Source organism: Planomicrobium stackebrandtii (genome assembly GCF_030814955.1).
Classification (GTDB): domain Bacteria; phylum Bacillota; class Bacilli; order Bacillales_A; family Planococcaceae; genus Planococcus; species Planococcus stackebrandtii.
In genome coordinates this window covers 1-41096 of the sequence record NZ_JAUSWB010000014.1, presented here as the reverse complement: position 1 = coordinate 41096, position 41096 = coordinate 1, and the positions used below count along the sequence as shown (strand labels likewise).

Here is a 41096-nt window from a genome sequence, read left to right as displayed (position 1 = left end):
AGTTGCGCGGGCCGTTTTGCGCGGCCGTTGCGTGTTTGTTGACGTTTTGCTGTTCAGTTTTCAAGGTTCAAGTTGTTCGCCGCGCTCATTGGCGACTTTTCAATATTACCAGCTTCTTTTTAAGAAGTCAATAATTATTTCACTTTATCATGCTTCGCATCTTTTATTATGAAAAACGCGACAAGAAATAGTATATCACCTTGTTCAAATAGATACAAGCTCTTTTTATAAAAAAACTAGTTTAAAGGATAACGTCCTTTAAACTAGTTTTTAAAGTAGTAGTTTTATTCTTTTGGACGCATTTGCGGAAACAACAGTACATCTCTAATAGAAGAGGAATTCGTTAACAGCATGATTAAGCGGTCAATACCGATCCCCAATCCACCTGTTGGCGGCAGTCCATATTCCAATGCTTCAATAAAGTCTTCATCCATTTCATGGGCCTCGTCATTTCCCTCGTCCTTCTCAACCAGCTGTGCCTCAAAACGCTCACGCTGATCAATGGGGTCATTTAACTCTGTAAATGCATTGGCATGCTCACGGCGGACGATAAACAGTTCAAAACGATCAGTAAACCGCTCATCTTCCGGATTTTTCTTTGCTAAAGGTGAAATTTCAACTGGATGTCCAAAAATGAATGTCGGTTGTACTAATTGCTCTTCTACTATTTGTTCGAAGAATTCATTTAAAATATGTCCCGCTTCCATAGTAGGTTTCACATCAATATTGTGTTCTTTCGCTAGAGCCTGCGCTTCTTCCTTTGTCATCTGTTTCCAGAAATCAACACCTGTGTACTCTTTTACAGCGTCGGCCATATGTAGTCGTTTCCAGCCTACAGCTAAATCGATTTCATCTTCTCCGTATTGTACAGTGGTCGTGCCAAGAACTTCTTGCGCTACATGTGCCACTAAGTTTTCAGTAAGCGCCATGATGTCGTTGTAATCTGCGTAAGCTTCATACAGTTCCAACATGGTGAATTCAGGATTATGGCGTGTCGAGATTCCTTCGTTTCGGAAAACACGGCCGATTTCATAAACCTTTTCCAAACCGCCAACAATCAAGCGTTTCAAATGAAGTTCAATGGCAATCCGAATATACAATTCCATGTCTAATGCGTTGTGATGTGTGATAAACGGTTTTGCAGCTGCTCCCCCTGCAATTGAATGGAGCATTGGCGTTTCGACTTCTAAAAATCCAGCGTTATCCAAATATCGGCGCATCGATTGAATGATGCGGCTGCGCAGAATAAACGTCTCTTTGCTGGTGTCGCTTGTCAACAAATCTAAATATCGTTGGCGATAGCGCTGTTCTACGTCTTTTAAACCATGGAACTTTTCAGGCAGTGGGCGCAAGGCCTTTGTCAGAAACTCCACTTCTTTTGCTTTAACCGAAAGTTCCCCTACATTCGTTTTAAAGACAGTCCCTTTAATGCCGAGAATATCTCCTAAATCGACTGTATTATAAAATTCATAAGCTTCTTCGCCAATCGCATCTTTACGGACATAGATTTGAATCTGTCCTTTAAGATCCTGGATATGCGCAAAACCTGCTTTCCCCTTGCCGCGTTTTGTCATAACCCGCCCCGCAATAACAACTTCATGCGGAGTTTCTTCAAGTTCTTCTTTGGAAAGCTCTGCGTATTGCTCGATAATTTCCTGTGAAAGATGAGTTCGCTCAAAGCGGCCGCCGAACGGATCCATTCCGTTGTCACGGAACGCCTGCATTTTTTCGCGCCTCACCAATAATTGGTCGTTCAATTCTTCTGACATTCCCTACACTCCTTTATCTATAAAAAGCCAATCTCATTCACGTATTTCTCTATTGTACACAATTTCCTACCATACTACATAAAAAAGCAGCCACAAATTTGTGACAGCTTTAGGTTTATAGCCATTAGTTTGTGTCTTGAAGAAATTCTTTCATACTGCCATATGATTTCCACAAGCGAACGCCACTCGTTTCCAAAACATCCGGGACTTCGAGATTCGGATTTACTTCCAGCAACGGAATCACAACAAAAGCCCGTTCGTACATCCGAGGATGCGGAACGATGAGTCTCTCAGTTTTCAATATTTCTTGATTGTATAACAAAATATCAAGATCAATTGTCCGCGGTCCCCACCTGATTAGGCGCTTGCGGTTTAAATTTTGTTCAACTTCCTGGCAAACGTCCAGCAGCCCGAACGCATCCAGCTCCGTTTCAAGCTGAACGACCATATTGAGAAAAGGCTCCTGATCTGTAAATCCTACAGGATCTGTTTCGTAGAGGGAAGAAATGCGGGTGACCGTAATGGCGGGATGGTCCGCCAGCTGCGATACGGCCTGCCGCAACATTTCGAAGCGGTCCCCCATATTGGAGCCAAGCGATAAATAACTTTGGTTCATGCGAATTTACCTCGTGTGAGTTCAATGGCTACTGATTTGTAATGCCCGGGAATCGGAGGATCGGGTTTGATCAACTGCACACGGATGCCTTGCACCAACGGAAAATCGGCAAGAATTTTTTCAGCCACACTTTCCGCTACAGCTTCCACTAATTTTTTCGGTTTTCCTTCGACGATGGAACGGCAGGCTTCGTAGACTTCACCGTAATGCACCGTGTGCTCCAAGGCATCCGTTTCTCCCGCTTGCTGCAGATCCACTGCCAATGAAACCGTCAGCCGAAATCGCTGGCCTAACTTTGTTTCTTCAGGAAATACACCGTGGTAACCATAAAACTCCATATCGTTCACGTGAATAAAATCCATTACTTTTCCTCCTTGTATGGGCGTTTGCCTGTCAGTGCATCTATCATCCGGACAGCACGCACTGTTTCTTTTACATCATGGACCCGCACAATGTGACAGCCTTGGTTGACGCCATAGCAAACCGTTGCGAGCGAGCCTTCCAGGCGCTCCTCTACAGTGGCACCCAAAATTTTTCCGATAAATGATTTTCTGGAAGTACCCAGAAGAACTGGATAGCCCAATTCCGCCATCTGTCCGATCAATTGCATCGCTTCGAGATTTTGTACCACGGATTTTGCAAATCCAACACCCGGATCAAGCCAGATATTTCCTTTGGGTACACCGGCATCTAAAGAAATCTGGATGCTTTCAGCCAAATCCCGCATGATGTCTTCCTTAAAATCGGAATATGACGCTTCGTTGCGGTTGTGCATCAGGATGATGGGCACATCCCATTTGGCTGCCACGCCCGCAATGGCCGGGTCGTATTTAGCACCCCAAATGTCATTGATAATATGGGCCCCTGCAGCAATCGCTGCATCGGCTACTCGTGATTTGTATGTATCCACGGAGATCAGCACGTCGAACTGCTGCCGCAAAGCTTTGATAACAGGAACGATTCGTCCGATTTCTTCATCATCTGAAATCTGGACATAGCCGGGACGTGTCGACTCGCCTCCTACATCGATGATATCCACACCATCTGCCATCATTTGCCGAGCACGAGTCAATGCCTGCTCTAAACCGTTGTACTTGCCTCCATCAGAAAAAGAATCCGGCGTGACATTCAATATGCCCATAACGAGGGTTTTATTTTCAAAACTGATTTTCATAAGGCTACACCGTCCACATCTATATAAGTATCTATTTCCTAGGAAATAAAAGGTGCCTTCATCTTACCGCAATTGACCGGTTCTATTCCACAAAAAAAGAGCAGCCACGAGGCCTGCTCTTTTAATCTTTTAGTTGGATTCTTCGAATTGGTAAAGCGGTGTGCTCAAGTAACGTTCTCCGTTGGACGGAATAATCGCCAATACTTTTTTGCCTTTGCCCAAGCGCTTAGCAACTTGAAGAGCGGCATAAATCGCAGCCCCTGAAGATACGCCTCCAAGAATTCCTTCTTCACGCGCAGCTTGGCGTGCAGTTGCATAGGATTGATCGTTGGTAACTTGGATAATCTCGTTGTAGATCTCTGTGTTCAACACAGCAGGAACAAATCCTGCTCCAATTCCTTGGATTTTATGCGGACCTGGCTTGCCTCCAGATAGGACAGGCGAGTCAGTAGGCTCCACTGCTACAATATGAATGTCAGGATACTTTTCTTTCAGTACTTGGCCCGCACCTGTAATCGTTCCGCCTGTACCGATTCCTGAAATAAACGCGTCCAATTGGTCGCCCATCGTTTCCACAATTTCCGGACCAGTCGTCAAACGGTGCACTTCCGGGTTCGCTTCATTGTTGAATTGCTGAGGCATGAACCAGCCATTTTCAGCTGCTTCTTTCTCAGCAGTCTTGATAGCGCCATTCGGCCCGTTCATTCCGTCTGCACCTGGTGTCAAAATCAATTCCGCTCCATATGCACGCAATAGGTTGCGGCGCTCCATGCTCATCGTTTCAGGCATAACCAATACAGATTTATAGCCTTTGGCTGCAGCGATCATCGCCAAGCCGATTCCCGTGTTGCCGCTTGTCGGCTCGATGATGGTGTCGCCTTCTTTTAGGTCTCCGGACTTTTCAGCCGCTTCGATCATCGCAAGCGCAATACGGTCTTTCACGCTGCTGCCTGGGTTAAAGTATTCTAATTTCAAATAAACTTCTGCATCTTCAGGACCTGTCAACCGATTTAATTTCACAATTGGGGTTTGCCCAATCAATTCAGTAATTGAATTTCCTACACGCGCCATTATTCAACACTCCTAATCCCTAGTGATTTTGTCGACTTTAATAAAGCTAATGGTATCAATAACATGGATTGTTTGTCAAATAGTATGAATTTATAAAAAATAGACGTTTCGCTGACGAAACGTCTGGTAAAACTTATTCTCCGTAAAACCATTCGGCATCGAATTCCTGCCAAAACGCTTCCGGAGTAACCGATTGCGGCAATTGTTCCAGCGCCAATTCACGGTTAATATGGTCTGCTACGTCATCAAATGAGAATGTTTGGCCATCCACTTTTTCCGTAACAGAGATAATGGCGGTTCTTCCATCTTCAAGCGCCAGCGGAGTTGACCAGCCGCCAACTTCAACTTCTGCCACTGCTGTGGAGATATTGTCATCTACACCGGGATCGCCGCTGGAAATATAGCCAATGTCTCCCCCAAGATTGCCTGTCGCACTGTCGATTGAACGTTCACGGGCAGTCGCCTCGAATGAAGAGCCTTTTTCAAGTTCAGCAATGGTTTCTTCAGCTTCTGCTGCTGAGTTCAATACGATCATGCGGGTCCGATAAGAGTCTTTCACATCATAAAGCGACTGGTTATCATCATAAAATGCCTGGATTTCGCTGTCTTCAATGACGATATCCTTGGTCAGCACTTTTTCAAGAATTAATTGGGCTTCTACTTTTTCACGCTGGCGTGTTTCATCTGCTGCGTACAAAGCCGTTTCTGTACTGTCCTGCGAAGAGCGCAGCAGCGCTAATTCCAAATCGATTTCTTTGTCACTCACTTCAATTCCATAATCCTGTGCAGCTGTTGCCATCACTTTTTCATTAACCAGCTCAAGCAGTGCTTCGCGGCCATGCTGTTCTTCCATTGAAGCCAGCCATTCTTCACGCGTGATATCTTCTCCGCTGACAGAGGCAACTGTTTCTGCATTTCCTGCATCATTCGGAATCAGCCACGCAATAAACCACAACAAGTTAGCTAATAGCAAAATCCCGATGACCACTAGTACCGGTTTGGTTTTTAAATGTCTTTTCGGCTTGCCCGTCCCTGCCGGTGGCACAGGTCGCCGATTATTATGATTGGAGCTCATTGATAAACGACTCAAGCTCCTCTTTGGAATACTGATACGCTTCCAGGCAGAAATGGCATTGGGCTTCTGCCATGCCATCTTCGTCGATCATGTCTTGTATCTCTTTTTTCCCAAGCCCCAGAATTGCTGTAGCAAAACGGTCTTTGGAACAATTGCATTCAAAATTTACCGGCATTTTATCAAGAATCTGGACATTTCCTTCTCCAAGTACTGCTTCAAGAATTTCTTCAGGCGACAGTCCGCGCTGAATCATTTTGGAAACAGGTTCGATATTGGACAAACGCTCTTCGATTTTCGTAATGGTTTCGTCATCTGTATTTGGCATTAACTGAACAATAAAACCGCCAGCTGCCAGCACTGAATTATCCGTATCGACCAGGACACCCAATCCGACAGAAGAAGGCACCTGTTCAGACACCGCGAAATAATAAGTAAAGTCTTCAGCGATTTCTCCTGAGACGATCGGCGTCTGGCCGGTGAAGTTGTCGCGCATGCCTAAGTCTTTAACGACCGACATCATGCCATCAGTGCCCACTGCACGGCTGACATCCAATTTTCCTTGTTTGTTCAAATCAAAATGGGTTTGGGGGTTCGAGGCATATCCGCGGACGCCGCCTTTTCCATTGCTGTCCACCAGCAATGCGCCGATCGGTCCGCCGCCTTCGAATTTAATCGTCACTTTATCGTCGCCTTTTAGCATGGCGCCAAGCATGACGCCGCCTGTCATGGCGCGCCCTAAAGCTGCTGTTGCTGTTGGCCACATCATATGGCGGCGCTGCGCTTCTCCCACTGTTTTCGTGCTGTCTACTGCAAATGCACGGACACTCCCGTTAAATCCGAGGCCGCGAACTAAATAATCTGACACGTGTATCGTTCCTTTCTTTACGCTTGATTGCGTTTGTAAATTAAATACAGCCCTTTTAAAGTAAGGAAGGGATCGACGTAATCAATCACTGTCGATTCGCCAGCAATTATAGAAGCCATGCCGCCAGTCGCAATGACCGTTGGCGTTTCCCTGCTCTGCTTTTTCATTCGCGCTACAATTCCTTCAGCCTGGCCTACATAGCCGTAGACAATGCCGGCCTGCATGGCGGAAATGGTGTTTTTGCCAACCACCTGATCGGGTGTGGCGATTTCAATCCTCGGTAATTTCGAGGCCCGGGCATATAGCGCTTCAGTCGAAATATGGATGCCGGGAGCAATGGCTCCACCCATATATTGCTGCTTTTCATCAATATAACAAAAAGTATTGGCCGTGCCAAAGTCCACAATAATCAACGGGCTGCCGTATTCATGAATAGCCGCCACCGCGTTGACGATCCGGTCGGCGCCAACTTCCCTGGGATTATCATACTTGATATTCAGCCCTGTTTTAACGCCAGGTCCGACAATCATCGGTTTTACCTGAAAATATTTTTGGCACATCCGCTCCAGGGCAGACATGATCGGGGGCACAACAGAGGACATAATAACGCCGTTTATAGATGAAAAGCTTAAATTGGCATCGTTTAAAAACGCTTTAATTTGCATGCCGTATTCATCTTCTGTTTTATAACGGAGAGTTTCCATACGCCAATGGTGCAGTAATTGATCCTGGCCGTAGACACCCAGGACGATATTTGTGTTTCCAGCATCCAATACTAAAATCATGTTTTGCCCTCACTTATTGACGAATTTCCAACACATCATACCATAATTTTACGAAAGCAAAAAGCTGGTTGCCTCTTCCCTTCAAAGGGAACGGGCAACCAGCTCATCATATTGCTTATTTGCGTCTTTCTTGAATCGGATCACGTACCGGAGCCGCTTCGCCGTCTTCTGCCGGCAGGTCTCCTGCTGAAGGATCAGCTGGTGCACCTATGGCATCCGGAGCGTCACCATCTTTTTTCAAGTCAGGTGTATCGTCGTCTCCAAAGTCACCGTTCAATGTTTCGTATGAACGTTCAGGAAGCGTTCCATGATCTTTCAAGTGAAGGATCTGGGCAGCATCCAATGTTTCAACTTCAAGCAATGTATTCGCAATTAATTTCAGAAGGTCCTGGTTTTCAGTCAGAATCTCTTTCGTGCGGATATACTGCTCTTTGATGATGCGTTGGACTTCCTGATCGATTTCGAAGGCAATTGCATCAGAATAGTTTTGTTCTGAGTTAAAGTCACGGCCTAGGAAAACATTCCCGCCTTGTGCCGTACCGAATTGAACCGGACCAATCTTATCACTCATGCCGTATTCCGTTACCATGCTGCGGGCAATTGCCGTCGCACGTTGGAAATCGTTATGGGCGCCGGTCGATACTTCGCCGAATGAAAGGTCTTCAGCCACTCGGCCTCCGAGTAATCCCGCAATTTTATCAAGCAATTCCGGTTTCGTCATAAAGTAGCGATCTTCTCTCGGCAGCATGACAGCATAGCCGCCAGCTTGGCCGCGAGGAACAATGGTTACTTTGTGGACGATATCTGCGTCATCCAATATTAAACCGATAACGGTATGTCCGGATTCGTGGAATGCCACGATATTGCGTTCTTTTTTCGAAATGACACGATTTTTCTTAGCAGGACCTGCAATAACGCGGTCAGATGCTTCATCCAGATCGGACATGTCGATTTTGAGCTTACTGCGGCGAGCTGCAACAAGTGCCGCTTCGTTCAATAAGTTCTCTAAATCGGCACCTGAGAATCCAGGTGTCCGCTGAGCGATCGCTTTTAAATCGACGTTTTCGTCAAGCGGTTTGTTGCGCGCATGTACTTTAAGCACTTCTTCACGGCCTTTAACGTCCGGACGACCTACAGTAATCTGACGGTCAAAACGTCCTGGACGAAGCAAAGCCGGATCCAGAATATCCGGACGGTTAGTTGCTGCAATGATAATAACGCCTTCGTTTGCACCAAAGCCATCCATCTCAACCAATAGTTGGTTCAATGTCTGCTCACGCTCATCGTGCCCACCGCCGAGACCGGCGCCACGCTGGCGTCCGACTGCGTCAATTTCATCAATGAAAATGATACAAGGTGCATTTTTCTTAGCGTTTTCAAACAAATCACGAACTCGCGATGCCCCGACGCCGACGAACATTTCAACAAAATCAGAACCACTGATCGAGAAGAAAGGAACGCCTGCTTCTCCGGCAACGGCACGTGCCAATAGGGTTTTACCGGTACCCGGAGGTCCGACAAGCAAAATCCCTTTTGGAATGCGCGCGCCAATGTCAGCAAATCTGCGCGGATCTTTAAGGAAATCAACAACTTCTACAAGTTCCTGTTTCTCTTCATCTGCTCCAGCTACATCGTTAAAGCGAACTTTTTGTTTCTGGTCATCGTACAGCTTCGCTTTACTTTTACCGAAGTTCATCACACGACCGCCTCCGCCGCCTTGCGACTGATTAAGTAAGAAGAAGAAAAGGATGAAGATGATGATGAACGGAATGATGCCTGTGAAAAATGAAACCCAACCACTTGTTTGTGGGGCTTTCAAGAATTCGACCTGCACATCCTGCGAGCTGGCGACTTCATCGATCTGAGTCGTCAATGCTTCGTTTTCAAGCGGAATGTTCGTTACAAAAGACTGGCCTTCTTCATAGCCTTCCATTACTCCTGTAACTTCATAAACCATTGCTTCTGGCTGGATGGTTACTTCCGTAATTTCCCCATTTTCCAGTGATTCCAAAAATTCGTTATATCCTATATTTTCAGTCGGCTGGTTACTATTGTTAAAGGTACCCAGAATCCCGATAATAACTAGGAAAATCAGTAAATAAAATATGGTGTATCGAAATATCCGATTCATCCCGCGCCTCCTCATAAAGTTTCCCTAAAACTATACTAAATACTACCATAGGAACATTTAAGCATACAACGAAAAGGCCTTATTCCCGCTGATAAATCGATAGACTGTGAACGATCGTTGTCTATTCCTCTTCTCCGCTGTAAACCGAAGGCTTTAGAATCCCAATGTACGGCAAATTCCGGTATCTTTCTGCATAATCCAATCCGTACCCTACAACAAATGCATCCGGTACGATAAAACCGACATAGTCAGCTTTCAGATCCACTTTGCGTCCTGTTGGCTTGTCCAGCAATGTTACGATTTTGATCGATTTGGCTTTGCGGTACTTGAACAGATCCACCAAATAGCTAAGCGTCAATCCACTGTCGATAATGTCTTCGATAATCAGAAGGTCGCGCCCTTCGACACTGGCGTTTAAATCTTTGATGATCTTAACTTCCCCTGAAGAAACGGTGGCGTTGCCGTAGCTTGAAACATCCATGAAATCCATTTCGACAAAGCCGTCAATGCGTTTCATCAAATCTCCCATAAATGGCATTGCGCCTTTTAGTACACCGATAGCCAGTGGATACTTGTCTTTGTAATCCTCTGTCAACGTCGCTCCCAATTCACGTGCTTTTTCCTGGAGCCGTTCTTCACTGATCAATACTTCTTTAATGTCGTTCTGTAACATGGTGGACCTCCTAATAATCCTTGTTTTACAATCTATAAAAATTGTTCAATTAGTACCCAATTGTCTCCGTCGCGTTTGTGTCGACTGACCATAGCAGATGGACGCAAACCTGGCACCAATAAAAGTTCGTTTTTGTCAGTTGTGATGACAGGCCAACTTTCTCTCATAGGCACAGGAATTTTTTCATCAATCATCAAACGCGCCAATTTCTTCGGCTGTTCCATTCCAGCAAGCTGAATCCGGTCACCTGGTTTTCTGCTTCTTAAAAAGAACTGTGAATCCTCCGGAGCGTGAAAATGCCAAGCTACTGCCTCCTCGGGTTTTTCCAATCCTTCAAAAGGCATTACTCTGTAGCGGCGGCCGCGATAGTACGGCGACCATTCAGCAGCAATTGCGACAGGCGCTGTTGCCCCCAGCTGTTCCAAAGATTGGTGATTAAGAAAAACCGTGTCGTATTGGCGGGTCGCTACATAATTTTTCGGCAAATGTAAAAAAACGGTGCCCGAGGAACTTTGCATCATTTCCTGCAATTGCTCGACCAGCTGTCTCGTTACGGGAATTTGCTTCGGATTATATAGATAGTTTAATAGTAGTAGAACCATTCTTTTTTGTAAAGCGCGCGCTTCCAGTCTGAAACTTTTGGCAGAGAAAATGATTTGGCCTTCTGACGATAGGATTATCCGCTGCAATTTCTCTCCAGCCAGATCCTCCAGAAATTGCTGATCCTGCTGCATATCTTCAGCCAGTTCCACAAAATTTTGGGAAACCTGCCTATTCTCATCTTTCAGCAGCGGCAAAACTCGCTGGCGCAGCCGATTTCGTGCATACGCAGATTCTGCGTTGCTCGAATCTTCCCGGTACAAAACACCATGCGCTTCTGCATATGCGACAATCTGTTCTTTATCGACCGCCAACTGAGGACGAATCAATGAACCGGTGCCAAACGGACGACTGGCTCGCATGCCAAAGTCGCCATCCTGCAGGCTGCCTCTCAACCCTGACATAAGGACAGTCTCGAGCTGGTCGTCTGCATGATGGGCAGTGGCCAGTTTGGATGCGCCGGTCTTTTTCATTATTTCCTGAAAATAGGCATAGCGTTCGGAACGGCACAGCTGCTGCTTATTGCCGCCTCTTTCTTTCAAAATATCAGGAATTGGTATAGCCCGGCTAAAGCAATCGATTCCCCACTGTTTAGTGACAGCTTCCGTAAACAAACGGTCCTGCCGAGATTCTTCCCCTCTCAGCATATGGTCGATGTGGACTGCCGCAACCGATATGCCAAACTCCCCTTTGTTGGCATTTAAAAAATGAAGCAAGACCATCGAGTCGATTCCTCCCGAACAGCCGACCAGCACAAGATCCCCAGAATCGAGCAATTGGCGCTTGCGAATATGCTTTATCATCAGTTCTTGAAAGCTCTTCATTCCTTTCACCTCGCTTGCCTATATCTTCTTTTCAGTTTTATCCGGAAAATAGCATACAAATTATTTTCAAATGGCAATTGACAGGTCCACCTTTCAATAGTATGCTATTAAATGTTCGTTTAAACAAGGCGGCGTAGCTCAGCTGGCTAGAGCGTACGGTTCATACCCGTGAGGTCGGGGGTTCGATCCCCTCTGCCGCCATTATCCTCAAAGTGAATACTTTAACATCAAGCAGCGCCCTATTCGGGGCGTTGCTTTTTTTTTGCATAAAATACCCGATCTGAAGTGGCAAAATGCAAAAAAAAAACGCTTCCCATGTGAGAAGCGTTTCAATCTAGATTATCAGCTGTGTTGAAGCATTTCCCTATACTATTAAAACAGCTAGCAAGTTAGCCTCTTTTTGCTCCTCGGCCGCCGCGTTTCGATTCCGTAGCGCGTTTCAAGGTCGTCATGTTTTCTTCGCTGTCTTTAAGAAACTTCGCCATTTTCGTTTCGAAGTTTTCTTTAGGAGCGCGTTCAAATGAACGACTGCTTGGGCGTGGGCGTTGTGGTCGTTCTGTGCCGCCGGGTGGTTGTGGCTTCGCTTTACGAATGGACAGACCGATTTTGCCGTCTGCTTCTACATTCATGACTTTAACTTCTACCATTTCGCCAACTTTTAGATGATCGTTAATATCTTTTACATAGTTGTCGGCGACTTCACTTATATGCACGAGGCCTGTTGCACCAGTTGGAAGCTGTACAAATGCTCCAAAGTTTGTAATACCTGTGACTTTACCTTCTAACTTGCTGCCTACTTCAATCGACATAAAAAAAATGCTCCTCCTTAAAAATTAAGATGACTCCAAAATACTGGGTCACACTGTCATTTTGCGGGACTTATCCCACTTTTTATTATAACCATCAAAAAAAGAGTGTCAACTGACTACTCTTCTTCTGCAGGTTTTTCTTCATCTTTTTCTTCATCGGTTGGTGTGGTGAAAATAATCTCTCCTTCATCTGAAAGAAAGTAATCTTTGCGCGCTAATTTTGCCAAGTATTCTTCATCATTCAATAACAGGATCTGTTCTTCCAGCTGGCTTTGCTCTTTTTCGACTGCTTCAAGTTCCTGCAGCGTTTCTTCGCGAAGCAATTCTTTTTCGGAAATTGTCTGCGACTGGGCATAAATGGTCGAACCTACCCAAATCGTTGCCATCAGCACCAGTACTCCAAACACACTCAGCCTTCTGAACAGGCGCACTCTGTGAGCTTTTTTGCGCTGCCCTTCCATTTCAACCGAACGGACATAGTCATTGCGAATTGAGGTGACTTCGCGCTTTTCCGCCTGGTTGTCTCTCTTCAAACTCATGACCCGCTCCCCTTCCATACTAACTTTGTCATTATTATACATGAAAACCCTTGATAGTATAAGCTTTTTGAATAATTTCCGCTATTTTCACTCTATTTCTTGAAACACCCAGCCAAAATATTTACTTTTAGTTAATAAAAATACTGTTGACTTAATTTTTATACAGTCTTATAATACTAATCATTATCTTTTAATGAACGTTTGCAAGGTTTTTGCGAATTTAAATTCTTCATGGACTTATAAATATACAAAATCATTGAATAAAAATTGGAGTGAAGCAAATGACAGGTTTATTGGCGTTATCGAACGGAAAATCATTCAAAGGGCAATGGCATGGGGAAGTTTCCGCTATTCAAGGGGAAGTCGTTTTCTTTACAGGCATGACCGGCTATGAAGAAGTCCTGACCGACCCTTCCTACAAAGGCCAGATCATCGTGTTTTCTTATCCGCTTATCGGACAATATGGAATCCAGTCTCTTTACGCACAGTCTGACCAGATCCAGACTGCAGGCATTATTGTTGCCGGCTTGTACGATGGCCCTCTCAGCAAGGATGCCATTTCACTCGCTGAATTTGCGGCCAACCACAAGATTCCCATTTTAAGTGGAGTGGATACGCGATCTGTTATCCAAAATGTCCGCGAATCAGGGACGATGCAATCTCAGCTGATCCATGCGTCTCTTCCAGAGTTGGCATGGGAACCGGTGCAAACTTACTTTTTCCCAGCCACTACCACGATTGAAGAAATCAAAACTGTCGGTTCCGGCGCTGCCCACATTGGATTGATCGATTTCCATTATAAATCTTCTATTTTAAAAGAACTGCTCGAATTAAATTGTAAAGTCAGCATTATCCCTTATGCAACTTCAACAGAAACACTCGATTCACTCGGACTGGATGGCCTGCTTTTTTCAAACGGCCCCGGAGACCCGGCAGCTCTTCAGCATTTGTTTCCTACCTACCGCGACTGGGCTGAGCGCTATCCGAGTTTCGGCATCTGCCTCGGCCATCAGGTGCTCGCTTCTGCATTTGGCGCTAAAACCACAAAGCTTGCATACGGCCATCGCGGCGCCAATCATCCGGTGATGAACCTCCGGACAAAACGGGTCAGCATGAGTTCTCAAAATCACAGCTATGTGGTTGAAAGCGCCAGTTTGCAAGGGACGCCTTTTTCAGTCCTCTACGAAAACGTCAACGATGGCAGCATTGAAGGGCTTGTCCACAAGACTTTGCCTGTGACCACAGTTCAATTCCATCCGGAAGCGGCACCAGGACCTGCAGACCACCTTGAACTGTTCCAGCAATTTTTAGCAGCAACACAACCGAAAGAGAGAGTGAAAATGCATGCCTAAGCAAGAACAAATAAAAAAAGTACTGGTCATTGGATCAGGAGCCATCGTCATTGGACAGGCAGCAGAATTCGACTATTCCGGCACGCAGGCATGTGTTGCGCTAAAAGAAGAAGGCATTCATGTCGTGCTGATCAATAACAATCCAGCGACCATCATGACCGATAAATCCGTTTCCGATCAAGTGTATTTTGAACCGCTGACTTTGGAAAGCGTCACAGCCATCATAAAAAAAGAGCGTCCGGATGGCCTGCTTGCAACAGTTGGCGGACAAACCGGATTGAATCTGGCAATGGCTTTATCTGATTCGGGCATGTTGACCCAATATGGCGTTACGCTGCTTGGCACCGATATGAAAGCCATCAAGCAAGCGGAAGACCGTGAGCAATTCCGCTCGCTGATGAACCAGTTGAGCGAACCTGTTCCTGACAGCGACATCATTTATTCGATTGAGGGCGCTCTGGCGTTTGCCGCTTCAGCCGGCTATCCCCTCATCGTTCGCCCTGCTTACACGCTTGGCGGCTTTGGCGGAGGGATTGCCGAAGATGAAGAGACTTACATCAAATTGGTCAAACAAGGATTGAGTGCAAGCCCGATCAAACAATGCCTGGTGGAAATCAGCATTGCCGGCTACAAGGAAATCGAATACGAAGTTATGCGCGACGCCGATGGGACCTGCATCACCATCTGCAACATGGAAAACCTGGATCCGGTCGGCGTGCATACCGGCGACTCGATCGTTGTAGCACCCAGCCAGACTTTGAATGATAAAGATTTCCATATGCTGCGCAGCGCTTCTATCCATATTATCGAGGCACTTGGCATTATTGGTGCCTGCAATGTCCAGTTTGCGCTGCATCCGGAAACGTCCGCTTATTATTTGATCGAAGTCAATCCGCGCGTCAGCCGTTCTTCGGCACTCGCTTCCAAAGCAACAGGCTACCCGATTGCCAAGATCGCTGCAAAACTGGCGATTGGCTACACATTGGCTGAATTGAAAAATCCAGTGACTGGCACCACATTCGCCAGCTTTGAACCGGCACTGGATTACGTAGCCGTCAAAATCCCGCGCTGGCCATTTGACCAATTCCCGCTGGCGGACCGCAAACTCGGTACACAAATGAAAGCAACCGGCGAGGTTATGGCCATCGAACGCCGTATGGAAGCTGCGCTGCAAAAAGCGATTCGTTCACTCGAATTGCCGATTGACGGATTCCGCCTGAAGGCACTTACCGATTTTTCATCAGAAGATTTATGCGGATTGGCGACTGAAGCTGATGACCGCCGGCTGTTCGTTCTTTTCGAACTGCTGATCCGCGGTAAAAGCATTGAATTTCTGCACAGCATCACTGCCATCACGCCTTATTTCCTTTCGGTGATGGCTAATATCGTCGCCGAATGGAAAGAGCTTCAGCAACTGGACTGGAACAGCATGACCCGCACTCGCCTGCTCCAGGCCAAGACACTCGGCTTCAGCGATCAGCAACTGGCGGACTTGTGGAATGTCTCCTGCCCGGAAATTTGGGGACAGCGCCGCATCTGGCAAGTGACGCCTGCTTACCGCATGATCGATACATGCGCTGCCGAGTTCAGGTCAGACACCAATTATTTTTACTCCACCTGGCAAGGTTTTTCCGATGTCAGCCGCTCTCACCACAAGAAAAAGGTGGCCGTTGTGGGATCGGGACCGATCCGGATCGGCCAGGGCATCGAATTTGATTATTGCTGCGTCCATAGTGTCATGGCCGCTCAAAAGCTGGGCTACGAGGCGATTATGATCAACAACAATCCCGAAACGGTCAGCACTGATTATGAAGTAGCAGATGCTTTGTATTTCGAACCGATGACGCCGGAAGACATTCTCAACGTCCTGGATTTTGAAGGCATTAACCAAGTTATTCTTCAGTTTGGCGGACAAACTTCGCTGAATGTTGCAGCTGCCTTGCAGGAAGCCGGCATCACAGTTCTCGGTTCAACTGTGGACTTGCTGGATCAAATGGAAAATCGCGACCGTTTTTATGCGTTTCTGGAATCGATCGGCTTGCCGACCATTCCCGGCAAAACCGCACTTGACGCGTCTGCGGTCATCCCGGCAGCTCGTTCGCTTGGATTCCCGGTGCTCCTTCGTCCATCCTATGTTATTGGCGGGCGCGGCATGATCGTTTTGCATAGCGAGGCAGAGCTTGGCGAATGGCTGCAGCAAACAACCATGGCCTTCCCGGTGCTGGTTGATCATTTTGTCACCGGCAAGGAAGTCGAGGCCGATATCCTGACCGATGGCGAAAATGTCTGGGTCTCCGCCATTTTCGAGCATGTCGAAGGAACCGGTGTCCACTCCGGCGACAGCATCTCCATCACGCCGCCGGTTTCATTATCGGAACAGGCACTAAAAGAACTTTCTGAAACAGCGAAACACATCGCCAGAAACATGGATTATACCGGACTGTTCAATATTCAGTTTGTCTACGAAGGCGACCAATTATTCGTCATGGAAATTAACCCGCGTGCATCGCGTACCGCTCCCATCAGCTCGAAAGTGACCGCCGTGCCGCTCGTGCAGCATGCGACGTCGCTATTGTTGGGAGTGCCCTTCGAAGAGTTGAACATAGAAGAAAGCTATAACGGACAGCCCAAGTACACGGTCAAAGCACCGGTTTTCTCCCACATTAAACTGCCTGGGCTGTCGCCTGTCCTGTCTCCTGAAATGATGTCGACCGGCGAAGTGATCGGCTCAAGCCCCGATTTGGACACCGCAATTGCTAAAGCTTTGAATGGCGCTTCTGTCCAGTTGGCCGACCTTGCTTCCGGCGGCACCATATTTGTCGCAGAGCAGTCAGTTGGGCAAGTGGATAACGCTTTATGGGAGTCACGCGGCTTCAACATTGTCACCGAGCTGCTCATTCCTTTCGAAGAATGGCTGAAAACAGAAACTAAAAAAGCCTATATTGATTTTGCCCCTGACCCGGAAAGCACCTGTGCCAAACAAGCTGCGATTCATCGTCTCCATGTCTGGACGCGCCCTGAAACAGCAGCTGCTTTTAACGGAACTTATTCATCCATTAACACATTATCGAAAGGAGTGCTTGCAAAATGACAATGGCGATCCCGTTTGCCCCATCGATTATCCAGGAAGATTTCCTGTCCTTGAAGGATTACAGCACAGACGAAATCATGGATTTGCTCCACCTGGCAATTGAACTGAAAAAACCTGAAAACAAGTATTTGCCGCTTTTAAAAGGGAAAGTGCTGGGCATGATTTTCGAAAAATCCTCTACCCGTACCCGTGTTTCATTTGAAGCTGGAATGCTCCAGCTTGGCGGCAACGCCATGTTCCTGAGTTCCCAGGACACCCAAATGGGACGAGGCGAAACCATCGCCGATACCGGGCGCGTCCTGTCAGGTTATCTTGATGGACTGATGATCCGCACGTTCCACCAATCCGTTGTCCAGGAATTGGCGGACTTTAGTTCCATTCCCGTCATCAACGGATTGACCGATGACTATCATCCTTGCCAGGTGCTGGCGGATCTGATGACCATTCTCGAGCATTTCGGTACGCTGAAAGGCAAGAAAATGGCGTATATCGGAGACGGCAACAACATGGCCAATTCCCTGATGATCGGTGCCGCCAAAGTCGGCATGGATATCAGTATCGCCTCGCCGGCCGCATATGCACCTACTCCAGAAATGGTGGCCTTGGCGAAAGACATTGCCCAATACACCGATTCGACTATTGTTATTACTGAAAGTCCGGAACAAGCGGTTGCCGGCAGCGATATTATTTATACCGATGTCTGGGCCAGTATGGGGCAGGAACAGGAAGCGATTGAACGCCTGAAGCATTTTCAGGGCTTTCAGGTGAATGAGGAACTGGTCAAGCACGCCAACCAAGACTACATTTTCATGCATTGCCTGCCTGCCCATCGTGAAGAAGAAGTGACGACTGCCATTTTGGAAGGGCCGCACTCGGTGATTTTCCAGGAATCCGAAAACCGCCTGCATGCACAAAAAGCCGTACTTGTTGCGCTCATGGCTGATAAATAAAAAACGCCTTAGGAATAGATCCATTCCTAAGGCGTTTCTCTGTTTATTTGCCGCTGACTTTCAAATATTCTTCCAAAGTCTTGCCGCTTTTTTTCACTTGGCTTGCCACATCAGAACCCAGGTAGCGGAAATGCCAAGGTTCGTACATATAGCCGGTGATGGCCTCTTTTCCTTTAGGGTAGCGGAGAATAAAACCGTAGTTATGGGCATTTGCTGCAAGCCATTTTCCTTCTTTGGTCGCTGCAAATGATTCCTTCAACCACTTAGACTGGTCGCTTCCGCCAAAATCGAACGCCAAACCTGTTTGGTGTTCGCTATGGCCAGGTTTTGCGCTGAAACGATTGGCTTCTGCCGCACCGTGCCTGCTGACATAGCTGGTGTACAGCTCTTTTTGGCGATTATAGGAACGGAACGTACTGAAAGCAGTCAGCTGGACACCTTGCCTTTTCGCCTCTGCCGTCATGGCATCAACTGCTTTTTGGGCCAGCTTGCTGACGCCAGGATTGTAACTGGAAGGCAGGCTGTATTTTTTATTGACGATCAAAACACCTGACGCATATGTTCCCGGTGTTTCGGTCGAAGGTGCTGCATAGGCAGCCGGGTTGCTTGGCGTTTCTTTGGTCAAATAAGCTGCATTTACCCATCCGACTTTGTTGCCGTATTCTACTTTGTACCAATTGCCTTCTTTGCCAAGATACACAACTGTTGCTCCATAAGGAATCGAGGCAATAATCGGATTGCCGACTCCGGCTTTTGACCGCATGTTCAATTGGTCGATCGTCGTGTAGGTGACGGGTTTTTCAGGCTGTGCTGCAGGAAGTGGAAACTGGGCAGGAGCTAAGAGCCGTGCCATGAATCCCGCAAAATGCTGGCGCTGCAAAGCTTCTTTCGGCTTAAATGCCCCGCCAGGATAACCGTTGGTGATGCCGGCTGTCGCCAAGCGGCTTATGTAGGCATTTGCCCAATAAGCAGAACCAACATCGGTGAAAGAAATGCCTTTATTGGCTGTTAAACGATAGGCTTCTGTCAGGATTTTGGCCATTTCTGCCCGGGTCAGAGCACCTTTGGGATCAAAGTACTTTACGCCGTCCCGAGATTCTTTGCCTTCAATAAAACCAAGTTCCACTGCTTTGGCGACTTCTTCATATCCGGGAGAGCCGGGTTTCAAGTCGGCGAAGCCCGGATTAGGCGCAGCCGTTTCCTTAGGTTCCATCTCACGCAGGATCATCCGTACAGCATCCAGCCGGGTGATGGTGGCGGCCGGTTTGAAACTGCCGCCCGGAAATCCTTTGATGATGCCCAATCCGGCCAGATAATCGATTTCTTTTTTGAAAGTCGTGACGTCTTGAAAAGAACTTGCCGCATTGGCCTGGCTCACACCCAGTTGCACAGGTCCTTGCTGTGGCAGCATTGAAGCAGCTACCAAAAGCGCAGCTGCTGATATTCCAATTTTTTTGCCCATCGAAATTTTTGGCAATCCCATCATTTCCTCTCAATAAATCCCTGTTCAGGAACTTTTCTTTTGTTTTTTTTATCATATAGAAAATAATCGGCTTTATCTATGGTGCATTTTGTTCAGAAAAAGAAAAAAACCTGCTCAAGGCAGGTTTTGAAAACGCATTACGCTTCGTCATCAATAAACTCAGGTTCGACCTTTTCCAGCTTTTCTTCTTTCAAGATGGTGTACATATTGGCCGCTTCTTCTTTTTTCGCTACTTCTTTCAGCCGATCGATACGCACCGTCACGACTTTTTGGCCGAAACGGATTTGCAGCTCATCGTTTTCTTTGATGACTGAGCTGGCTTTCGCTTTATTGCCGTTTACAGTGATCCGGCCTTGGTCGGCCACTTGCTTCGCTAACGTACGGCGTTTAATCAGGCGTGAAACTTTCAAAAATTTATCGAGGCGCATAGTTATTCTTCCTTTCTTGCCATTAATTTGGCCTGGTTCCAAAATCTATCCAGCTGCTCCAACGTGTAATCGCTGAAGTTTCCAGTTCCCTGCTTTACCTGCTGTTCCACATAGCTGAAACGCGTTTGGAATTTCCGGTTCGCATGCATCATCGCTTGTTCAGGTGACAAGTCGAAGAAACGGGCAATGTTCACCAAGGTGAACAACAAATCGCCGAGTTCGTCCAATTGGCGGGCTTTGGAACCTTTCGCCACTTCCTGTTGAAACTCCTGCAATTCTTCGTGAAATTTATCCCACGCGCCGGCTGCATCCGGCCAGCTAAATCCGACTTTCGCCGCTTTTTTCTGGTAATTGAACGAAGTGGTCAAGGACGAACTGAACCGGTCCTGGCCTTCCAATAAAGACTCGGAAGCAGGTTTTTCCTGTGCTTTGATTTCCTGCCAATTGGCGACAACTTGATCGGCATCGTCAGCCGTCACATCACCGAACACATGCGGGTGGCGGCGAATCATTTTCGCACTGATGGATTCCAGCACATCCTCTAACTGGAAGTAGCCGTTATCTTGGCCAATTTGGGCATGCAGGAACACTTGCAGCAACACATCGCCCAATTCGTCCGCAATCGCTCGATCGTCTTCCTCCTGAATCGCCTGAAGCAGCTCATGTGCTTCTTCAATCAAAAACGGGCTCAGCGACTCATGCGTTTGCTCCCGGTCCCAAGGACAGCCTTCAGGGCTTCTCAGCTTCGCGATGATGCTTCGGAAAGTTTGCCATTCCTTCAAGCGCTGGGTTTGATCATTGGCAGGCGGCACATAAACGGTCGTCAAGTTGTTGACTTCTGCCGAGCGGTCCAATTCATGAAGCGGCACGGTGCGCAGCACTTCGTCTTTAGATCCGGCAGCTGTGACAATGGTCACCGGATAATCGTCCGGGTATTTTTCCATCAGCGTCAATTTGACTTCTGATGCACTAAAGCTGTCATACACCTGGGCAATCAATAAGTGCTGCGTCATGTTGACTTGATCGCTGGTCATTTCTGTGCCGTCCATCAATTGAAAGCCTTCAATGGGATCGATGCGAAGCGCCCCGAACAGCGAATCCAGGAAACTGTGTCCGCCTTCGATAGCCAACTGGCAACGCCCCTGCTTTTCTGCTCCAATCAAATTTTGCACGGTCTGCTCCGCGACCAAAGGATGGCCTGGAACGGCATAGATGATCGATGCCTGATGCGATAAACGGATCAGCGTTTCCGCAATTTCTTCATAGACCGGGCTGAAGGCATCGTGCTTTTCATAAACTGAATCAAAGCTCGTAAAAGTTACACCTTCTTGAGCCAGCTCCGCCAGTACCGGATGATCTTCGGTCCGTACGTATAAATTGTCCGCCGCTTTCAGCTTTTTATAAACGCCTAGCGGCAATTGGTCTAAATCTCCGGCACCAAGGCCAATTATATGAATGGTGTTCATCGCTTTTCACCTTTTTTCTTTGAATTTATTGCTAATTGCAGTCCTGCCAGCTTGCGGCCGAACGGAATGATATACCATTCTTTTTCTGTTATGATGCGGCTTTTGGCGATTAATGCCATGAATACCACAGCACCAAGCGGAATCGCCGTCGCCGTTGTGAACGCAGCGCCTAGACGGCTTGACAAGCCATCAAACAGATAGCCGTCAGCCGCAATCGACCAGCCCAGCACTACTGCAGACATGGCTGCAGCGGCCCCAAAAAGCCAAGCGTAGTAGGAAACCGGAGCAAACTGCAGCGGCCAGACTTTTTTAAAGTAAACCAATAAGCCCGCTACAATCACCGCCAAGCCTATATTCCCGGCAACAGCCGCACCTGTGACTCCCCAAATGGGCAGCAGCAGCCAATTGCCGATGACTTTTACAGCCAAACCCGATAGCAGCAGCAAAGCCGGAACCCTCACCTTGCCGAGCCCGTGAAGCATCGCCGTCATGATCAGCAGCAGCGACATCCAGACGATCTGCCAACTAAAGATAACTAGGGCGCCGGACTGTTCGCGCGTTTGGAATAAGGTTTCGTTAACATAAGACATAACGAAGGTGAGCCCTGCTGCAGCGGCGAACGCAAACAGGAACGACACACGGAATGCCAATTGGGCATATACTTCAGGCGGCCTGCCGCTATGTTTTTTTGAAGTCCGGGCAACCAGTGGAACAATGGCCAAAGTCAGCGAAGTGGCGATCAAAATACCGAATTGCACCAGCGGCTGGCCGCGGTCGTAGATCCCTTTCTGTTCCATAGCGGCAATACGTGCAAAGCCGCTTTCTTCCAGCAGCCGGAATACCGTAAATGAATCCACCAGCTGAAACAGCAGCAAGATCAAAGAACTCATGCTGACACTCAAACTGACCGCAGTCATTTGCTTGATGATCGGCCAGGTTTTTACTTGTGAAGGCTGTTTCAGGAAATCCGACTGCCCGCGGAAATAGACCAGCAGCAGTACCACCGCGCCCAACCCACCGGCAACTGCACCAAGCATCGCCATTTGTCCTGCAGCGTACAGCGAAAATCCGCTCGAAACGACGAGCCAGGTACCGATTAAAATGACCGATACGCGAAGCCCCTGTTCCATCACTTGAGCATAGGCGACTGGCGCCATGTCATTGCGCGACTGGAAATACCCTTTTAAAATAGCGAGCGGCGCCATCAAGAGAACGGAAAACGCACCTACTTTCAGCAAACGGTCCAATTGGGCATCGCCCATCCAGTCCGACAGCAGTTCCGCACCGAAAAACAGCAGTGCAAATACAGTTATGGAGATAGCAGCCACATACATGAACGCAATGCGCAAAATTGGCCCGTGTACTTGCCTGTCGGTATCCGCCAGCAATTTGGAAACCGCTACGGCAAAGCCATAGGATGTCCAGATGCCGAAAATGGCGACAAACGGGTACACTTGCTGATAAATGTAGAAGCCTTGATCTCCAACGAGGTTCTGGAAAGGCACCCGGTAGACCGCACTCAGCAGCTTGACGATAAATCCTGCAATCGTCAGCAGGACCGCGCCTTTCATAAATGATTTCATTGTGCCTTCATTGTTCACCGGACCCACTCATCTCTTACTTATAATAACTTTATATGTCGGAAAAAATTTTGCTGTTATACATAGCGTCGTCCGCTTGGGGCATGGTTCCCACAAGAAGCCGGGAAAACCATCCGTCTTCTTGCTTCGCCCAGCCCATGGACGACGCGTCGGCGTTTGGTAAGGTTGTGAATCGGAAAGAGACTCCTGTGGTTCTACTAGTTTCTCCTTACCTTCTTAAATTGTATAAAACAGCAATCGCTTTCTTATAAAGATCGTTCGTTTCTTTAGCTAAAAACCTTCAACTTAATTAATTCAATTCAACTCAACTAACCGATTTTTCTTCACGAAGCGATTCCGGCAGTAGTTTTATCATGCCTTCCAGCACATCGAATGGATGCAGTTTTTTGGTTTTGTTTTCATCGATGGACATGACCAGCTGCTGGCCCGACATGCTGAATCCGACGGCGCGTCCGTATGCGGCCGATTCTTCCACCACTTTGCCGCCGTTGATGCTGGCTGTACCTCTTTCGCTCAGTTTGACGGTCACGACTTTGCCGTTTTGCTTGATCGATTCGACTCCTACTTGGCGTGCCCATACTTTCATGCGGGCAATGCGCAGCAAGCTGTCGGTTTCATTTGGCATATCCCCGAAACGGTCGATCAATTCATCTTGCAGCTCGGTCATTTCCTCTTCTGTATCCACGCCTTTGACGCGTTTGTACATTTGGATCTTTTGATAGCCGTCGCTGACATAGGAATCTGGAATGTAGGCATCGACATCAAGGGAAATTTCAATTTCCGGAACCACTTCTTTTTTGACTCCCGACTGGCGTTCGTCGATTGCCTCCTGCAGCATTTGCGAATACAAGTCAAAGCCGACGGAATCAATAAAGCCGTGCTGCTGCGAACCGAGCAGGTTGCCTGCCCCGCGGATCGTCAAATCACGCATGGCGATTTTAAAGCCGGATCCGAGCTCGGTGAATTCCTTAATGGCCATCAGGCGTTTTTCCGCAACATCTGTCAGCACTTTGTCGCGCTGATACATAAAGTAAGCGTAAGCGACACGGCTCGAGCGCCCGACGCGTCCGCGCAATTGATAAAGCTGAGACAAGCCCATGCGATCGGCATTATAGACGATCAAAGTGTTTACGTTCGGAATGTCAATGCCGGTTTCAATGATGGTGGTTGTAACCAGAACATCGTAATCGCCGTCAAGGAATCCCAAAATGACCGATTCCAGTTCGGTTTCGCTCATTTGCCCATGGGCATAGCCGACGCGCGCTTCCGGCACCAATGCTTGAATTTCCTCCACTTTCCGCGTCATATCGTCCACACGGTTATACAAATAAAACACTTGGCCGCCGCGCGCCATTTCGCGTTCGATGGCTTCGCGTACGAGTGCGCCGTTGTGCTCCATAACATAGCTTTGCACCGGGAAACGGTTGGCCGGCGGTGTTTCGATGACAGACAAGTCGCGCACGCCGATCATCGACATATGGAGCGTTCGCGGAATCGGCGTTGCAGTCAGGGTCAGAACATCTACGTTGGTCTTCATTTGCTTAATCTTTTCTTTATGGGTTACGCCAAATCGCTGTTCTTCATCGATGATCAACAATCCAAGGTCTTTGTACTGCATATCTTTCGATAAAATGCGGTGTGTGCCGACAACTACGTCAACTGATCCATTTTTTAAGCCTTTGACGGTTTCGCCCTGCTGTTTTTTGGAACGGAAGCGGCTCATTAAGCCGACCGTAATCGGGTAATCCTTGAACCGCTCGCTCATCGTTTCAAAATGCTGCTGCGCCAATATCGTTGTCGGCACAAGAAAGGCCACTTGTTTGCCGTCCAATACCGCTTTGAACGCCGCGCGGATGGCAACTTCTGTTTTACCGTAACCGACATCGCCGCAGATCAGGCGGTCCATCGGCCGTTCGTTTTCCATGTCGCGCTTTACTTCATTGATCGAGCGCAGTTGATCGACGGTTTCTTCGTAAGGAAATTCCGCTTCAAACTGGCGCTGCATGTCCTGCTCTTCAGAAAACGCAAAACCTCTTAACGCTTCCCGCTCTGCATAAAGCTTGATCAGGTCATCCGCAATGTCCTGAACAGCTGCCGATACTTTCGTGCGGGTTTTCTTCCACTCCGCGCCGCCCATCTTATGCAGTTTTGGCTCTTTTTCTTCAGATGCGATGTATTTTTGAATCAAGTCGATTTTATCGACCGGTACGAATAATTTATCGTCAGCTTTATAGACAATATGGAGATAATCTTTATGGACGCCTCCGCTTTCCAAGGTTTCGATGCCTACAAAACGGCCGATGCCGTGGTGAATGTGGACAATATAATCCCCTGGTTTGATTTCGGAGTAGCTCTTGATGCGCTCGGCATTTGTCAGCTTTTGCGCACGTGTTTTCTTCTTCGGCTGCTGCTTGAACAATTCCGAATCCGTAATGACGGTCAAACGCTGCAGCGGCATCTCAAATCCTGTCGATAATTCCCCATCAACCAAATAGATTTTGCCGCCTTGAATTTCCGTCGAAGGTGAGGCAATCTCCGCTTCCATATCATAATCAGCCAGAACGGCACGCACTTTTTGCATGCGGTCTTCACCCTGTGCCACGATAAAGATTTGGAACTTCCCTAAGGTCCAGCGCTCCATCTCTGCTTTCAGGAGATGCATTTGGCCATGGAAAGATTGCATCGGCTTGCATGAAAAGGCGATGGACTTTTTAACCGATACCATCGGAAATGTCCGTACGAATAAAGACAGGAACGTTACTTTCTGCTCGAGCTTTGCCATCATTTCCCGGAACGTGTAGGTTAACGAGACATCATGAAGAAACTTTCCTTCTTCCAAAAGCGAAACAATCCAATCGCCTTCTTCGCGCTCTAACGTATCCGTCATTTCTTGTATGCGTCCCAGCTCGTCAAAAAAGACCAGTCCATTTCCCGGGAAATAATCGCCTAAAAATGAGGACTGAGTATCGATCAGAGAGGCATATTTCGCCAGCTGCTCCGGCGTTTCGCCTTGTTTCAGCAAATCGATGTCATGCTGGATATGCTGAAGCATCAAAGCTTTCGTATCGTCAGCTTTGATTTTTTTCAAGCTGGCAGCAAGTTTGCCCTCCAACTTCTCTGCCAGTCCGACACGCTGGTCTTTCGACAGCACCAGTTCACTTGCCGGAAGGATGCACAGCGACTGGACTTTCTCCAGCGAACGCTGATCGTCTGCTGAAAACAGCCGCAGTGAATCCACTTCTGTATCGAACAACTCGATACGTACCGGGTGTTCAAAGTTCAGCGGATAAATATCCAAAATTCCTCCGCGAAGCGCAAACTCTCCAGGAGTGGTCACCATAGGCGTACGGGAATAGCCCATCGCCACCAATTTCAAGAGCCACTCGCCTGTATCAAGTTCTTCGCCTTCAGCAATGCGGAGTGTGGCATAGTCCCACTGCTCTTTTGTCGGCAACAGCTTGCGCATCCCTGCTACCGGTGTGATGTAAATCCCTTTTCCAACGCTTTTCATATGATCAAGCGTATCAATGCGGTGAGCCCGCAGTTCCGGCCCTGAAAACGACACCTCTGCAGCAATCAACTCTTCCGCTGGGTAAAGGTGGACTTGCTGTTCACCAACGAGCCTCACCAAGTCGTCGTATACACGCTGTGCATGCAATAAATTCGGTGTCACGATCAACAAAGGGGTTTCCGCTTCCGACCAGATTGTCTGGTAAAAAATCGGCCGCGCGCTGCCGGATAAACCGGAAATCAGCTGATGGTCCTGCCCCTTCTTCAAATCTGCTATAAAGTTTTGTGTATGGGTATCCTCCGAAAAGGTTCGTAATATGTGATTCATCCAACTTCCTCCTTTCAAAAAAACACAGGAAACAGAAAAAAGCTCTGAACGCCAACTGCGTCAAAGCGATTATGCTCCATTAAATTGATTCATTACTTCGAGATAGGGTTTCGACAGCCAGGTTTCGCAAGCTGCCGCACTCCTTTTGATGGCATCCGCCACTTCCGGAATTTCTTCTTTCGAGAAGCGCTGGAGCACGTAATCCGGTACTTTCATGCCTGCCGGCGGACGGCTGATGCCGATGCGCAGCCGGTTGAATTCCTGTGTGCCTAAATGCTGGATCAGTGACTTGATGCCATTATGGCCACCGGCACTGCCTTTTTGGCGCAATCGCAGTTGGCCAGCCGGCAAATCCAAATCATCGTATATGACAATGATGTCTTTCAGCTCGATGCCGTAGTAATCCATCAGCGCACTGACACTCTCGCCCGATAAATTCATGTAAGTCAACGGCTTGAGCAGCATCACTTTGCCTTCAGGACGGTGGCTAATGGAGTACATCCCTTTGAATTTCGCCTGCGTCAACGGAGCATTCCATTGGCTTGCCAAATAATCGACCACTTTAAAGCCGATATTGTGGCGTGTGTCTTCATATGTTTTGCCCGGATTTCCCAAGCCGATAATCAGTTTCATACCCATCTTCCTTTGCTTTTTTCACTGCCTTTTATTTTACCATAATCAATCGCGAAACAAAAAAATAGGGACTGTCTCTCGACAGCCCCTATTTCCCATTCATATTTATGCTTCTTTTTTATCTTCTTCTTCAGAATCTTCGCTGCCAACCACTTCTGGTTCTGCATCTTCTTCAGATACAGTTTCAAGCTCGTCCAATTCTTCCTGTGTACGTGGAGCTGTTGCAGAAACAAGGATAAAATCGTCTTCATCCAAAATTTCATAAGATACAGTTCCGCGGATATCGCCGACTGTGATTGTTTCGCCAATCGCCAGTTCAGTAGTATCAACTTCTAGTGCATCCGGAATATCAGAAGGCTTCACGCGAACATTTACTTCGCGGTTCGGCTGAGTGATAAAGCCGCCTTCTTTTTCGCCTGCTGATTCGCCAGTCAAGTGAACTGCTACAGCCACTTCAAGCTCATCTGACATGTTGATTGCTAAAAAGTCAACGTGCTTGAAGCTGCCTTTTAAAGCGTCCATTTGATAATCGCTCAATACAACATTTGTGCTCTTGCCATCAATTTCAAGGCTGATTACGCCGTTACGTCCAGATTCACGCAAAGTTTTGATCAATTCGATTTCAGATACAGTTACCGGTGTCGTTTCAGTTTTAAAGCCGTAAACTACGCCTGGTACATTTCCTTTCGAACGAAGTTCAGTTAATGCAGAATTCTTGTTGCTGCTTTCTCTTTTTTGTGCGGTCATTTTTACAGTCATTACTTTCAGCCTCCAGTTATATTAAAAAGTACATAATTCTCGATAGGTACATAAACAGTATATACCCTTTTCTTACAATAATGAAACCTATTACACAGAAAGGTGGTTATTCTGATCAATCAAACAGTGTGCTGACAGATTTTTGTTCATGAACACGGACGATTGTTTCAGCTAACAAGCGTGCTACAGACAACTGCTTGATCTTTGGAGATTTCTTTTCTTCAGGCAAGGCGATCGAGTTGGTGATGATCAATTCCTTGATCACTGAATCGTTGATGCGCTGTACAGCAGGACCCGACAGGACAGGGTGTGTACAGCATGCATATACTTCTTTCGCGCCGCTTTCGATCAAAGCGCTGGCAGCGATCGAGATGGTGCCTGCTGTATCGATGATGTCATCAATAATGATGGCTGTTTTGCCTTCTACATTACCGACAATGTTCATGACTTCCGATACGTTCGGACGGGGGCGGCGCTTGTCGATGATCGCAATTGGCGCTTTCAAGCGGTCTGCCATTTTGCGGGCACGGGTTACTCCGCCGTGATCCGGTGAAACGATGATGACATTTTCAAGGTCGATGCCACTTTCATTCAGGAAGTAATCGGAAAGCAAAGGTACAGCTACTAGGTGGTCAATCAAAATATCAAAGAACCCTTGGATTTGAGGAGCGTGCAAATCCAGGACCACTACACGGGTTGCCCCTGCAGTTTCCAAAAGGTTCGCTACTAATTTTGCAGTAATCGGTTCACGTGAACGGGCTTTACGGTCCTGGCGTGCATAACCGTAATAGGGAATTACGACATTGACCGTGCGGGCAGAAGCACGTTTGACAGCATCAATCATGATCAATAGCTCCATCAAGTTTTCATTGACGGGCTGAGAAGTCGATTGCACGATAAATACATCATAACCGCGAATGCTTTCTTCAATATTAATCTGGATTTCACCATCGCTGAAATGTGTGACCGAACTTTTTCCAAGTGGAATGCCTGCGTGTTCCGAAATTTCTTCAGCCAGCGCCTGGTTCGAATTCAATGAAAAGATTTTCAATTTCGAGTTTGCATTTTGATAGCCCATTAGGTGTGAACCCTCCTATTTTTTACCGTTCAATTTGTTTGCGTAGCCTTCTTTATTTTCCTGGCGCGCGCGAGCAATCGCCAATGAATCCTTTGGTACATCTTTTGAAATTGTAGAGCCAGCCGCTACATAAGATCCTTTGCCTACGGTAACCGGTGCAATCAAATTGGAATTGCAGCCGATAAAGGTGTTGTCTTCGATGACGGTCTGGAATTTATTTTTGCCATCATAATTAACCGTGATCGTGCCGCAGCCAATATTGACATCCGTACCCACATGGGCGTCACCAATATAGCTTAAGTGAGAAACTTTGCTGTCGTTTCCGACGGTTGATTTTTTCACTTCGACAAAGTTGCCGATTTTCACATCATTGCCTAATACCGTATCCGGACGGATGTGTGCAAACGGCCCTACAGCTGTATCCGTTCCAATGCTGCTGTTGTGGATCTCTGAACTGCGGATGGTCGTACGGTCACCGATAATGCTGTTGACGATATGGCTGTTCGAAGAAATGACGCAATCTTCTCCAATTTTCGTATCCCCATCAATCGTCACATTCGGATGGATGATGGTATCCGCTCCGATTTCTGCTTGTGCGCTAATATAAGCTGTCGCCGGATCGATAATGGAAACACCGGCTCTCATGTGTTTTTCAGCAATTCGTTTGCGCATCGTGCTTTCTGCTTGGCTCAAAGCTACGCGGTCATTTACACCTAAAGTTTCATCAAAGCTGTCTGTTGCATAAGCTGCAACAATTTCTCCTTGCTTTTGAAGGATTTCAATCACGTCAGGCAAATAATATTCACCTTGAACGTTATCATTGGAAACCAGCTTCAACGCTTCGAACAGCGCTTCGTTATCGAAGCAATACGTGCCTGTATTGATTTCCTTCACTTGCTGCTCTTCTGGGGATGCGTCTTTTTGCTCGACAATCTTCTCGACGATGCCGGCGTTGTTGCGAAGAATCCGCCCGTAGCCTGTCGGGTTGTCAGCGATTGCCGTCAGGATTGTTGCTTTTGCCTGTGTTTCTGCATGCTGGTCAAGAAGTGCCTGCATCGTTTCCGGACGTATTAGCGGTGTATCCCCGCAAACGACCAAAGTTGTTCCAGCAAGTCCCTCGATCAATGAAGCAGTTTGCTGTACGGCGTGAGCCGTTCCCAATTGTTCTGCCTGCAACGCGTATTCACTTTTCTCGCCCAGCTGCTGCTGAACTTTTTCTGCGCCATGGCCAACAACGGTAACAATTTTTTCAACACCGAGTTTCTCGACATTGCGTGTCACGTGCTCAACCATCGGCATGCCGCAAACTGGATGAAGCACTTTGTACAATTTTGACTTCATGCGCGTGCCTTGGCCGGCCGCTAAAATTACTGCATATGTATTCGCCATTCCTTGCCCCTCCACTCCCGGGCTGATAAGTAGCTCATTTCGCCAATCTTATCGGCCATTTATTAATGCTGCTTGTGAAATCCAGTTTTTAAACTGGCTATGTCAATTTAAAAAATCGCTTTTCCTTATTGACTATAGCGGAAAAACCTTGATTTTTCAAGGTTCCAAGGCGTGACAATACCATTACAAAAAAAGTCAAATAAAAAAAGAGCCCATTAAATGTAGAAGGCCCCTTGATTCAGCTCGATTAAACGCTGGCATTTTCCAATACCGTTTCGTTTTCACTTTGCTCATATGCAGTTAAGACAGCTTCTTGAAGCTTGGTGCGTGCACTTGAATTGATCGGATGGGCAATGTCCCGAAATTCTCCATCCGGTGTTCTTTTGCTTGGCATCGCAACAAACAAGCCTTCATTTCCATCGATCACCCGAATATCATGGATGACAAATTCGTTATCCAGCGTGATGGAAGCGATTGCTCTCATTCGGCCATCGGTTTGTACACGTCGTAATCTTACATCTGTTACTTCCATTCTTTCATCCCCCATTCTCTCAGCTGCTATTTTAAACCCTAATTATGGGTATTCGCTAAAAAGGACTAATCTCCTTCATAAATTCCAAAACTTATTAGAAAATTTGCTCAACGAAATAAAAAACTGCAGCCCTGCTCGATTTTAACGAGTTGGTCTGCAGTTCTTTTATTCAAAATCTAGTTCTAGTTGTTCACTTTTGCAATAACTTCGATTTCCACTTTCACGTCTTTTGGCAAACGGGCCACTTCGACAGTCGAACGCGCCGGTTTATGGTCGCCAAAATAAGATGCGTAAATTTCGTTCAATGCTGCAAAATCATTCATATCTTTAATGAAAACAGTTGTCTTGATGACTTCATTGAGAGACGATCCGGCTTCTGCAAGAACGGCTTTCAGGTTTGAAAATACTTGGTGAGTTTGGTCCGAGATGGTGCCTTCAACCAATTCTCCTGTTGCGGTTAGTGGAATTTGACCTGAACTGTAGAGCAGTCCTCCTGAAACCACACCTTGTGAATAGGGTCCAATGGCGGCTGCCGCTTTGTCTGTCGCTACATAATTCATATTAAATTCCTCCATTTTCAAAGTAATTTCCTTCTTCTAGAGCGATGGTGCGTTCTTTTTCGCTGACTTCATGCAATTTGACGAGGGACAGGTACTTTTCTACGAGCCGTTCATCTGAATGTTCCGCCTCTACCAGCACGGCTACACCCGCTAAAGTGCATTCAAACTCTTCCAGCAAATTCTTCATGCCGTTCATCGTCCCTCCGACTTTCATGAAATCGTCGGTGATGAGGACGCGCTGACCGCTTTTCATGCTGCGTTTTGACAGCACCATCGTCTGGATGCGGCGGGAAGAGCCTGAAACGTAATTGATGCTGACAGTAGAGCCTTCTGTAACTTTGCTGTCTCTGCGAACGATAACCACCGGCACATTCAAATGACGGGCAATCGCATGGGCGATTGGAATCCCTTTCGTAGCTACTGTCATGATGACATCAATTTTTTCCTTAGCAAATGCCGTAGCAAATACTTTGCCGACCCGGTTCATCATTTCCGGATTTCCCAATACATCGGTCATGTACAAATAGCCCCCCGGCAACAGCCGATCGGAATGGCTCAGCTCTTCCATGAGATCCGCCATAATAGACTTGATTTCACGAGCTTGGAGTTTAGGAATAAATTTAACGCCGCCCGCTGCTCCGGGAACGGTCATCAGTAAACCAATTCCTTTTTCTTCAAACGTTTCTTTGACAATCCCCAAATCCTCGCTAATGGAAGACTTGGCTGATTGGTAAAGATCCGAGAAATAAGTCAGCGGAATCAATTTATGCGGATGTTCCAATAAAAAATGCGTCATATCGACAAGCCGTTCACTGCGCTTCCACTTCAATACTACCCTCTCCTAAACACGAATGATTTATAGAAAACTTACCATAAATATCCGTATTTAGGCAAGTGGCTCCCGTTCGCCAATCAAGCGTACGGCGTAAACTTCTGAGCAGAAGCCACGTAAGCCATTATAAATGCGCGGGATGCGCGCTTCATTATGCACCAAACCAAAAACTGTTGGTCCGCTGCCGCTCATCAGTACAGCATCTGCACCGAATTTCTTCATCTGTTCTTTAATCTGTTCAACTTCTGGATATAGTTTCAGAGTAACGCTCTCAAGTGCATTGCCCAGGTTGTCACACATGGCCTCATAATCACCTTCGCGGAGAGCTTGAATCATTTCTTCTGTATTTGGATGCTGAGCTGTCCGAACATCGAAGGCTCCATAGACATCGGCTGTCGAGACACCGATTGTCGGTTTCGCCAAAATGACCCAGCAATTCGGCGGAGTCGGCAATTGTTGGATGATCTCACCACGCCCTTTTGCCAACGCTGTGCCCCCGTATACACAAAAAGAAACATCTGAACCGATTTTTGCTCCCAGCTCAGCCAGCTCATCAAGTGTCAGGTTCAATTGCCAAAGTTTGTTCAGCCCTTTTAATGTCGCCGCTGCATCACTGCTGCCTCCAGCAAGGCCGGCAGCAACCGGAATTTTTTTATCAAGCGAAATGATGACACCAGTTTTGATATTAAAGGTATCTTTGATCAATTGCGCTGCCTGGTAAGCGAGGTTGCGGGAATCATTTGGTACAAAGCGATCTGCAGATTGGATATGTATGCCTTTGGCGGTCCCCATCAACCCGATGCGGTCCGACAAATCCACCGTTGTCATGATCATTTCAATTTCGTGGTAATTATCTGGACGTTTATGTAACACATCCAATGTTAAGTTGATCTTGGCAGGCGCTTTTACGTAGAGCATCCCACTGCCTCCTTTTATATTCTAATGAAGACTATTTTAACATACCGTAGGACAATGGAAAGCAAAGTGCCGACAGAAACAAAAAAACTCGCCTTCCGCTTGGATAAGCAGGAGCAAGTTTTTAAAGTAACATATGGATATAATTCAATTATTTCACGACAAGTGCGTCTTCAGTTCCTTCGTACACGGTAATTTCTACCGCTTCAGTTAAGATGTCTGCGTAGCTGTAAGACACGCGTTCAAATGCATGCTCTTCTTGATCTAGCTCAATCACGAACACGGAGTGGTACGTTTCGCGCAGGATTCCGGCACGTTCGACCGTTTTCTTGCGACCTCCGTTTGCCTTTAAAAGCAAGCGTTTTCCTAAATGTAGGTCTAACGACTTTTTAATATCCGCCAAAGTTTTGGGCATTTTGTCTACACCTCACTATAGACAAAATTTTACCATAATATAATAGAATAGTCAAGCAAATTTCTAATTTTATCAGCGACTATCCAGTGCTGTCAATATTTATTTATTCGAAATATCTTCAACCCGAAACAACATGTGCCGAAATTGTAACAGAATCCCGGTTTCACTGGAAATAAGCGTATAATTTATCAGCCAGCAATCCGAATTCCTTGATCGTCAGCGTTTCTCCGCGGCGTGTCGGATCAATTCCCGCTTCTTCCAGCGCTTTCAAAATGAGCTCTTTTTTCTCTTTGCCTAAAGGCATAGCAACTTGAAGGTTGTTCAAAATAGTTTTTCTTCGCTGAACAAAAGACCCTCTCGTAACGCTAAAGAAGAAGTCCTCGTCGATGACTTCCACTTCTGGCACTTCCCGTTTGGTCATGCGAATAACAGCGGAATCAACATTGGGCTGCGGCAGAAATACTGACTTCGGAACAGTTAATGCCATTTCGGCCTGTGTGTAGTACTGAATGGCGATAGACAGCGATCCATAAGCCTTTGTCCCAGGTTTGGCTGTAATGCGCTCAGCAACCTCTTTTTGCAGCATAACGACCATACCGCGAATCGGAAGTTTTTCCAACAGCAGCTTTAAAATAATAGGGGTAGTGACATAGTATGGCAGATTTGCTACGACGACGATGTCATCGTAACCGGCCAATTCACTGTCGATAGCCGCCTGTACATCCGTTTTCAGGATATCGGCGTGAACGATGGAAATATTGTCATATGGAGAAAGTGTATCCTCAAGCACGGGCAATAGACGCTGATCGATTTCAAAAGCCAGCACCTTGCCTGCTTCTCTTGCTAAATGTTCGGTTAACGCACCGATTCCCGGACCGATTTCGATGGCTGCTGAGTTTTTCGTCAATTTTGCCTGTCCGACAATTTTCCGTAAAATATTGGGGTCGATTAAAAAGTTCTGTCCCAAGCTTTTCTTTACTTTTAAATCATACTTCGCCATGATCTGTTGGGTGCGGATGGGTGTGGCGATATCTTTGGTCATTGGTTTTCCTCCTGAGTTAACGCTTGTACCGCTTTGATAAACTGGTCTTTGGATATACCAAACATATGGAGGCGCTTCTGAAGCTGCTTGCCATTGGTATAGCCGATCTGCAGGTCATTGCCGATTTGGATTCGGCGCTGTTTGGCTTGCGGGTGGGCAACAAGCCCTGCATCGATCAAATCTTCCATGGTGATCTCTACAGCACGCTCTTCTTGCAGCGGCGTATAGACAGCTTGCAAGGCTTCACGGATGTCTTCATCACGGGCATGTTCGATTCCCAAGCCTTTGCCGTTTTTGGCAATTGTTTTTTCTTTAGCCAAAAATGCATGCTTCGCTTGAGGCACATGTTCTTCAATAATAGCACGGATACGCCGTCCGGGATAATCAGGATCCGTAAAAACAATGACGCCCCGTTTCTGCTGTGCATGAGCAATCCGCTGCAGCGTCTCTGGCGTTATGGCTGAACCGTTTGTCTCGATTGTATCGGCATTGACTGCGCGCTTGATCGCTACTGTATCGTCTTTTCCTTCAACTACTATAATTTCATTTATCTTCATATATATAGTTCCTCTTTTCAAGCTTCTTATTTATTCTACACGTTTGCAGGCAAACATGTAAAAGGCTTTCCCGGGAACGATCCCAGGAAAGCCTTTGAATGGAATTTACTGTAGATTAGTTAAGAATTCTAACTTTTACTTGTTTGCGTCCGAATGAAATGGCATCGGATTGGCTAGCCATGAACAAATCAATTTTGTTGCCTTTGATTGCTCCGCCTGTGTCGCCTGCAATCGCATTTCCGTATCCTTCAACCCATACTTTAGAGCCTAAAGGAATGACGCTAGGGTCTACTGCAATGACTTTAAGGCCCGGGTTCGTGTGCAAATTGATTCCGGTAGCTGTAATTCCTGAGCAGCCGGTGCAGCTCGCTGTATATGCTGTTGCTGACACGTAAAACTCTTTGCCGCCTGTCGGTTCAGCTTCTGCCGGTGCTGCCTTGGCAGGTTCCGCTTTTGCAGGTGCTGGTGCTTTTTCAGCTGAAGCTGTTTTGACAGCCGCTTTTTCTGCCGGTGCTGCTTGTTGTTTTTCTTGTGCTGGTGCTGTCTGTTTGGCAGGCTCTGCTTTTGCTGCTGGAGCTGCCGCTTTTGCTTGAGTACCGCGCGAAACGCTGGCTACAACAGTTTTTGTACCGACCGCTGTTACTTGTTTAATTGGTTCTTTTACCACTTTTTCGTTTTTAAGGTCACGCTTTACTTCTTTGCCGTTTTCTTTAACCACTTCATAAGTTTTCTCAACTACGCCATTTGTTCCTTTTTGAACAATGTTTTCGCTGCCTTTAAGAAGTGAACTGTCTTTTTTCGTTTCTACTGCGTATTTTACAGAATCCTCGACTATATCGGTGACCTTTTCAACGCGAACCACTTTGACTTCTGAATTCGGAAGGACCAATTCGTCCATTTCGTTCTCCACTCTGTCAAGTTTGCCCACGGTAATTTCATGCTGCTTTAAAAGGTCAGCGACTGTAGTCGAAGTAGACCATACTTTCTTTTCTTCAAGGCCATCCTGAATGGTAACCTCATATGCTTTTTCCACTGAGATCGTTGTTTCTTCATCCACTTGCTCTTCTAATGCCGGTGATACTTTATCATGTTTTGTAAGCTCAACGTTCGCTTTTGCCAATATTTCTGAAACGGTGTTTTCAGTCGTCCAAGCCGAAGTGGCTTCTCCATCAACTGTCACATTGTATTGTTCTGCTGCATCCCATTCAAGAGATAAATCTTCATTGATCGCTGTTTCTTCGGAGTGGCTCAAAAAATCATGTTCTCCAGGTTTGATTTCCTGCTCTTCCAAAAATGCTCCGACTGTTTCTGCATGCGTTCTTACTTCTTCCTGTTCACCATTTGCTGTTACAGATACTGTATTTTTTGTACCTTCGTATATGGCAAAGGTTAAAACCGCCGCGAACAATAACACGGTTGCGATTGTTACCGCCAATGATTTACCTTTGAATAATTTTGATGATTTGGTATTATTTGATTCATTTGACAAAAATAACTCCCCCTTTTTCATTTGAGTGATTATATGGACTCATGTTTGACCTACTAATTGATCAGGATTTCTTAATTTCACTTTTTTTGAGAAAACTTGTAAAACTTTTCAGCATTGTGTGTGGTTGCTTTCGCGACTGCTTCTATTGAAATTCCTTTTAATCGAGCAATCTCTTCTGCCACTAAAGGAACATAAGAGGGTTCGTTTCGTTTCCCCCGATACGGATGCGGCGCTAAATACGGGGCATCTGTTTCGATCATCAGGTGATCAAGTGAAATCAGTTCGGCGACCTCTTTGGGCTTTTTGGCATTTTTAAATGTTACTGGGCCTCCAAGAGAAATCATAAAATTCATGTCTATACTTTCACGGGCCGTTTCAACACTGCCGCTGAAGCAATGCATAACACCGCCTATTTCTTTCGCATTTTCTTCTTTCAGAATTCTCAGGACATCTTCCGTGGCTTCCCGGTTATGGATGATAATTGGCAGCTGCACTTTTTTAGCCAATCGAATCTGCTTGCGGAAAACTTCCTGCTGCACTTCTTTTGGCGATTTGTCCCAGTGGTAATCCAATCCGGTTTCCCCGATTCCGACTACTTTCGGATGAGCTGACAGTTCTTCGATCCACTTCAGGTCTTCCTGAGTACAATCGATGGCATCGACTGGATGCCAACCAATTACTGCGAAGATGAATTCATAGCTCTCGGCCAATTCTATGGCCCGTTCGATCGTTTTTCGGTCGAAGCCGATGACTACCATTTTCTCCACATGGTTTTCTCGTGCACGCTCAATGACTTGTGTAAGGTCCTCATCATATTGGTCTGCATTTAAATGTACATGGGTATCGATAAACATCAATCATTCTCCTCACATTAAGCTTTATTCTAATGGTTCCACCTGTATCTTTCTTCACAGCAACATTACAATTGGGTAACAAAACATGTTAGTTCCATGTCAAAACGATTATTTCAACTGTATTCTTGGGCCGTAAAACCCATGAAAACAAAAAAAGACCCACTTTTCAAAGTGGGTCAAAGCAGGCCTTTTCCAGTAGTGTTATTTTATTTTCGAACCATTCGGGAGCTGTTCAGCGACCGAAGCAAGTGTTAGGAATCCGTCTTTTTCACCCGCTAAAATCATTCCTTGAGAAAGCTCGCCCCGCAATTTCACTGGCTTTAAGTTAGCCACAACGACCACTTTTTTGCCGACCAGCTCAGCGGGTTTGTAATGTTCAGCTATACCAGAAACGACTTGCCGCTGCTCGTACCCCATGTCCAACTGAAGCTTCAGCAGCTTCGATGTTTTCGGAACAGCTTCACAATCTGTCACTGTCGCTACGCGCAAATCCACTTTTGCAAAATCCTCAATTACAATTTCCGGAACATCCGGAACTTCTACAATTGTCGGCTCTTGGACAGCTGGTGCCGCAGTTCCGCGCATTTGATCGCGGATATACGCGACTTCCGGCTCTACTTCCAAGCGCGGAAAGATTGGCGTTCCTTTGGATACCACTTGAGTGCCCGCAGGAATCTGGCTAAAGTTTTGCAGCGTCTCCCAGGCAAGAAACTCTTCTGTCAGCCCAAGCTGTTCGATGATTTGCTTAGGTGCGTTCGGAAGGAACGGCTGTAGCATAACCGCAGTCATGCGCAGGCTTTCTGCTAAATGGGCCATAACCGAAGCCAATTGCTCTTTTTCAGCTTCATCTTTTGCCAGTACCCATGGCTGTGTTTCGTCAATGTATTTATTGGTTCTTGAAATCAATGCCCAAACTTCGCTCAAGACAATGCTGAACTGCATTCTCTCCATATGCTGCTCATAAACTTTCACTGTTTGTGCAGCTACACGTTGCAGCGGCCCATCAAATTCCGTTTGCAGCCCGTTGATTTGCGGCACTGCGCCATCAAAGTATTTATTGATCATCGATACTGTACGGTTCAACAAGTTTCCGAGATCATTCGCCAAATCGAAATTGGTCCGTTCGACAAACGATTCCGGTGAGAAGACACCGTCTGAACCAAATGGCAGCTCACGCAAAAGGAAGTAACGTGTCGCGTCCAAACCGTAGCGCTCAACAAGCATTTCAGGATACACGACATTGCCTTTGGATTTCGACATCTTGCCGTCTTTCATCATGATAAAGCCGTGAGCAAAAACTTTCTTCGGCAGCGGCAAGTCCAACGCCATCAGGAAGATCGGCCAATAGATCGTGTGGAAACGGACGATATCTTTTCCGACCACATGAACATCAGCCGGCCAGTATTTATTGAACAGGGTGTCATCTTCTGAGCCATAGCCAAGTGACGTGATGTAATTCGACAAAGCATCAACCCATACGTAGATAACATGCTTTGGATCTCCCGGAACCGGAATTCCCCAGTCAAAAGAAGTCCGTGAAACTGACAAGTCTTCCAATCCTGGTTTGATGAAGTTATTGATCATTTCGTTCTTGCGCGATTCCGGCTCAATAAATTCTACATTGTTTTCATAGTATTCGAGAAGGCGGCTTGCATATTTTTTCATATTAAAGAAATACGATTCTTCTTTTACTTTATGGACCGGACGTCCACAATCCGGACAGTTTCCGTTATCCAACTGGTTTTCCGTGAAGAACGATTCGCAAGGCGTACAATACCAGCCTTCGTATTCACCTTTATAAATATCGCCATTGTCGAGGAAGGTTTTGAAAATCCGCTCCACGCCTTCTTTGTGGCGATTTTCCGTAGTCCGGATAAAATCATCATACGTGATATCCATTGTTGACCAAACTTGTTTAGCAGCTGAAGCCATGTCATCCACAAACTCCTGTGGTGCCATGCTCGCTTCTTGCGCTTTTTCTTCAATTTTTTGGCCATGTTCGTCCATTCCAGTCAAAAACCGGACATCAAATCCACGCAAACGCTTGTAGCGGACCATTGCATCAGAGGCGACCGTCGTATAGGCCGTTCCAATATGGAATTTTCCGCTTGGGTAATAAATCGGGGTAGTTAAATAAAAGGTCTCTTTGTTAGCAGTCACGAAAAATTCCTCCAGTTTTTTGGTATAGTTCTTATTTTAACGAAGTCCCCTATTTTGTACAATCTTTCAATTCGACAAAGAAGTTTTAAGTAAAAATTCGACATTTTTTGTGCAATCTTAAAATGGCGTTTTTTGTTTTCACACAACTTTGTCAAATTAATGGCGTTCCTAGGCAGAAATCAAAGAAAATTAACAGTAGATGTAAAATTTCATTATGATTTCGATAGTTTTTTATTGACCAAATTGCCAGTAGTTGGTATGATTTATGACAGGAAGTGGTAAATGTCGAATTTTGGCGAATGCATCCGATAAAATATAAGGGGGACTATTATTATGAAATCGACGGGTATTGTTCGAAAAGTGGACGAATTAGGACGTGTGGTAATTCCGATTGAATTACGCCGTACTTTGGGAATCGCAGAAAAAGACGCACTGGAAATTTATGTAGATGACGACAAAATTATCTTGAAAAAGTATTTACCTAATATGACTTGTGCAGTTACAGGCGAAGTATCAGACGACAACATGCAATTGGTTGGCGGAAAATTGATCTTAAGTGCTGAAGGCGCAGAAATGTTGGTAAAAGAGATCCAAAACAACTTGAAGAAGTAAGATAATAAAAACCAGGATGCGTTGGCATCCTGGTTTTTCAGCTTGTTGAGAAACTAAGATTTTATTCGTTTTTACTTAGTTTAGGTTATGTAGTAAAAAAAGAATCTGAAGTTTTTAGGTCCTTCTGCT

General features: G+C 46.5%; 36 protein-coding genes and 1 tRNA gene. 5 read left to right on the top strand and 32 right to left on the bottom strand.

Annotated features, from left to right (window positions below):
* Positions 1-284: 284 nt before the first annotated feature.
* From lysS to tilS, 11 genes are all read right to left on the bottom strand, one after another.
* Entirely contained in the window at positions 285-1769 is a 1485-nt protein-coding gene (lysS, locus tag QOZ98_RS18690) for a lysine--tRNA ligase (protein ID WP_308788741.1), read from the bottom strand.
* Positions 1770-1893: 124 nt separating this feature from the next.
* Complete coding sequence (folK, locus tag QOZ98_RS18685; protein ID WP_308788740.1) at positions 1894-2385, bottom strand: 2-amino-4-hydroxy-6-hydroxymethyldihydropteridine diphosphokinase; 492 nt, start codon at positions 2383-2385, stop codon at positions 1894-1896.
* Entirely contained in the window at positions 2382-2747 is a 366-nt protein-coding gene (folB, locus tag QOZ98_RS18680) for a dihydroneopterin aldolase (protein WP_308788739.1), read from the bottom strand. Before folB ends, folK begins: the two co-directional genes overlap by 4 nt.
* Positions 2747-3559: a dihydropteroate synthase gene (gene folP / locus QOZ98_RS18675; protein ID WP_308788738.1), complete on the bottom strand. Its 813-nt coding sequence runs from the start codon at positions 3557-3559 to the stop codon at positions 2747-2749. Before folP ends, folB begins: the two co-directional genes overlap by 1 nt.
* A gap of 129 nt (positions 3560-3688) precedes the next feature.
* Positions 3689-4630 (bottom strand): cysteine synthase A, encoded by a 942-nt coding sequence (gene cysK, locus QOZ98_RS18670; protein ID WP_308788737.1) that lies wholly within the window; start codon positions 4628-4630, stop codon positions 3689-3691.
* Between the two features lie 133 nt (positions 4631-4763).
* Complete coding sequence (locus tag QOZ98_RS18665; RefSeq protein ID WP_308788743.1) at positions 4764-5705, bottom strand: peptidyl-prolyl cis-trans isomerase; 942 nt, start codon at positions 5703-5705, stop codon at positions 4764-4766.
* On the bottom strand, positions 5689-6570 hold the full coding sequence (gene hslO, locus QOZ98_RS18660) for an Hsp33 family molecular chaperone HslO (protein ID WP_308788736.1): 882 nt from the start codon (positions 6568-6570) through the stop codon (positions 5689-5691). Before hslO ends, QOZ98_RS18665 begins: the two co-directional genes overlap by 17 nt.
* 17 nt (positions 6571-6587) lie before the next feature.
* On the bottom strand, positions 6588-7355 hold the full coding sequence (locus tag QOZ98_RS18655) for a type III pantothenate kinase (protein WP_308788735.1): 768 nt from the start codon (positions 7353-7355) through the stop codon (positions 6588-6590).
* 115 nt (positions 7356-7470) lie between these two features.
* Complete coding sequence (ftsH, locus tag QOZ98_RS18650) at positions 7471-9486, bottom strand: ATP-dependent zinc metalloprotease FtsH (protein WP_308788734.1); 2016 nt, start codon at positions 9484-9486, stop codon at positions 7471-7473.
* Positions 9487-9607: 121 nt separating this feature from the next.
* The gene (gene hpt / locus QOZ98_RS18645; RefSeq protein ID WP_142830668.1) at positions 9608-10159 is read right to left on the bottom strand and encodes a hypoxanthine phosphoribosyltransferase; all 552 of its coding nucleotides are present in this window, start codon (positions 10157-10159) and stop codon (positions 9608-9610) included.
* Between the two features lie 32 nt (positions 10160-10191).
* Complete coding sequence (gene tilS / locus QOZ98_RS18640; protein WP_308788733.1) at positions 10192-11583, bottom strand: tRNA lysidine(34) synthetase TilS; 1392 nt, start codon at positions 11581-11583, stop codon at positions 10192-10194.
* Positions 11584-11710: 127 nt separating this feature from the next.
* Between tilS and QOZ98_RS18635 the strand changes: the two genes are divergently transcribed.
* Positions 11711-11784 (top strand) — tRNA-Met (locus QOZ98_RS18635).
* 188 nt (positions 11785-11972) lie between these two features.
* Here the strand turns inward: QOZ98_RS18635 and QOZ98_RS18630 are convergent.
* On the bottom strand, positions 11973-12392 hold the full coding sequence (locus QOZ98_RS18630; protein ID WP_142830664.1) for a S1 domain-containing RNA-binding protein: 420 nt from the start codon (positions 12390-12392) through the stop codon (positions 11973-11975).
* A 116-nt stretch (positions 12393-12508) separates the two neighbouring features.
* Positions 12509-12931: an FtsB family cell division protein gene (locus tag QOZ98_RS18625; protein ID WP_308788732.1), complete on the bottom strand. Its 423-nt coding sequence runs from the start codon at positions 12929-12931 to the stop codon at positions 12509-12511.
* A gap of 281 nt (positions 12932-13212) precedes the next feature.
* On the opposite strand from QOZ98_RS18625, the gene QOZ98_RS18620 reads away from it, so the two are divergent.
* From QOZ98_RS18620 to argF, 3 genes are read left to right on the top strand one after another with little or no spacing between them, the layout of a single operon-like run.
* On the top strand, positions 13213-14283 hold the full coding sequence (locus QOZ98_RS18620) for a carbamoyl phosphate synthase small subunit (protein WP_308788731.1): 1071 nt from the start codon (positions 13213-13215) through the stop codon (positions 14281-14283).
* Entirely contained in the window at positions 14276-17374 is a 3099-nt protein-coding gene (locus tag QOZ98_RS18615) for a carbamoyl phosphate synthase large subunit (protein ID WP_308788730.1), read from the top strand. The genes QOZ98_RS18620 and QOZ98_RS18615 overlap by 8 nt, the downstream gene beginning before the upstream one ends.
* Positions 17371-18324, top strand: a complete 954-nt coding sequence (gene argF / locus QOZ98_RS18610) for an ornithine carbamoyltransferase (protein WP_308788729.1) — start codon at positions 17371-17373, stop codon at positions 18322-18324. Before QOZ98_RS18615 ends, argF begins: the two co-directional genes overlap by 4 nt.
* A gap of 43 nt (positions 18325-18367) precedes the next feature.
* On the opposite strand, the gene QOZ98_RS18605 is transcribed toward argF, so the two are convergent.
* The 19 genes from QOZ98_RS18605 to metG all read right to left on the bottom strand — a co-directional run bounded on the left by QOZ98_RS18605 (position 18368) and on the right by metG (position 40355).
* Positions 18368-19807 (bottom strand): D-alanyl-D-alanine carboxypeptidase family protein, encoded by a 1440-nt coding sequence (locus QOZ98_RS18605; RefSeq protein ID WP_308788728.1) that lies wholly within the window; start codon positions 19805-19807, stop codon positions 18368-18370.
* Between the two features lie 137 nt (positions 19808-19944).
* Positions 19945-20235 carry an RNA-binding S4 domain-containing protein gene (locus QOZ98_RS18600; protein WP_142830647.1) on the bottom strand — a complete coding sequence of 97 codons (291 nt, stop codon included), beginning with the start codon at positions 20233-20235 and terminating at the stop codon, positions 19945-19947.
* Between the two features lie 2 nt (positions 20236-20237).
* Entirely contained in the window at positions 20238-21701 is a 1464-nt protein-coding gene (gene yabN / locus QOZ98_RS18595) for a bifunctional methyltransferase/pyrophosphohydrolase YabN (protein ID WP_308788727.1), read from the bottom strand.
* Positions 21698-23302 (bottom strand): putative polysaccharide biosynthesis protein, encoded by a 1605-nt coding sequence (locus QOZ98_RS18590; protein WP_308788726.1) that lies wholly within the window; start codon positions 23300-23302, stop codon positions 21698-21700. The genes yabN and QOZ98_RS18590 overlap by 4 nt, the downstream gene beginning before the upstream one ends.
* Before the next feature lie 304 nt (positions 23303-23606).
* Positions 23607-27140, bottom strand: a complete 3534-nt coding sequence (gene mfd, locus QOZ98_RS18585; protein WP_308788725.1) for a transcription-repair coupling factor — start codon at positions 27138-27140, stop codon at positions 23607-23609.
* Between the two features lie 69 nt (positions 27141-27209).
* Positions 27210-27773: an aminoacyl-tRNA hydrolase gene (pth, locus tag QOZ98_RS18580; protein WP_308788724.1), complete on the bottom strand. Its 564-nt coding sequence runs from the start codon at positions 27771-27773 to the stop codon at positions 27210-27212.
* Positions 27774-27878: 105 nt separating this feature from the next.
* Positions 27879-28532 (bottom strand): 50S ribosomal protein L25/general stress protein Ctc, encoded by a 654-nt coding sequence (locus QOZ98_RS18575; RefSeq protein WP_308788723.1) that lies wholly within the window; start codon positions 28530-28532, stop codon positions 27879-27881.
* Positions 28533-28647: 115 nt separating this feature from the next.
* The gene (locus QOZ98_RS18570; RefSeq protein ID WP_142830631.1) at positions 28648-29610 is read right to left on the bottom strand and encodes a ribose-phosphate diphosphokinase; all 963 of its coding nucleotides are present in this window, start codon (positions 29608-29610) and stop codon (positions 28648-28650) included.
* Positions 29611-29625: 15 nt separating this feature from the next.
* Positions 29626-30999 carry a bifunctional UDP-N-acetylglucosamine diphosphorylase/glucosamine-1-phosphate N-acetyltransferase GlmU gene (gene glmU / locus QOZ98_RS18565; protein WP_308788722.1) on the bottom strand — a complete coding sequence of 458 codons (1374 nt, stop codon included), beginning with the start codon at positions 30997-30999 and terminating at the stop codon, positions 29626-29628.
* 247 nt (positions 31000-31246) lie between these two features.
* Complete coding sequence (gene spoVG, locus QOZ98_RS18560; RefSeq protein ID WP_308788721.1) at positions 31247-31531, bottom strand: septation regulator SpoVG; 285 nt, start codon at positions 31529-31531, stop codon at positions 31247-31249.
* Between the two features lie 182 nt (positions 31532-31713).
* Positions 31714-32091 carry a RidA family protein gene (locus QOZ98_RS18555; RefSeq protein WP_142830623.1) on the bottom strand — a complete coding sequence of 126 codons (378 nt, stop codon included), beginning with the start codon at positions 32089-32091 and terminating at the stop codon, positions 31714-31716.
* Between the two features lies 1 nt (position 32092).
* On the bottom strand, positions 32093-32920 hold the full coding sequence (purR, locus tag QOZ98_RS18550) for a pur operon repressor (RefSeq protein ID WP_308788720.1): 828 nt from the start codon (positions 32918-32920) through the stop codon (positions 32093-32095).
* A gap of 57 nt (positions 32921-32977) precedes the next feature.
* Positions 32978-33841 carry a 4-(cytidine 5'-diphospho)-2-C-methyl-D-erythritol kinase gene (gene ispE / locus QOZ98_RS18545; RefSeq protein ID WP_308788719.1) on the bottom strand — a complete coding sequence of 288 codons (864 nt, stop codon included), beginning with the start codon at positions 33839-33841 and terminating at the stop codon, positions 32978-32980.
* A gap of 148 nt (positions 33842-33989) precedes the next feature.
* Positions 33990-34253 carry a biofilm formation stimulator Veg gene (veg, locus tag QOZ98_RS18540; RefSeq protein WP_006830753.1) on the bottom strand — a complete coding sequence of 88 codons (264 nt, stop codon included), beginning with the start codon at positions 34251-34253 and terminating at the stop codon, positions 33990-33992.
* Between the two features lie 163 nt (positions 34254-34416).
* Positions 34417-35295: a 16S rRNA (adenine(1518)-N(6)/adenine(1519)-N(6))-dimethyltransferase RsmA gene (gene rsmA / locus QOZ98_RS18535; RefSeq protein ID WP_308788718.1), complete on the bottom strand. Its 879-nt coding sequence runs from the start codon at positions 35293-35295 to the stop codon at positions 34417-34419.
* On the bottom strand, positions 35292-35852 hold the full coding sequence (rnmV, locus tag QOZ98_RS18530; protein ID WP_308788717.1) for a ribonuclease M5: 561 nt from the start codon (positions 35850-35852) through the stop codon (positions 35292-35294). Before rnmV ends, rsmA begins: the two co-directional genes overlap by 4 nt.
* A gap of 115 nt (positions 35853-35967) precedes the next feature.
* Positions 35968-37341, bottom strand: a complete 1374-nt coding sequence (locus tag QOZ98_RS18525) for a ubiquitin-like domain-containing protein (protein ID WP_308788716.1) — start codon at positions 37339-37341, stop codon at positions 35968-35970.
* A gap of 77 nt (positions 37342-37418) precedes the next feature.
* Positions 37419-38195 (bottom strand): TatD family hydrolase, encoded by a 777-nt coding sequence (locus QOZ98_RS18520; protein WP_308788715.1) that lies wholly within the window; start codon positions 38193-38195, stop codon positions 37419-37421.
* Between the two features lie 201 nt (positions 38196-38396).
* On the bottom strand, positions 38397-40355 hold the full coding sequence (metG, locus tag QOZ98_RS18515) for a methionine--tRNA ligase (protein WP_308788714.1): 1959 nt from the start codon (positions 40353-40355) through the stop codon (positions 38397-38399).
* 333 nt (positions 40356-40688) lie between these two features.
* On the opposite strand from metG, the gene QOZ98_RS18510 reads away from it, so the two are divergent.
* Entirely contained in the window at positions 40689-40967 is a 279-nt protein-coding gene (locus QOZ98_RS18510; RefSeq protein WP_407676721.1) for an AbrB/MazE/SpoVT family DNA-binding domain-containing protein, read from the top strand.
* Positions 40968-41096: the final 129 nt, after the last annotated feature.

Coding starts and splice junctions, on each gene's coding strand:
- pth (WP_308788724.1), bottom strand. CDS start 27,773: ATGAAACTGATTATCGGCTTGGGAAATCCGGGCAAAACATATGAAGAC.
- folB (WP_308788739.1), bottom strand. CDS start 2,747: ATGGATTTTATTCACGTGAACGATATGGAGTTTTATGGTTACCACGGT.
- QOZ98_RS18655 (WP_308788735.1), bottom strand. CDS start 7,355: ATGATTTTAGTATTGGATGCTGGAAACACAAATATCGTCCTGGGTGTC.
- glmU (WP_308788722.1), bottom strand. CDS start 30,999: ATGGCGAATACATATGCAGTAATTTTAGCGGCCGGCCAAGGCACGCGC.
- QOZ98_RS18575 (WP_308788723.1), bottom strand. CDS start 28,532: ATGACTGTAAAAATGACCGCACAAAAAAGAGAAAGCAGCAACAAGAAT.
- rnmV (WP_308788717.1), bottom strand. CDS start 35,852: ATGAAGATAAATGAAATTATAGTAGTTGAAGGAAAAGACGATACAGTA.
- QOZ98_RS18630 (WP_142830664.1), bottom strand. CDS start 12,392: ATGTCGATTGAAGTAGGCAGCAAGTTAGAAGGTAAAGTCACAGGTATT.
- argF (WP_308788729.1), top strand. CDS start 17,371: ATGACAATGGCGATCCCGTTTGCCCCATCGATTATCCAGGAAGATTTC.
- QOZ98_RS18520 (WP_308788715.1), bottom strand. CDS start 38,195: ATGTTTATCGATACCCATGTACATTTAAATGCAGACCAATATGATGAG.
- QOZ98_RS18570 (WP_142830631.1), bottom strand. CDS start 29,610: ATGGGCTATCAAAATGCAAACTCGAAATTGAAAATCTTTTCATTGAAT.
- lysS (WP_308788741.1), bottom strand. CDS start 1,769: ATGTCAGAAGAATTGAACGACCAATTATTGGTGAGGCGCGAAAAAATG.
- rsmA (WP_308788718.1), bottom strand. CDS start 35,295: ATGACCAAAGATATCGCCACACCCATCCGCACCCAACAGATCATGGCG.
- QOZ98_RS18555 (WP_142830623.1), bottom strand. CDS start 32,091: ATGAATTATGTAGCGACAGACAAAGCGGCAGCCGCCATTGGACCCTAT.
- mfd (WP_308788725.1), bottom strand. CDS start 27,140: ATGAATCACATATTACGAACCTTTTCGGAGGATACCCATACACAAAAC.
- QOZ98_RS18665 (WP_308788743.1), bottom strand. CDS start 5,705: ATGAGCTCCAATCATAATAATCGGCGACCTGTGCCACCGGCAGGGACG.
- QOZ98_RS18625 (WP_308788732.1), bottom strand. CDS start 12,931: ATGAGTTTGAAGAGAGACAACCAGGCGGAAAAGCGCGAAGTCACCTCA.
- folK (WP_308788740.1), bottom strand. CDS start 2,385: ATGAACCAAAGTTATTTATCGCTTGGCTCCAATATGGGGGACCGCTTC.
- tilS (WP_308788733.1), bottom strand. CDS start 11,583: ATGAAGAGCTTTCAAGAACTGATGATAAAGCATATTCGCAAGCGCCAA.
- ftsH (WP_308788734.1), bottom strand. CDS start 9,486: ATGAATCGGATATTTCGATACACCATATTTTATTTACTGATTTTCCTA.
- spoVG (WP_308788721.1), bottom strand. CDS start 31,531: ATGGAAGTAACAGATGTAAGATTACGACGTGTACAAACCGATGGCCGA.
- QOZ98_RS18615 (WP_308788730.1), top strand. CDS start 14,276: ATGCCTAAGCAAGAACAAATAAAAAAAGTACTGGTCATTGGATCAGGA.
- yabN (WP_308788727.1), bottom strand. CDS start 21,701: ATGAACACCATTCATATAATTGGCCTTGGTGCCGGAGATTTAGACCAA.
- ispE (WP_308788719.1), bottom strand. CDS start 33,841: ATGCTCTACGTAAAAGCGCCTGCCAAGATCAACTTAACATTGGATGTG.
- folP (WP_308788738.1), bottom strand. CDS start 3,559: ATGAAAATCAGTTTTGAAAATAAAACCCTCGTTATGGGCATATTGAAT.
- QOZ98_RS18620 (WP_308788731.1), top strand. CDS start 13,213: ATGACAGGTTTATTGGCGTTATCGAACGGAAAATCATTCAAAGGGCAA.
- QOZ98_RS18605 (WP_308788728.1), bottom strand. CDS start 19,807: ATGGGATTGCCAAAAATTTCGATGGGCAAAAAAATTGGAATATCAGCA.
- QOZ98_RS18510 (WP_407676721.1), top strand. CDS start 40,689: ATGAAATCGACGGGTATTGTTCGAAAAGTGGACGAATTAGGACGTGTG.
- hpt (WP_142830668.1), bottom strand. CDS start 10,159: ATGTTACAGAACGACATTAAAGAAGTATTGATCAGTGAAGAACGGCTC.
- cysK (WP_308788737.1), bottom strand. CDS start 4,630: ATGGCGCGTGTAGGAAATTCAATTACTGAATTGATTGGGCAAACCCCA.
- veg (WP_006830753.1), bottom strand. CDS start 34,253: ATGCCCAAAACTTTGGCGGATATTAAAAAGTCGTTAGACCTACATTTA.
- QOZ98_RS18600 (WP_142830647.1), bottom strand. CDS start 20,235: ATGCGCCTCGATAAATTTTTGAAAGTTTCACGCCTGATTAAACGCCGT.